Here is a 55550-nt window from a genome sequence, read left to right on the forward strand (position 1 = left end):
CTTCCTCGGTCCCATCATCGCCAATCCTCCCACCCATCGGCGGAATTGAATCAGCACCACGGCCCTCGATCAAGCGCGGGTTTTTCAACGGAATACGCCCTTCCAGTAAACCTCTTTCCATCGCTCAAGATGCTTGCGAATGCCGCGGCGAGGTGCGCTGGAGATGTAGATAGGGCGTGACCACAGGAAATCGTCATGAAGGTGATCTGGGTCCACCTTTGCGGCAGAGGCGGGCATGCGTCTTCTGCCTCCAGGAGCTCCACGTCAGACGAATCGGTCATGTGTTTTGCCCCCTGAGAAAGGCATTCAAACCAAGCACCGGGGCATGAGCCGAACCTTACTTCCTTCCCACAAGCAATGTGCGATGGAGTGCGGATCGATGTCCAAAAAAACTAATCAAACCCAGACTTCGGTTTCTGGAGAAACGGCCAATGTCCTCGACACGATGAAACCGAGGCTCAGGGCGTGTGTCGTCGCAAGGCTGAGTGGTTTGTCCCAGAGGGCGATCACGCAGCATGCCGCGAACGACTGGATTCCAGGAGCCGCCAAACACGGCGGCCTCTGGACGTTCGATCACGACTTGGCCCTCCAATGGGTTAGAGAGGGCAGCAGATGTCAACCAACACAAAACTCCCGAAAAACATCTACAAACCGGCAAACACAAAATTCTACTGGCTCCGTGTCAAGATCAACGGCCAAACCCACCGAGAAAGTCTTCGAACAACATCTCTCCGCGTTGCGGAAAAAAGGGCCAAGAGCCGCGTAGGGGAGTTGCGAGGAAAGGAGGAGGCGGGAGAACTCGAATGGAAGTTCTCCGCTGGCTGGGTCAAATTCTACGAAAAACTGGATCAAGAAGGCTCAGGATGGAGCGCAGAAACCCGCAAGCGCTACCAAACGAGCCTCAGGCAAATCCTCCGTGTTTTGGACCACATTTTTACCGATCTCGATCGCGACATCAGTAGTGTCTCGGCATCGGAAGTTAGTGTTTCCATCGTGTCCGAGTTCGTAGCTCGACGCCAGGATGAGCGAGTAGCTGTAGGCACAATCAATCGAGACCTGACAGCCTTCGGTCAGCTGATGAAAGCAATCAAAAATGATGGCTGGATAAAGGAAAACCCAGTCAGAGTATTCGAGAGGCAAGGGATGAAGGAAGTGCTCCCTGATATCGTTATTCCCACCGATGAAGCGATTGCAAAGCTTTCAGCGCGTGCGCCTGGCACTTTGGCTCATTTTCCAGGTTTCCTGTGTGCCACTGGCGGACGGGTGACGGAGATGGCGCGGTTGCAATGGCGGGATATCGCTGGACTGGAAAAGCCGGTCGAAGGGAATGTTCTGGCTACCTTGCGATTTACGAAGGGGGGGGAAAGTTCGAACCATCGAGCTCACACAGGAGGCGATTGACATCCTTTTGAAAGTTCCACGTTCGAACGAGTCTGCCTATGTGTTCTGGAACAGAACCGAGCATGGGTTCTATCAGGATGCCTCCAGCCTTTTCTGGGAGTATGGACAGGACACCGATTTCGGCGCGCGCCTTCACGATCTGCGCCACAAGTTCGCGATCGATAGGCTGCGCGAGGGTTGGTCGATTTACAGGGTTCAGAAATGCATCGGCCACGACTCGGTCAAAACGACAGCGCGATACTATTTTCGCTATCTTTCCCAGCAGCAGCAGGACCGTGTGCGTTCTGATGGAGACAACGGTTTCCGGTAAAGAAAGCTTTAAGCTGAGTCTTAGAGGGGGATGTTGCAGCAGCAAGGTCCCCTTTTTCCTGTCGTGGAGCGGAAAGCTCAGGACAGCGAGCACCGCCGAGGTGGTATGGAAACGAGTATAGACCGGACAAAAGGGGCATAGTCAGCATAGGCGGAAGCTCGAAAAAGGGTCATAGTATGACGCCTCTGCCCCATCGCAGGGGGCTTATCAATGACGCAACCCGCCCTGAGGCTCTGACTAAACTCTTGCTATCAAATGGGAAAGTGGCGGAGAGACAGGGATTCGAACCCTGGGACCCCGTGAAGGGTCAACGGTTTTCGAGACCGCCCCGTTCGACCACTCCGGCACCTCTCCGCGGGGGTCTGGTGCGGCGACATACCCAAGCGCGCGGGCGCTTGCAACCCGGCCCGAGAGGAAATTTGCGCGCGCGCGCCGCAACGGTTGGAAAGCGCCGCGCCAGCACGTATCTCTATACCATTGCCGGCAAGGAGCGGACATCATGTTCATGCGCAACATTCTGGGCGGTTTCGGCCTCGCCGCATGCCTGCCGATCGGCGGCGCCGCGGCGCAGACGGCGGATGTCGACGCGCTCATCGCGCTTTTGCGCATCGACGACACGGTGGCGATCATGCGCGCCGAGGGTCAGCGCTATGCCGACGACCTCGCGCAGGACATGTTCGGCGGCGCCAATGCCAGCTGGCAGGACACGGTGGATGCCATCTACGACCCGTCGATGATGACCGCCAGCGTCTCGGACACCTTCCGCGCGTCGATCGATCCCGACGCGGTGGGCCCGCTTCTGGAGTTCTTCGGCAGCGATCTCGGACGCGAGGTGGTCGCCTTGGAGATCGGCGCGCGCGAGGCGCTGCTCGACGAGGGCGTGGAGGAGGCGGCGCGGGCGGAATACCGCGAGCTGACCGGCACCGGCGATTCCAAGCTGCAGCTGATCGAGCGCTTCATCGAGACCAACGATCTCATAGAGCAGAACGTGACCGGCGCGCTCAACGCTTCCTACGCGTTCTATTCGGGGCTCGCGGATGGCGGCGCGCTGGAGATGAGCGAGGCCGAGATGCTCGACGATATCTGGAGCCAGGAAGAGGCCACGCGCACCGATACCGAGGAATGGGTCTGGGGCTACCTGATGATGGCCTACGGGCCGCTGTCCGAAGAGGCGCTGGAGCGCTACGTGACGCTGTCGGAATCGGAGCCGGGCGAGGCGCTGAACAAGGCGCTTTTCGCGGGGTTCAACCGGATGTACGACGAGATCAGCTACGCCATGGGCCTCGGCGCCGCGGCGGAGATGGCGGGCACCGATCTCTGAGCGTCGCGGGATGGGGCAGGGCGGCGCAGAACGCGCCAAATTCCCGGCTGCGGGTGCTTGACAGCGGCGCCTCTGCTGCGCATAAGCGCGGCTCTGACATGCGGGGCTTCGGGCCCCGTCTGTCGTTTTGAATTCATGACGCCCGATCGGGCGCGCTGTTCGAGGCGGGGATGGTCCCCGAAACACGCCCCAGGGGCGCGGCCACAGGACGCGGAAGCAGAAGGAAGACGCGCATGTTCGCGGTGATGAAGACCGGCGGCAAGCAATACAAGGTCCAGGCGGGCGATACGCTCCGCGTGGAGAAGCTTGCGGCCGATGCTGGCGAGAAAGTCCAGTTCAACGAGGTTCTGATGCTGGGCGGCGACAGCACGACCGTCGGTGCGCCCTTCGTCGAGGGTGCCGCCGTGCAGGCCGAGATCGTCGACCAGGTGAAGGGTGACAAGGTCATCCACTTCGTCAAGCGCCGCCGGAAGCACTCTTCGCAGCGCACCAAGGGTCACCGTCAGCAGCTGACGATGATCCGCGTGACCGACATCCTCGCCTCGGGCGCGGACGCCTCGGGCGTGAAGGCCGCGGTCGGCGCAGGCATCCTTCCGCGCGGCATGGGCGCGGAGAAGTACGTCGCCAACAAGGCCGAGCAGTCGGACATGAAGGCGCGGGTGAAGAACGACGAAGCGCAGGAAAAGTCCGCCGCGAAGGCTGGCGTGTCGGAAGGCGCCAAGGACGATCTCAAGGAGATCAACGGCATCGGTCCGGCGGCAGAAGCCAAGCTGAACGACGCGGGCATCACCACCTTCGCGCAGCTCGCAGCCATCGACGCCGACAGCTTCGAGGCCGTGAAGGTCAAGCCGGAATGGGTCGAAGAGGCCAAGACGCGCGCGTAAGCGGCACAGATCAAGGAGACTAAACCCATGGCACATAAAAAAGCAGGCGGTTCCTCCCGCAACGGTCGCGACTCCGCAGGACGCCGTCTCGGCGTCAAGCTCTATGGCGGTCAGCGCGCGATCCCCGGCAACATCATCGTGCGTCAGCGCGGCACCAAGTTCTATGCAGGCGAAGGCGTCGGCATGGGCAAGGATCACACGCTGTTCGCGACGGATGAAGGCGCGGTGACCTTCCGCAAGGGCCTCAAGGGGCGCACCTTCGTTTCCGTGCTGCCAGTGGCCGAGGCCGCAGAGTAAAGCCGAGCCGCATATCGGACACCTTGAGGGGGATCGGCGGCGCGCCGGTCCCCTTTGTCTTTCGTTCCATTCATCCATTCCGACCGCTCCACGCGGCTGAAATCATTAAATATCACGCTGTCACATGAATTCCGCGATCCCGCGTCATACATGACATGCAGGGCCGACCGCGCCGGGGAGGGTGCGGCCCGGCCCATCCCAGGAGGAGACCCGTCATGAGCCTTGACCAGACCAGCCTTCAGCCCACGATCACGACCGAGCGGTTCGCGCTGCGCCCGTTGCGCATGTCCGACCAGGGCCTGATCGCGCATTATGCGGGCGACAAGCGGGTGGCCTGCATGACCGGGGCGATCCCGCATCCCTATCCGCCGGGCGCCGCCGAGGCCTATATCGCCCGCGCGCAATCCCCCGACCGGGTGGAGGACATCTGGGCCATCGACGGCCAGCTGTCGGGCGCGCCGGAACTGATGGGCGTGATCGCGCTGAAGCGCATGGACCGCAACCAGTCCGAGATCGGCTACTGGGTGGCGCCGGCCTTCTGGAATACCGGGCTTGCCTCGGATGCCGTGCGCGCGCTGGTGGAGGCCAACCCGATGCACAACGCCACCATGTTCGCCGCGGTGCTGCAGGACAACGCCGCCTCGGCGCGGGTCCTGGTGAATTGCGGCTTCGATTACATCGGCGATGCGGAACAATTCTGCATCGCGCGCCAGGCGAATATCCCGACCTGGACCTATCTGAAACAACTCGGCTGATGCGGGGCGGATTGCGGCGGGCCTTGAGCGCGCGCGGCAATCCGATTATCGCCTCAGCCATCCATTCCGCGAGGCGCGACCCATGAAATTCCTCGACCTCTGCAAGGTCTATATCCGCTCAGGCTCCGGCGGGTCGGGTGCGGCCAGCTTCCGGCGCGAGAAGTATATCGAGTATGGCGGCCCGGATGGCGGCGATGGCGGCGATGGCGGTTCGGTCATCGTGGAGGCCGTGGACGGCCTCAACACGCTGATCGACTTCCGCTACCAGCAGCATTTCTTCGCCGAGAACGGGCAGGGCGGCATGGGCCGCCAGCGCACCGGGCGCGACGGCAAGGACATCGTGCTGCGCGTGCCCGTGGGCACCGAGATCCTCGACGAGGATCAGGAGACGGTGCTGGCCGACATGACCGAGCTGGGCCAGAAGGTCACGCTGGCCAAGGGCGGCAATGGCGGCTGGGGCAACGTGCATTTCAAGACCTCCACCAACCAGGCGCCGCGCCGGGCCAATCCCGGTCAGCCGGGGGTAGACCGGACCATCTGGCTGCGACTCAAGCTGATCGCCGATGTGGGCCTTCTGGGCCTGCCCAATGCGGGCAAGTCGACCTTCCTCGCCGCGACCTCGAACGCGCGGCCCAAGATCGCCGATTATCCCTTCACCACGCTGCATCCCAATCTCGGCGTCGTCGCGGTCGACGGGGCGGAATTCGTGGTGGCCGACATTCCCGGGCTGATCGAGGGCGCGCATGAAGGCCGGGGCCTCGGCGATCTGTTCCTCGGCCACGTGGAGCGGTGCGCGGCGCTGCTGCACCTCGTCGACGGCACCTCGGGCACGCTCATTGAGGATTACCGGACCATCATCGACGAGATCGAGGCCTATGGCGCGGGGCTTGCCGACAAGCCGCGGATCACCGTGCTGAACAAGATCGACGCGCTCGACGACGAGTTGATCACCTTCCTGCGCGAGGAGCTCGAGGAAGAGGCCGGGACGCGGGTCTACACCATGTCCGCCATCTCGGGCGACGGGGTCACGAACGTGCTCCGGGCGCTGCGCCCCGAGGTCGAGGAGGCCCGCAAGCGCCGCCGCAAGGCCGAGCGCGCGGAGGACGCGGTCCACGAGGAGAGCGGCGGATGGGAGCCCTGATCGCGGCGCGCAGGCTGGTCGTCAAGATCGGCTCCGCGCTGCTGGTCGACCGGCAGACGGGCGCGCTGCGCAGCGACTGGCTGCACGCCATGGCCGAGGACGTGGCGCGGATCCGGGCGCGCGGCACGGATGTGGTGCTGGTCTCCTCGGGCTCCATCGCGTTGGGCCGCCGGGTGCTGCGCCTGCCCGCCACCGATCTCGCGCTGGAGCAGAGCCAGGCGGCGGCGGCGGTGGGGCAGATCCGGCTCGCGCGGGCTTGGGAAGAGGCGCTGACGCCACACGGGATCACAACGGCTCAGGTGCTCGTGACGCTCGAGGATTCCGCCGACCGGCGCCGCTATCTCAATTCCCGCGCGACGATGGAGGCGCTGCTCGGCCATGGCGTTGTGCCCATCGTGAACGAGAACGACACCGTGGCCACCGACGAGATCCGCTATGGCGACAACGACCGTCTGGCCGCGCAGGTCGCGGTGACCGCGGGCGCGGACGTGCTGGTTCTGCTGTCGGACGTGGACGGTTTTTATTCGGGCAACCCCGCCACCGATCCGCAGGCCACCCGCTACGACGAGATCGCGGTGATCACGCCCGAGATCGAGGCGATGGCGGGCGATGCGGGGTCGGGCCTTTCCAAGGGCGGCATGAAGACCAAGCTGATGGCGGCCAAGACCGCGACGGCGGCGGGTTGCGCCATGGCGATCACCGAAGGCTCCGCGCTGCACCCGCTCAAGGCGCTGGAGGATGGCGCGCCGGCGACCTGGTTCACGCCGCAGGGCGATCCGCACACGGCGCGCAAGCGCTGGATCGCGGCGATGAAGCCTCGCGGCGTGCTGACGCTCGATGCCGGTGCGGTGGCGGCGCTGCAGGCGGGCCGGTCGCTGCTGCCCGCGGGGATCCGCGCGGTCGAGGGCACGTTCGGACGCGGCGACCCGGTGACGATCCGCGGCGCGGATGGCGCGGCGCTGGGGCAGGGGCTGACACGCTATACCGCCGCCGAGGCGCGCGCGATCCGGGGGCACAAATCCGCCGAGATCGAGGCGATCCTCGGCTATCCGGGGCGCGCCGTTCTGGTGCATCGCGACGACATGGCGCTCTGATCCGTGTTAGGATCGGCGGACGAGATAAGACCGGACGAGACGGGAGCGAAGGGAAGGCACATGAAGGATCACGACACCATCGCTGCGCTGATGGAGGATATCGGCGCACGGGCCAAGCGGGCCGCAGGCGCGCTGGCCTTCGCGCCGCCCGAGGCCAAGGCCAACGCGCTCGAAGCGGCGGCGGATGCGCTCGGTCAGCGCCTGCCGGAGATCCTGTCGTCCAACGCGAAGGACCTCGAATACGGGCGCGACAAGGGGCTGTCGGACGCGATGATGGACCGGCTGACGCTGGATGCCGCGCGCGTCGCGGCGATGGCGAAAGCCCTGCGCGACATCGCCGCGCTGCCCGATCCGGTGGGTGCGGTGATGGCGGAATGGGACCGGCCCTCGGGTCTGCACATCCAGCGCGTGCGCACGCCGCTGGGCGTCGTCGGCGTGATCTATGAAAGCCGTCCCAACGTGACGGCGGATGCGGGCGCGCTCTGCCTCAAGGCGGGCAACGCGGTGATCCTGCGCGGCGGCTCCGAGAGCTTCCATTCCTCCCAGGCGATCCATGCCTGCCTCGTCGACGGCCTGCGCGCGGCAGGTCTGCCGGAAGACGCGATCCAGCTCGTGCCCACCCGGGACCGTGTGGCGGTCAGCCACCTCCTGGGCATGACGGAGTACGTGGACGTGATCGTGCCGCGCGGCGGCAAGGGGCTGGTCGGGCTCGTGCAGCGCGAGGCGCGGGTGCCGGTCTTCGCCCATCTTGAGGGCATCGTGCACATCTATGTCGACAAGGCCGCCGACCCGCAGAAGGTGCTGGACGTGGTGATGAACGCCAAGACGCGGCGGACGGGCATCTGCGGCGCCGCCGAGTGCCTGCTGATCCACGAGGACGTGGTTGAGACGATCGGGCAGGGTGTGATCCGCGCGCTGATCGATGCGGGCGTCGAGGTGCGCGGCGACGCGCGGCTTGCCGAGATCCCCGGGGTCGTGGCGGCTGGCGAAGAGGATTGGGGCCGCGAATATCTCGACATGATCATGGCCGCGAAGGTCGTTCCGGACGTGGACGGCGCCATCGAGCATATCCGGCGGCATTCCTCCTCGCATACCGAATGCATCCTGACCGAGGATGCCGACACCGCCGCGCGTTTCTTCGCGCGGGTCGATTCGGCGATCCTGATGCACAACGCTTCGACGCAGTTCGCCGACGGGGCCGAGTTCGGCATGGGCGCCGAGATCGGCATCGCCACTGGCAAGATGCATGCGCGCGGACCGGTCGGGGTCGAGCAGCTGACGAGCTTCAAGTATCTCGTGACGGGCGACGGCACCACGCGGGCGTGACGCGCCCGCATAGCGCGGGCGTATCGGACGGGGCCGCGGGCATGCGGGCGCTGCCGGGCGCCGTCAGACCGACAGCGTCAGGCGGGCCTCGCCGCGTCCGACGGTGATCGCGCGGCCGAGATCGGCGGCGACGATGGGCAGCAGCATGAACTGCACATGGGCGGGCGTCGGCGTTTCGGTCAGGGGCGTTCCGGTCAGCGTCGACCAGAGCGACGCATCCACCGACAGCGCCTCGGAGTCCGCGTGCAGCTGCCAATGCCCGTCCTGCCGGGTGATGTCGATCCGCCCGCCGCGCGGCAGCGCCGTCTCGAAACAGAGATAGGCGAGAAACACGAGCTGCACGTCGCTGCGCGGCAGGTCGCCCGTGGCCTGCCAATCGGGGCGCTGCCGCCCGCCTGAGGCGAAATCGATGAGGATCGCGCCGGCTTCGTTGGCGGACATCGTCTGGTCGGACTGCATCGAGGAGCCGAAGGCCACCCGGAAGAAGCGGATGCGCGCCTGCGCCGCGCGGCAGGAATCCGACACGAGCTCCAGCTCCGGACCGTCGGCGCCGCCGGGGATCATCGCCATGAGCTCGATCCCGTTGCCGATCGCGCCGATCGGCGAAATCAGGTCGTGGCAGATGCGCGAGCCTATCAGCGCCGCGAGGTCTGCGGTACCGTGTCGTGAAATCATCGTCTTATCCATGAGGCCCGTCCATGTCCGAAGATTTGAATGCGATGCTCGAGCCGGGCATGCTGGTCGAGCACCCCGACCGCCCGGACTGGGGAAGGGGCCAGGTGCAGTCCAACATAAACGGACGCATCACGGTGAATTTCAGGGATGAAGGCAAGGTGGTCATCGATGGATCCCGCGTGTTCCTGGTGCCGGTCTTCGGGGAAGACTAGGCCCACATGCTTAGCAGAACCTTAACAGCAGATCCCGCGGCCGTTGCAATCACGGAGCTGGCTGCCTAACTGGACCGGGTTTTTGGAAAGGACCGTCTGGATGCCGATGCCGATGCCGGACAGGGGACCGCGATTTCGCGTGGGCTTGGCCCGGACGCCGGATGCGCTCCGCGCGGCGCAGCGGCTGCGCTACCGGGTCTTCGTGGAGGAGCTGGGCGGCGGCGGCACCATGGTCGACCACGCCGCGCGGATAGAGCAGGACCGCTTCGATGCCGTCTGCGATCACCTGCTGCTTTACGACGATGCCCGGCCAGCCGATCCGGTGGTGGGCGTCTACCGATTGCTGCGCGATGCGGGCGCGCGGGCCGTGGGAGGGTTCTATTCGGAGGGGGAATACGACCTCGCGCCGCTGCGCCGCACCAACCGTCCGCTGCTGGAGCTCGGGCGCTCCTGCCTGCAACCCGATTATCGGGGCGGGGCGGCGATGATGCATCTCTGGCAGGGGGTCGCCGATTATGTGGAGGATCACGGCCCGCAGATCCTGTTCGGCGTTGCGAGCTTTCACGGCACCGACGCCGCGGCCCTGGCCCAGCCGCTGGCCAACCTGCATCACCGCCACCTTGCGCCGCCCGAACTGCGCGTGCGCTCGCGCGCCTTTCAGCCGATGGACCTTCTGCCCGAAGACCGCATCGACCGCCGTCAGGCGGTGCGCGACACGCCCGCGCTCATCAAGGCCTATCTGCGGCTGGGCGGCATGGTGGGCGAGGGCGCTTTCGTCGACCGGGCCTTCAACACCGTCGATGTCTGCCTCGTCATGGAGACCGCGCGCCTGAAGGCGGCGCGGCAGAGCGGCGTCTATGCGCCGCGCGCGGGCGACAGGGGCGAGCAGGGCGACCGGGGCGAGACCGGCGCACGGCTCGGCGCGGGGTCCCGATGACCACCTGGGACGGCCGCGAGGAACCCGCGACGCCGCGCCTCGGCCCGGGCGACTGGCTGCGCGTCGTCGGACGGGGCGTGCCTCTGGGCCTCGTGGTCTTCGGCGGGCTGGCGCTCTTGCTGCTCACCCGGCTGATCGAGCGGCCGCTCTGCGGCATGCGCCGCCCGGTCACGCCCTATATCACCCAAGGGGTCTGCCGCGCGGCCTTCGTCCTTCTGCGCCTGCCGATCCGGCACCGTGGCACGCCCCTGCGCAAGCATGGCGCGCTGGTGGCCAACCACACGTCCTGGCTCGATATTTTCGCGCTCAATTCCCGGATGAACCTCTATTTCGTGTCCAAGGCCGAGGTGGCGGGCTGGCCCGGCATCGGCTGGCTCGCGCGGGCCACGGGCACGGTCTTCATCGAACGCGACCGCCGCCACGCCGCCGAGCAGACCCGCATCTTCGAATGGCGGCTGCATCACGGCCACAAGCTGGTGTTCTTTCCCGAGGGCACCTCGACCGACGGGATGCGCGTCCTGCCCTTCAAGACCACGTTGTTCGAGGCCTTCCTCAACCCGCGTATCCGCCACGAGATGCATCTGCAGGCGGTCACGATCCGCTATCAGCCGCCGGGGAATGCGCCGGCGCATTTCTACGGGTGGTGGGGGAACATGGCTTTCGGCCCGCACCTTCTGAAGACGCTGGCGGCGCCGCGGCAGGGCGCGGTGGAACTGACCTATCATCCGCCCGTCCGGGTGGACGATTTCCCCAACCGCAAGACGCTGGCCCGGCATCTCGAGGACCAGGTGCGGGGCGGGCATGGCAAGGCGCACGGGGATCGTATTGGGGAGAGCGGGCGGTGATCGTGGGCTTCGTTGGAAGGGCTGGCGGACGGGGTCCGGCGATCTTCCCTGCGGGTGCGCCCGCACGGGCCGATCCGCTCCTCGTTTTTGCCTACCGATACGCGCGGCCGCATCGCTGCGGATGCGCGCGCAGGCTCTAGGCGCGGGGCGCCAAAGCGCATATATGCGAAACATCGCATATTTCTCCGGGGGGAGCGGAAGATCATGGCCCTGAAAAACCTCAAGAAGAAACGCCGCATCCAGATCGTGGCGCTGACCGCCGTGGCGCTGATGGCCTCGACCGCGCTCATCGGCTACGCGATGCGCGACGGCATCAACTTCTTCCGCTCGCCGAGCCAGGTCGCAGAGGCGCCGCCCGCCCCGAACGAGGTCTTCCGCATCGGCGGGCTCGTGGAGGAGGGCAGCCTCAAGCGCGGGCAGGGCGAGACCGTGTCCTTCAGCGTCACCGATGGCGGCGCCAGCGTTCCGGTCACCTATCGCGGCGTGCTGCCGGATCTCTTCGAGGAGAACCAGGGCATGGTCGGCACCGGACGGCTGGTCGACGGCACGTTCGAAGCCTCGGAAATCCTCGCCAAGCACGACGAGACCTACATGCCGAAGGAAGTTGTCGATGCGCTGAAGGCGCAGGGGGTCTACCAGGAGCCCGAGAGCTGAGCCGCAAGTTCGGGCCTGCGGGACGGACCATCTTTCGCCAGGCCGGGCCGGATTGCGGCACGCGTGACTGGGCCGTCGCGGCCACCCCGCGCAGCGCAGCTGACCGGTTGCGGGATGCGATAACGGCCGGGATACCCGTCGATCACTCCCCGCGCGTGGGATAGGTGGCCACCCGCCAGAGATACCACAGCACCAACACCGCCACGACGAGGTTAGAGACCGGGCCGGTATAGCGGCCCACCACCTCGTAATGCTGGCCGAGATACCAACCGGCGACCGCGAGGAACGCGGTCCAGATCACCGTGCCGATGCTCGTATAGATGAGGAAGCGCCGCAGGGTCATCTCGGACAGCCCCGCCGGGACCGAGATCAGCGTGCGGACACCGGGGATCAGGCGCCCGACCAGCACCGCCTTGTGTCCATGGGCGTCGAACCAGGCATCGGCGCGGTCCACGTCCTCGGGCGTCAGGGTCAGCCAGCGCCCGTGCCGGGCGGCAAAGTGGCGCAGGCCCGCCGTGCCGATCTTGATGCCGATCCAGTACCACAGGATCGCCCCGGCGATCGCGCCCACCGCGCCCGCGACGATCATCAGGAACAGCGATTTGTCCCCGACCGAGGCGGAATAGCCCGCAAGCGGCATGACGATCTCGGACGGGATGGGCGGAAAGACGTTCTCGATGAACATCAGCCCGGCCACCGCCCAATAGCCGTATTCAGTGATAAAGGTGGTGATCCAGCCGGACATGAATGCTCCGTTGTGGTTCGATTGTGAGGATTTCGGGGACGAACGCCTCAGGGGCCGTCGGGGTTGCATCCGGGCGGCGCTTCGATTGCAAGAAGGCATGCGGCAAGGGCGTCGGGATCGAGGCCGCCCGCAAGCGATAGCTCCGCGACCCGGTCGGGCCCCCGGGCCAGCCCGCGCCGGCGGCGGTTCTCGCGAAACGCGGGCAAGCCGTCCGTTGCCGAGACGAATAGCCAGTCGCCGCGCCGGGCCCGGGCGCCGCCCTGGCGGAAATTGCCCGAATTGATCGGTGAGAGCGCGATGCGCGCGGCATGGGCCGCCAGCAGCGCGTCGGTCGAGAACCACAGCACCGCGAGCGGCAGATCGCGGGCGATGCTGGCCCGGAAGGCCGCGCCGCGGGCCTCGGGCCAGAAGAACACCCTCTCGTCGAGGTGCCGCGCCCAGCTTTCGGGATCGTGCCCGTCGAGCATGCGCCGCGCGGCGGCGATGCCGTCGAGGATGGGCTTCTGATGGGTCAGCGCCGCGTCGATGCCGCCCCCGGTGAGCCTCAGACGGTGCGCACGCAGCGCGATGGCGTTCGGATCGGTCCCGGCGCGCGTCGCCAGATGCGCCGCGGGCCAAATCCCGGTTACGCGAATGGAGGGCAGGTTGCGGGCGGGCGTGACATGCGCGAGCCGCGATCCGATGTGATCGGCAAGCTCACGCATCGGCCCGCGCCGATCCGAGGCCGGGGCCACAGGCCCCGGACGAGACATCATGGATGCGGGCCCGCAGGCCCGCATGCCGCTGGATCGCGGGGCCGAAGATCAGCCGCGCAGGATCGAGGTGCCGGCATATTCGGCGGTCTCGCCCAGCATCTCCTCGATCCGGATGAGCTGGTTGTATTTCGCCAGCCGGTCCGAGCGCGCGAGGCTGCCGGTCTTGATCTGCCCGCAATTGGTGGCGACGGCGAGATCGGCGATGGTCGCGTCCTCGGTCTCGCCCGAGCGGTGCGACATGACGTTGGTATAGCGCGCGCGATGGGCCATCTCGACCGCCTGCAGCGTCTCGGTGAGCGAGCCGATCTGGTTCACCTTCACGAGCATGGAGTTGGCCACGCCGCGGGCGATCCCGTCCTTGAGGCGCTTGGGGTTGGTGACGAAGAGATCGTCGCCCACAAGCTGCACCCGGTCGCCGAGCTTGTAGGTCAGCATCTTCCAGCCGTCCCAATCGTCCTCGGACATGCCGTCCTCGATCGAGATGATCGGGTAGGCGTCGCAGAGCGCCGCGAGGTAATCGGCGTTTTCCTCGGATGACAGCGACTTGCCTTCGCCCTTCATCTCGTACTTGCCGTCCTTGAAATACTCGGTCGCGGCGCAGTCGAGCGCGAGATACATGTCCTCGCCGGGCGTGTAGCCCGCCTTCTCGATGCTTTTCAGGATGAAATCGAGCGCGTCGCGGGTCGAACCCAGCTCGGGCGCGAAGCCGCCTTCATCGCCGAGGCCCGTGGACATGCCCGCGGCCGAAAGCTCCTTCTTCAGCGTGTGGAAGACCTCGGAGCCCATGCGGACCGCGTCGCGGATATTCTCCGCGGCGACCGGCATGATCATGAATTCCTGGATGTCGATCGGGTTGTCGGCATGTTCGCCGCCATTGATGATGTTCATCATCGGCACCGGCAGCAGGCGCGCCGAGGTGCCGCCCACGTAGCGATAAAGCGGCTGGCCGGTGTAATCCGCGGCGGCCTTGGCCACGGCGAGCGAAACGCCGAGGATCGCGTTGGCGCCGAGGCGGCCCTTGTTGTCGGTGCCGTCGAGCTCGATCATCGCGCCGTCGATGCCGACCTGCTCGGTGGCGTCCATGCCGACGATCTCCTCGGCGATCTCGCCGTTCACCGCGGCCACGGCCTCGAGCACGCCTTTGCCTTTGTAGCGGGCCGCGTCGCCGTCGCGGCGCTCGACCGCCTCGTAGGCGCCGGTGGAGGCGCCCGACGGTACCGCGGCGCGGCCCATCGTGCCGTCTTCCAGCGTGACGTCGACCTCGACCGTGGGATTGCCGCGGCTGTCCAGAATCTCGCGGGCATGGATGTCGATGATGATGCTCATGGGGTCAGATCTCCTCTCCCTGCGGGGGCGTTGTCTGCGTCTATACCAGCCCCTCGGCGCAAGTAAACGGCGCGGGACCGCATTTGTTAGCGATAACACGCGCATCGGCGGGCAGGGTTGGGTCTCGTGTCGAATGCCGCGCCGCGCGGTCAGGTGCCGGGCGGTACGGGACCCGGTGCGGCCGGGGCCGGGCGGCGCATGCGCCCCAGCCGGCGTTCGCGCAGGAAGGTATAGCCGCCCGTCGCGATGATCAGCGTCGCGCCCAGATAGGTCAGCATATCCGGCCGCTCTCCGAAGACCGTCATGCCGATGATGAGCGCGAAGAGCATGCGGGAGAAACGGAAGGGCGTCACCACGGAGACATCGCCCGTGCGCGAGGCGAAGGTGATCGCGTAATAGGCGAGCATCCCGAACAGCACCGCGCCGCAGAGAAGGCCCGCGAGCCGCGCATCGGGCAAGGCGGGCGGCACGGCGGCGAAGGGCAGCAGGATCAGCCCGGTGGGCACGAGGCTGGCAAAGCCGTAGGCCGCCAGTTGCAGATGCGAGACCGACGCGGGCACCGCCCGGGCGGCGAGGTCGCGCGCGGCCAGCGCGAAGACCGCGAGCACGGCCCAGAGCGCGTTCGGATCGAAGACGTCGAGGCCCGGGCGGATGATGATCAGCACGCCAGAGAGGCCCACCAGGATCGCCGTCCAGCGCCGCCAGCCCACCGGTTCCGCGAAGATCAGCGCGGCGCCCATGGTGATGACCAGGGGCATCGCCTGGGCAATCGCCGATGCGGTCGAGAGGGGGATGGTGGTGATCGCGGTGACGAAGCCGATCGTGCCGACGATCTCGGCGGCGTTGCGGATCAGGATCGGACCGCGCCAGAGCGCGGGCGTGATCAGCCGGATGCCCGCGCGCCGGGCCATGGTGGCGAAGACCGCGCCCCCCGCGAGGCCGATCACGATCAGGATCTGTCCCGTCGGCAGGTCGCGCGCGGCGAGCTTGATGAAGGCGTCCTCGACCGCGAAGGCCGCCATGGCGACGACCATCAGGGTTATGCCGCGCAGATTGTCCATGGTCTGGGGTCCCGGGAGAGTGCCCCTGCGACCTAGCGGCTGGGCGCGGGGAAGGCCAGTGGCGGCGTTGCTTGCCGTGGTGGGCGGAGCATGGGCGGCGGGGGCGGGAGCGAGGGGCCAGCCCCTCGCGCTCCCCGGAGGTATTTTCGGTCCGGTCGTGACCTTGGGGTGCGCGCTGATCTGAGGTGGGACGCGCGGGTGGGGACGGGCGGGGGCGCCGGGCTGCTGCGGGGGCGTGATGCGGGCGCGGTTCCGAGCGTGATGACGGGGCGGTTCGGGGCGTGTCGCGGCGGGGAGATGCGGGCGCGCGGAAGGCGTGGATTGGGTGCCTAGCCCATCCGCGCGCGCCGCGTCGGCCGGGCGAGGTAGATCGCGAGCGCGACAACGACGATGGCGCCGCCGGTCAGCATGCGCGCGGTGGGCGTCTCGTCGGTGCCGAGCCAGACCCAGACCGGGCCGAGCACCGTCTCGAGCAGCATCAGCAGGCTCACATTGGCGGCCGCCGTGTAGCGCGAGGCGAGCGACAGCGCGAAGAAGGAGGCGGGCAGGATCAGGATCGCGGTCACGAGGATCGCGGGCACGTTGCCGTCGGTCATCTGTGCGGGGCCGGTGGCGGCGATGCCGATGCCGCCCGCGACCAGCGCGCCGAGGCCCATGGCCAGCAGGATCGGCACCTCGCGGTGAAAGCGCAGCACCGAGAAGTTGAGCGCCAGCACGAAGGCCACCCCCACGCCGCAAAGCGCGCCCAGCAGCGCCTGGGGCGAGATCGCGAGGTCGCCCTTGCCGGTGACCGCGATGCCGATCCCGGTCAGAACCGCGACGATGGCGATCCAGGTCGCGGGGCCGGTCTTTTCGCCGTAGAGCGCGCGGGAGATGAGCGCGGACCAGACCGGCGCGGTCGCGACCGCCATCAGCATCACCGCCACCGGCGCGAGCGCGATCCCGGTGGGAAAGAGCAGCGCGTTGAGCACCTGCGCGACGGCGATGACCGCGCCCGCCCCGGTGGCGAGGATCGCCAGATCGCGCCGCCGGTCCCGGCTGGTCAGCGCCCAGGCGCCGAGGAAGATGAGCCCCATCGAAGTGCCGCGCCAAGACACCATCTGCAGCCCCTCCATGCCCGAGAGGCGCATGAAGAGGGCGTCGGGCGAGAGCAGCACCGCGCCGAGCGCGGCCAGCCCGATCCCGAAGGCGGGGTGCTTGCGGATCATGGGGCGGGGCGGCTCAGATATAGAGCGGCCGGTTGCCCATCTGGAGGTGCAGCGCGTTCACCGTGGGCTCGTCGAGGCCGAGCGCCTTGGCGAGCTGGTCGAGATATTCGGCCTCCTCGTCGGTATCGACGCGGATCGTCATCAGCGAGGCGGAATAGACCGGCATCTTCTGCGCCTCGGGGGTCGCGGCGGCCAGCGCCTTGATGTCGATGGGGGCCTCGAGCTCGGCCTTGACGAAGGCGAGGTCTTCCTCGGTGGCATCGTCGCCGACGAGCTCGAGGATCTTGGCCTTTTCCTCGTCGTCGATCTTGCCGTCGGCCTTGGCGGCCTGGATCATCGCCCGCAGCATGAGGCCCGCGCTTTTCTCGAGCTCGGGCGCGGTTTTCTCGGTGTTGAACTGGTCGATCAGCTGGCCCGCGCCCTTGCCGCCCATGGCCGCGGCCCCGCCTGCCGCCGCGAGAATGCCCGCAAGGCTGCCGCCGCCCGCCGAGGGCATGGCCGAGAGAAGCCCCTTCTGGCTGCCGCCCGGCGCCGCAGTCCCGCCGCTCGCCATCGCGCCGCCGCCCATCATCGACGACAGATCGAAGCCCGCATTCTTCATGTTCTCGAGGATGCCCTGCATCGGGCTTGCGGCTTGGGTCATGCCGGACTGGACCTGCTGGCTCATGTCGCTGCCCGCGCGCGTCGCGGGATGGTCGCCCTTGAGCTGCGCCCCGCCGCCGATGAGGCCCGACAGGCCCTTGCCCGAGGACAGCCGGTCGACCCCGCGGGCGGCGGCATAGCCGATGGCAATCTTGGTCAGCGTTTTCATCAGGCCCATGGGGCATCTCCTTCTGTCTGGTCCGGTTTCAAAGTGGCACGTTTCGCGTCGTTGCACAGCCCCGATCGCGCGGCGCGGGTCGGAACCGCCGGGCCGGGGCGCCCGGCCATGCCCGCGTCGGGCGCATGGGCGATGCCCGCGCCGGTCACGTGCCGCAGAACGTGGCGGGCACGATCTCGTCGGGCAGGGGCGCGCGGCGCAGATCCTCGGTCTCGGGGTCATCCTCGAAGGGGCGGGCGAGTGCCGCGTTCAGCCGGTGGAAGGGCGCATCATCGCCGTCGACGGCGGCCGCGATCATCGCTTCGATGCGGTGATTGCGCGGGATGATGGCGGGGTTCGTCCGCCGCATCAGCGCTTCGGGTTCGGGTTCCTCGGCGATGCGAGCGCGCCAGGTCCCGGCCCAGCTGTCGAAGGCCGCGCGGTCGGTGAACTGGTCGCGGGCATCGTCCCGCGCCAGCGCCCGGAACGCATTGGTGAAATCCGCGCCATCCTTCTGCATCAGGGTCAGGAGCCCCGACACCAGCGTCTTGTCGGCCTCGCGCGGCCTGGAAATGCCGATCTTTGCGGCAAAGCGCGCCTCCCATTCGGCGCGGATGCGGTCGGGCATGGCGTGGACCTGGTCGGTGAAGCGTTTGACCGCGGCCTCGGGGTCCTCGGTCAAGGGAACCAGCGCGGTGGCGAGCTGGGCCATGTTCCAGACGATGATATCGGCCTGGTTGGCATAGGCATAGCGGCCCATCCGGTCGATCGACGAGAAGACGCGGTTGGGGTGATAGGCATCCATGAAGGCGCAGGGGCCGTAATCGATGGTCTCGCCCGAGAGCGTGCAATTGTCGGTGTTCATCACCCCGTGGATGAAGCCCACCGACATCCATTGCGCCACGAGCGCGGCCTGCCGGGCGATCACCCGGTCGAGGAGGTCGTGAGGGTCGCTGGCTTCGGGGTAATGCCGGGCGATCGTGTAGTCGTAGAGCGCCTGCAGCGCGTCGCGATCCCGGCGCGCGGCGAAAATCTGGAAGGTGCCGACGCGGATATGGCTGTCGGCCACGCGGGTCAGCACGGCGCCGGGCAGGGCGCCCTCGCGGTAGATGTCGTCGCCGGTCCGCACCGCGGCGAGCGCGCGGGTGGTGGGAATGCCGAGCGCGTGCATCGCCTCGGAGACCACATATTCGCGCAGTACCGGGCCGAGCCAGGCCCGCCCGTCGCCCGAGCGGCTGTAGGGCGTGGGCCCGGATCCCTTGAGCTGGATGTCGCGGCGGCGTCCGTTGCGGTCCACGACCTCGCCCAGAAGCAGCGCGCGGCCATCGCCGAGCTGCGGGTTGAACTGGCCGAACTGGTGACCGGCATAGAGCTGGGCCAGCGGTTCGGCGCCCGGCGGCGTGGCATTGCCGGAGAAGATGCGCGCGAGCTCCGCCGCGTCGGCATCGCCATCCCCGTCTCCGGCTCCGGACCGGGCGATGCCCAGCTCGGCGGCCAGCGCGTCGTTGAAGGCGATGAGCGCGGGGGCGGTCACCGGCTCGGGATCGAGGCGCGTGTAGAACCCCGCGGGCAGGCGGGCATAGGAATTGTCGAAGGGAATATGCAGGCTCATGGGGCAGATATAGGCGCGGACCGGCCGGCCATAAAGCCTTGTCGCGCGGCAATCGGGGCTAGGTCGTCAGCCATTGAACCAGAAAGGATAACGCAATGGCTGCGACAGACCGCGTTGGAATGACGATCAAGGACCGCCCCGAATTCAAGAGCAAGCCGAAACCCCTGACCATGACCGAGACCGATACGGTCCTCGCCGCGGTGAAGGCGATGAGCGAGAAGAATTACGGCTCGGTCATAATCTGCGACGGCGACCAGAAGGTGGTCGGCGTGGTGACCGAGCGGGACGTGATGCGCAAGGTCGTGGGCGCGGAGAAGGACGCGTCGACCCTGACGCTGGGCGAGATCATGACCGCCGATCCGCGCGTTGCGCGCGAGGATGATGACCTGATCGACTGGCTGCGCATCATGTCGAATGAGCGCTTCCGCCGCCTGCCGGTCGTCGATGCCGAGGGCCGCATCAAGGTCGTCTTCACCCAGGGCGATTTCGTCAGCTACACATGGCCCGACCTGCTGCACCAGGCCAAGGTGCTGGCGCAGGCCAGCGTCGGGCGGAATTACCCGGTCTGGATGATCGGCGGGGGCATCATGCTCTACTCGATCCTGATGGTGATCGTCGTGGCCTCGATCAACTGACCGTGGCTCCGGTCAGCGCAGGACCCGACTCATGAACATGTAGCCGTCGCGGGGCTTGAAGCGGCCGCGGGCATAGAAGCGCTGCGCGTCCTCGTCGTCGCGCGCCACCTCGAGATGAAGCGCGCGGACATCGGCCTCCCGGAGCGCCTTGGCGATCTCGTTCAGCGCTTCGCTGCCCATGCCGCGCCGGCGCACGGCGGGGCGGATATAGACCTCGTCGACGATCGCATCGAGCCCGCCATATTCCACCGACCAGCCGAAGGTGATCGCGATGTAGCCGACCGGCGCCTTGCGCGGACCGATCAGCCAGACCGCGCCGTGGGGCGTGCCTTCGAGAAGGGGCGCGATGGCGGCGGCACGGTGTTCGAGATCGGTCTCGAATCCCTGTTCGGCATGAAAGGCCGCGACGAGCGGCAGAAGCTTCTCGGCATCGTCCGGCGTGGCGAGGTGCAGGGTCTTCATGGGCAACTTTCGCGGCGGTTTCTCGCCTCCGCGCCTATGCCATTCGACCGCGCGGGGAAAGGGGGCTGCGCCGGGATCGGCAAAGCTTCGCGCCTCAGGCCGGGAACAGCACCTCGGGCGCGGCCATGCCGGGCAGCGCGCGCATCCGCTCGAGCCAGTCCGCCATGGCCCCGGTCGGGGCGAGCCCGGCCCGGTCGAGCCACTGGGTATAGCCCCAGACCGCGCAATCGCCGATGCCGGGTTCGGGCCCATGCAGGAAAGGCGCTTGTCCGAGATAGAGATCGAAGCGCGCGCAATCGGCGGCATAGCGGTTCTTGAGCCAGCGGATGACATCGGGCGGAAAATCGCCGGCATCCTTCGCGGCGGCCAGAAGCTGCGGCACGCACATGCCGATGCGGTTCGCCTCCCAGAAGAGGATTTCGAGGCCCCGCCGCATCCGTGCCGCGTCGCCGCCGCCCAGGACGCCGAACCGCTCGGCGATTTCGATCAGGATCGCGCCCGATTGCACATGCGGCACGCCGTCGATCATCAGGCACGGGACCTCCGAGGCGGGGTTGGCCGCAAGGAAGGCGGGCTGGCGCGTCTCGGGCGGCGCCCAGATATCGACGGTCTCGACTCGGTGAGGCAGATGCGCCAGCCGCAGCGCCAGCGCCACCTTGCAGGCATGGCCCGAATCCGGGTGCCCATAGAGCAGAAGGTCGGTCACAGCCGCCCGATCCGGTCGGTCAGCAGCGCGAAGAAGCCATCGGCATCGAGATCACCCATGAAGGTCGCGTTGGCCGGGCGGCCCGAGACGCGCCACCAATCGGCCACGGTCATCCCGAGGGTTAGGTCCGAGGCCGTCTCGATCTCCACGTTGATGTGCCGCCCGGTGAAAAGCTCGGGCCGGATCAGGTAGGCGGTGACGCAGGGATCGTGCAGCGGCGCGCCCTCGGAACCGTATTTCTCGCGGTCGAAGCGTTCGAAGAAATCGGTCATCTGGGCCACGGCCATGCCCGGCGCGGTCCCCAGCGAGCGGAAGGCGTCGTTGCGCGGCTTGGTGACCAGCGCCTTGTGCGTCACGTCGAGCGGCATGACCGTGATCGGCGCGCCGCAGGCGAAGACGGCCTTGGCGGCCTCGGGGTCGACATAGATGTTGAACTCGGCCGTGGGCGTGATGTTGCCGACCTCGAAATAGGCCCCGCCCATGAGCACGATTTCCTCGATGCGGCCGGCGATGTCGGGCGCGCGGGCAAGTGCTGTGGCGATGTTCGTGAGCGGCCCGAGCGGGCAGAGCGTGACGGTGCCGGCGGGCTCCGCGCGCAGCGTCTCGATGATGAACTCGACCCCGTGGGCATCCTGCAGCGGCATCGTCGGATCGGGCAGGACGGGCCCGTCGAGCCCGGTCTTGCCGTGCACGTGTTCGGCGGTCACGAGGCGGCGGTTGAGCGGCGCGTCGCAGCCCGCGAAGACGCGCGTCTCGGGCCTGCCCGCCAGTTCGCAGACAATGCGCGCATTCTTCTCGGTCAGGTGCAGGGGCACGTTGCCGGCGACGGCGGTGATGCCCAGCACCTCGATCTCTTCGGGCGAGGCGAGGGCCAGAAGGATGGCCACGGCGTCGTCCTGTCCGGGATCGGTGTCGATGATGATCTTGCGCGGCGGCATGGCGGCTCCTCGGCGGCAACGCAGGATTGGTGGCACGGGCGGGCAGGGGGCGCAAGCGCGCCCGGATGCCGGCAAACCGCGTCCCGAAAGACACGCGCGCGGGGGTATCGAGGTGCCTTGGGATTAGACAAGCGCGCAGCGATGGGCTAATGCAGCGCCGAAGCAGTTAGCGCTAACGTGCTTCGTGGAAAACCCCTGGGGCATTGCACCCTCGGCCCGCGAGCGGGCAAGAGTGGGGGGCAAGCCAGACGAATCGGAGCGTCTTCAATGGTATCCCGCGTCATTCCCGTCGACACGTTCGACCTCGTCATTTTCGGTGGCACCGGCGATCTGGCCCGCCGCAAGATCCTGCCGGGCCTGTTCCGCCGCTATTGCGCGGGCCAGATGCCGCCCGAGGCGAAGATCATCGGGGCGGCGCGCTCCGAGATGGACGCCGCCGAGTTCCGCGAGATGGTGCGCGAGGCGATCGGCGAATTCGGCTCGGCCCCGCAAAGCGCTGGTCAGCTCGACGCCTTTCTCGAGCGCGTCTTCTACGAGGCGGTCGATGCCAAAGGCGATGGCGGCTGGGACGCGCTGAAAAGCCATCTGCGCGACGATGCGGTGCGCGCATTCTACTTCTCGGTCGCGCCGTCGCTGTTCGGAGATATCGCCGAGCGGCTGAACCACAAAGGCCTGTCCACGCCGGACAGCCGCATCGTGGTCGAAAAGCCCTTCGGCCACGACCTCGCCTCGGCGAAGGCGCTCAACGCCACGCTGGCGCAATATTTCGACGAGACGCAGATCTACCGGATCGACCATTACCTCGGCAAGGAAACGGTCCAGAACCTGATGGCCGTGCGCTTCGGCAACACGCTGTTCGAACCGCTCTGGAACGCGCAGTACGTCGACCATATCGAGATCACCGTGGCCGAGACCGTGGGTGTCGGCGGGCGCGGCGCCTATTACGACAAGTCGGGCGCCATGCGGGACATGGTGCAGAACCACCTGATGCAGCTGCTCTGCCTCATCGCGATGGAGCCGCCGGCGAAGTTCGAACCGGACGCGGTGCGCGACGAGAAGCTGAAGGTGATCCGCGCGCTCGACCCCGTCGAGCCGCAGGATATCGTGCGCGGCCAGTACGGCGCGGGCGGCGGCGAGGACAGCTATAAGACCCACGTGGAGAACGATCGCTCGCGCACCGAGAGCTTCATCGCGCTCAAGGCGCAGATCTCCAACTGGCGCTGGGCGGGCACGCCATTCTACCTGCGCACCGGCAAGCGGCTGCGCGCGCGGACCTCGGACATCACCGTGGTCTTCAAGGACGCGCCGCATTCGATCTTCGGCGCCGATGCCGGACGGCACCGCAACGTGCTGTCGATCCGGCTGCAGCCGAACGAGGGCATGACGCTCGACGTCACCATCAAGGAGCCGGGTCCGGGGGGCATGCGCCTCATCGACGTGCCGCTCGACATGGCCTTCGCCGATGCGCTGGGCACCGATACCGAGGCGGTGCCCGATGCCTATGAGCGGCTCATCATGGACGTGATCCGGGGCAACCAGACGCTGTTCATGCGCGGCGACGAGGTCGAGGCCGCCTGGGCCTGGACCGATCCCATCATCGAGGGCTGGGAGGCGCGCGGCGACGTGCCGGTGACCTACGATCCGGGCGGGTCGGGTCCGGAAGACGCGCTGATGCTCCTGCACCGGGACGGGCGCCGCTGGCGGGAGATCAAGGTATGAATTACGAATTACAGACCTATCCGGACCGCGAGGCGCTGATCCTTCGGCTCGCCAGCCGCCTTGCGGGCGATCTGCGCGCGGCGCTCGCGCGGGCCGAACGGGTGGCCTTCGCGGTGCCGGGCGGCACCACGCCGGGGCCGGTCTTCGACGATCTCTGCGCGGTCGATCTGGACTGGGCCCGCGTCGACGTGATGCTGACCGACGAGCGCTGGGTCCCCGAGGACAGCGACCGGTCGAACACCCGGCTGCTGCGCGAGCGGCTTCTGGTCGAGAAGGCCGCCGCCGCGCGCCTCCTGCCGATGTACCTGCCGTGCACCACCCCCGAAGAGCGGATCGACGAGATCGCCGAGAAGATCCGCCCCGAACTGCCGCTCTCGGTCGTGCTTCTGGGCATGGGGGCGGACATGCACACGGCCTCGCTTTTTCCGGGCGCGGACCGGCTCGAAGAGGCGCTGTCGCGCAACGCGCCGATCCTTCTGCCGATGCGCGCGGAGGGCGCCGCAGAGCCGCGCGTCACCCTGACAGCGCCGGTGCTGAACGGGGCATTGGCCAAGCATATCCTCATCATGGGACCCGAAAAGCGCGCCGCGCTGGAGAATGCGCGCGGCAAGCCTGTCAGCGAGGCCCCGATCAATGCCGTGCTCGACGGCGCAATCGTTCATTGGACGGAGTGAGAACCATGTGGGATGACCTTCACGCCTTGGCGAAGACCGCCGAACGCCGCCGGATCGAGGATCTGTTCGCCGAGAACGACAAGCGCGCGGGCGAGTTCAGCCTGACCGCCGCGGGCCTGCTCTTCGACTATTCGAAGACCCAGATCGACGAGCAGATCCGCGCGGCGCTCATTGCCCTGACGGACGCGGCCGGGCTCGATGCGCGCCGCACCGCGATGTTCACCGGCGCGGCCATCAACGAGACCGAGGGCCGCGCGGTCCTGCACACCGCGCTGCGCAACCTCGATGGCGGCGCGGTCCATGTGGACGGCGAAGACGTCATGCCCGAGGTGCTCGAGACGCTCGACCGGATGGAGGCGCTGGCGCGCGAGGTGCGCGGCTCGGACGTCACCGACGTGGTCAATATCGGCATCGGCGGCTCCGATCTGGGCCCGGCCATGGCCTATACCGCGCTGGCGCCCTATTGCGACGGGCCGCGCTGTCATTTCGTCTCCAACGTGGACGGCGCGGATATCGCCGATACGCTGCGCGGGCTCGACCCCGAGACGACGCTGTTCATCGTCGCATCGAAGACCTTCACCACCATCGAGACCATGACCAACGCGCGCACCGCGCGGGCCTGGCTGATGGACAAGGGCGTGTCGACCGATGGCCGCTTCGTGGCGCTGTCGTCGAACAAGGCGGCGGCGGGTGAGTGGGGCATCCCCGAAAGCCGGACCTTCGGCTTTGCCGACTGGGTCGGCGGGCGCTATTCGATGTGGGGACCCATCGGCCTGTCGCTGATGATCGCCATCGGCCCCGAAGGCTTCCGCGCCTTCCTGCGCGGCGGACAGGAGATGGACCGCCATTTCGAGACCGCCCTGCCGCATCAGAACATGCCCGTGTTGCTGGCCCTCGTGGGCATGTGGCACAACCAGGTGCTGGGCCACGCCACGCGCGCGGTGCTGCCCTATGACAACCGCCTCGCGCGGCTGCCCGCCTATCTTCAGCAGCTGGAGATGGAGAGCAACGGCAAGCGCGTCTCGATGGACGGGGCGGACCTGTCGGTCAATTCCGGTCCCGTGGTCTGGGGCGAGCCCGGCACCAACGGGCAGCACGCCTTCTACCAGCTCATTCACCAGGGCACGCGCATCGTGCCCTGCGAATTCATGGTCGCCGCCAAGGGCCACGAGCCCGACCTGCGCCACCATCACGACCTGCTTGTGGCCAATTGCCTCGCGCAATCGGAGGCGCTGATGCGCGGGCGCAGCCTCGACGAGGCCCGTGCGATCATGGCCGACAAGGGGGCTGAGGGCGACGAGCTGGAACGCCAGGCGCGCCACCGGGTCTTCCCGGGCAACCGGCCCTCGACCACGCTGATCTATCCGCAGCTCACGCCCGAGATCCTCGGCAAGATCGTGGCGCTCTACGAACACCGGGTCTTCGTCGAGGGCGTGATCCTCGGCATCAATTCCTTCGACCAATGGGGGGTGGAGCTGGGCAAGGAACTGGCCTCCTCGCTTGGTCCGGTGGTCACGGGCGAGGCGAGCGCCGAGGGCAAGGACGGTTCCACCCGGCAATTGGTGGAATTCGTGCATCTTCACCGCGATCGGGACTGACCGCGCAGGCTTGCCTGACCGGCTGGAAAAACGGCGCGCCGCGCGGCAACTCGTCGCGCGGCATTTTGTTCCGGAAATTAAATGTATTTCTTTTGCAGCTTAAAGGGAACGCCGGGCGATAATGTGTGTTTTGTCTTCACCATAAACGGAACGAAAGGTAATTCCCATGAACCGCTTGAGCACATCTGTCCTTGCCCTGACTCTTGCTGCTGGCACCGCCATGGCGGAGAGCCACACCAATCTCGAAGACGCCGAGCAGAACCTCGAGAATGCTGCAAGCGAAACCGGCCAGGCCGTTGAGAACACGGCCGAAGCGGCAGGCAACGCTGTCGAGGATGCCGCGGAAGCCACCGAGAACGCGGCCGAAAATGCGGCGCAGGCTACCGAAAACGCCGCGAATGAGGCTGGTCAGGCCGTTGAAAACGCCGCTGAAGAGACCGAGCAGGCGGCCGAGAATGCAGCCAAGGAGGCCGAGCAGGCCACCGAGGCCGCGGCCAACGAAGTCGAAGACATGAACATCTTCGATCCGGCCCAGATGATCCGCACCCGCGACATCACGGGCGGTCCGGTCTACACGGTCGATGGCGAGAACGGCGTCGCCAACTTCGGCGCCGAGACCTACGAAACCGTCGGCGATGGCTGGGACCGCGTCGGCGAGATCGAGGACATCATTCTGTCCAAGGACGGCTCGCTGCGCGGCATGATCCTCGAGATCGGCGGCTTCCTCGATATCGGCGACAAGCATATCTTCATGCCCGTGGAAAATGTGCAGCTGGTGCCGGTCGACGACAAGACCTACTCCATCGCCATCGGTCAGTCCGAAGAGCAACTGGAAGAGATGGAAGAGCTCGACGAAGGCTTCTGGAACTAAGTCTTCCCGCGTCTCACGGTGGAATGCCGGGCCTTCGGGTCCGGCATTTTGCGTCAGGGGATGTCGAAATCCGGCGGCGCCAGTTCGAACCCGTCGAAGCGGAAGCCGGGCGAGACCGTGCAGCCCACCAGCGTCCAGTCGCCGAGGCTTTCCGCAGCCTGCCAGTGATGCGCGGGCACGATCACCTGGGGCCGGGCGCCCGCGGCCAGATCGGCACCGAGCGTGTGCTCCGTGGCCGGGCCTTCCGCGGTTGCGGCGATGCGCAGGCACAGCGGCGCGCCTGCGTAGAAATGCCAGATTTCCACTGCGTCAACCCGGTGCCAGTGACTGGGCGCGCCGCCTTTCAGCAGAAAATAGATCGCGGTGCCCGAGGCGCGCGGCGTCTCCGGGCCTTCCCAGGTCTGGCGGTAAAAGCCGCCTTCGGGATGCGGCGCAAGCGCCAGCAGCGCGATGATCTCCTCGGCGTCGGGGGTTGACATGCGGGCGGCTCCTTTCGGCGGCGCGCGGCCCGTTAGGCCCGCGGTAATGCGGCAAGCCGACCTTTGCCCCCATGGATGTCGCTTACAAGGGGCAAAAGGCATGGCCAAGACAGGACCCGAAGTCCGCAGGATCGCGATCGGGATCGTCGCGCGCGAAGGCGGATATGTGAACGATCCCGACGATCCGGGCGGGGCCACGAAATACGGCGTCACCATCGGCACCATGCGCCGCCTGCGCATCGATCTCGACGGCGACGGCGACATCGATATCGCCGATGTGCGCGCGCTGAGCCGCGACCAGGCGGTCGAAATCTTCCTGCAGCATTACTTTGCCCGCCCGGGCATCGCGGGCCTGCCCGAGCCGCTGCAGGCATCGGTCTTCGACATGTATGTCAATGCCGGTGGCAACGCGGTGAAGATTCTGCAGCGGCTTCTGGGGCAGATGGGGTTCCCGGTGGCGATGGACGGCGCGATCGGGCCGCAGACGCTGAGCGCCTGCCGCAAGGCCTGGGCCGAGGCGGGGCCGCTCCTGGTCGATGCCTACGGGATCGCACGGCGGAATTACTATTTCGATCTGGCCGACCGGCGCCCGGCATCCCGCAAATACGCCCGCACCCGCGCGGGCCGGAAGGGCGGCTGGATCAAGCGGGCCGAGGAATTCATCTCGCCGCGCTATCACCTGAGCGATGCGGAGTTCGGCGCGCGGGTGGCAAAATGGGCGTGATCGAATTCCTGTTCGGCTCGGGCCGCAACGTGGTGGCCGAGACGGCGGAGGTGTCCCGCTCCAACGCCGAGGGCGACGCTGCCCGCGACGCGGCCCTTCGGATGGCCGCGATGAGCCAGTTCGGCGCGGAATTCGCGCTGCCCAAGAAGAGCCTCTTCGACCGGGTGATCGACGGGCTGAACCGGGTGCCGCGACCCGCCATGGCGCTGGGCACGCTGGGGCTGTTCACGGCGGCGATGATCGATCCGGTGTGGTTCGGCGCGCGCATGACCGGCATCGCGCTGGTGCCCGAGCCGCTCTGGTGGCTCTTGGGCGCGGTCGTGAGCTTCTATTTCGGCGCGCGCCACCAGGCCAAGGGGCAGGATCTGCAGCGCCAGATGGCCGCGACGCTGGCGGGCGCGCCGCAGATCATGGCGCAGCTCCGCGCGATCGAAGGGCTGCGCGGCCCCGAGGGCGCGGCGCCCGCCGATGCCGCCGCAGAAACTGCGCCGGAGACCACGCCGGAGCCCGCGCCGGAGACCGCCGCCAATGCCGCACTCGCGGATTGGCGGCAGGCGCGGGGCTGAAACGCGCGACAAGTTGAACCGGGCTGCGCCGAGACCCATTGGCGCGGCCCCTGCGCATGCCTATACAGATGGCATGATTACAGAACTCGGACATTTCGCGCTGATCCTCGCCTTCCTCGTGGCCGTGGTTCAGATGGTCGTGCCCCTGATCGGCGCACACAAACGCTGGCCCGGCTGGATGGCTATGGCGGAACCCGCGGCCACCACGCAATTCCTGCTGGTGGGCTTTTCCTTCGCCGCGCTGATGTATGCGTTCATCACGTCCGACTTCTCGCTCAGCCTCGTGGTGCAGAATTCCCATTCGGCCAAGCCGATGCTCTACAAGATTTCCGGCACCTGGGGGAACCACGAGGGCTCGATGCTGCTCTGGGTGCTGATCCTCGCGCTTTTCGGCGCGATGGCGGCGTGGTTCGGATCGAACCTGCCCGAGACGCTGCGCGCGCGGGTCCTGGCTGTGCAGGCGGCGGTGGCCGTGGCCTTCTACGCCTTCATCATCTGGACCTCGAACCCGTTCACGCGGATGGCCGTGCCGCCCTTCGACGGGCAGGACCTGAACCCGCTTCTGCAGGACCCGGGCCTCGCCTTCCATCCGCCGTTTCTTTATCTCGGCTATGTCGGCCTTTCGATCTGCTTCTCCTTCGCCGTGGCCGCACTGATCGAGGGGCGCGTCGATGCCGCCTGGGGGCGCTGGGTGCGGCCCTGGACGCTGGCGGCCTGGGTGTTCCTGACAATCGGCATCGGGCTCGGCTCCTGGTGGGCCTATTACGAGCTGGGCTGGGGCGGGTTCTGGTTCTGGGACCCGGTCGAGAACGCCTCCTTCATGCCCTGGCTCTTTGCCGCCGCACTCCTGCACTCGGCCATCGTCGTGGAGAAGCGCGAGGCGCTGAAGGCCTGGACGATCCTGCTGGCGATCCTCGCCTTCGGCTTCTCGCTCATCGGGACGTTCATCGTGCGCTCGGGTGTGCTGACCTCGGTCCATGCCTTCGCCAACGACCCCGAACGTGGCGTCTTCATCCTGATGATCCTCGTCTTCTTCACCGGCGGCGCGCTGACGCTCTTTGCAATGCGGGCGCATTCGATGCAGGCCAAGGGTGTGTTCGGCGTGGTCAGCCGCGAATCGGCGCTGGTGGCCAACAACATCCTGCTGGCGGTGTCGTCCTTCGTCGTCTTCGTGGGCACGGTCTGGCCGCTCGTGGCCGAGATGCTCTTCGACCGCAAGCTCTCGGTCGGCCCGCCCTTCTTCAACGCGGCCTTCACGCCCTTCATGCTGATCCTCGGGCTGATCCTGCCCCTGGGCGCGATGATCTCCTGGAAGCGCGGGAAGCTGGGCCGGGTTGCGAAAACCCTGCTGCCGGTCTTCGTGCTGGCGGTGGCCTTGGGCGGGCTGGCCTGGGCGATGCAGACCGGGCGTTCGCTCCTGGGGCCCGTGGGCGTATTCCTGGGGGCCTGGCTCGTGGGCGGCGCGCTCACCGATCTGTGGACGCGCACCGGCCGCAGCCGCGATCTGAGCCGTCTTGCGCGCCTGCCGCGCGCCGATTTGGGCAAGTCGACCGCCCATGCGGGGCTCGGCATCCTGTTTCTCGGCGTGGCGGGCCTCATCGCCTGGGAGCAGGAGGATATCCGCGTCGCGCAGGTGGGCGAAAGCTTCGAGGTGGCGGGCTTCACCCTGACGCTGAACGATGTGCGCCGGGTGCAGGGGCCGAACTACGTCTCGACCATGGGCGATATCACGCTGGCCCTGGACGGCACGGTGCTGGCCGAGCTCTTCCCCGAGAAGCGCAACTATCCGGTGGCGCAGATGCCCACCACCGAGGCCGCGATCGACTACCGCTTCATGCGGGACGTCTACGTGGTGATCGGCGACCGGCAGGAGAATGGCGGCTGGGTCGTGCGGACCTATATCAAGCCGCTCGCCAACTGGATCTGGGCGGGCACGCTGATCATGTCGCTGGGTGGTCTTCTGAGCCTGTCCGACCGGCGCTTCCGCGTCGCGGCTGGCGCGCGCAAGTCACGCGACAAAGCCGCGGTGCCCGCGGAATGAGGGGGCGCCTGCGCTCCTCCGCCCTTGCGGGCGTCCTCGCCGCGCTGATGGCGCTGCCGGCCTTTGCGGTGCAGCCCGACGAGGTGCTCGACGATCCCGCCCTCGAGGCGCGGGCGCGGCAGATCTCCGAAGGGCTGCGCTGCCTTGTCTGCCGCAACGAAAGCATCGACGAGAGCAACGCCTCGCTGGCCCGCGACCTGCGACTTCTGGTGCGCGAACGGCTGGTCGAGGGCGACACCAACGAGGAAGCGGTCGCCTATATCGTCGAGCGCTACGGCGAATACGTCCTTCTGAACCCGCAGGCCGATGGCTGGAACTGGCTGCTCTGGGCCGCCGGGCCGCTGATGCTGCTGACGGCGGCGGGGCTTGGTGCGGGCTACCTGCGCGGACGGTCGAAGGCCGCGCCGCAGACCGAGGCCGCGCTCAGCCCCGAGGAAGAGAAGCGCCTCAAGGACCTTCTCGACGACGTCTGACGCCGCGTCCCGCTTTGCCTTTCGCGCCGCGCCGGTATTTGATGCGGCAAACCCGCGAGAGGACAGCGAGATGCAATACGAAACGATCACCTACGCGGTCACGGACGGCGTCGCCGTTGTGACCATGAACCGCCCCGACGTGATGAACGCGCTCAACACGCAGATGCGGGCCGAGATCACCCATGCGATGCGCCAGGGCGCCGAGGACGCGCGCTGCGTCGTGCTGACCGGCACGGGCCGCGCCTTCTGTTCGGGGCAGGACTTGGGCGACCGGTCCAACGCGGCCAATCTCGATCTCGAACGCACGCTGCGCGACGAATACGTGCCGATGCTGCGCGCCGTGGTCGATTGCCCGGTGCCGACCATTTCGGCCGTGAACGGTGCCGCCGCCGGGGCAGGGGCGAACCTCGCGCTGGTGGCCGACGTGGTCATCGCCACCGAAAGCGCGTTCTTCAGCCAGGCCTTCACGCGGATCGGCCTCATCCCCGATGCGGGCGGCACCTGGGCGCTGCCGCGCCAGATGGGCCTTGCGAAGGCCATGGGCGCGGCGCTGTTCGCCGAGAAGATCAGCGCCCGGCAGGCCGATCGATGGGGCATGATCTGGGAAGCGGTGGCCGATGCGGACTTCGAGGCGCAGTGGAAGGCCCGCGCGGCGCATCTGGCCAAGGGTCCGACCGCGGCCTACCAGAAGGTGAAGACCGCGATGCATGCGAGCTTCGAGAACGACCTCGAGGCGCAGCTGGCCCTTGAGGCGAAGCTGCAGGGCGAATGCGGCAAGACCCGCGATTTCAAGGAGGGCGTCGTGTCCTTCCTCGAAAAGCGCCCGCCGGTCTTCGAGGGACGCTGAGCGCACCATGAAGAGGCAAATGCCCGGGCGGTCGCCGTGACCGTCCGGGCGTCTTCTGTCTGCCTGGTCGCGTTCAGGTGATCATGGTCGTGAGCGCCTCGCCTTCCTCGGCCTGATCGGCATCGCCGAGATCCGTCGCGCCGCCGCGGGCGTTGCCCTCGGGACCGGCGCTGTACTCTGGGGCCCGGGGGCGCACCGGCGTAGCGAAACTTAAACGGCCGTGGCAGTCTGTGCCACGGCCGTTCTCCGTCGTCCGGTCGGGTCGCTCAGCGCGTTTCGATATCGACGTAATCGCGCTGGGTCGAGCCGAGATAGAGCTGCCGGGGTCGCCCGATCTTGTTCTGCGGATCGTTCAGCATCTCTTTCCACTGGCTCACCCAGCCCACCGTGCGCGACAGCGCGAAGATCGGCGTGAACATCGATGTGGGGAAGCCCATCGCCTCGAGGATGATCCCCGAATAGAAATCCACGTTCGGGAACAGCTTCTTCTCCGCGAAATAGGGATCGTCCAGCGCGGCCCGCTCCAGTTCCTTCGCGGTGGCGAGGACGGGGTTGTTCTCGATCCCCATCAGGTCGAGCACCTCGTCGGCGGATTGCTTCATGACCTTCGCGCGCGGGTCGAAGTTCTTGTAGACCCGGTGGCCGAAGCCCATCAGGCGGAACGGATCGTTCTTGTCCTTGGCGCGCGCGATGTATTCGGGGATGTTCTCGGGCGAGCCGATTTCCTTCAGCATCTCGAGGCAGGCCTGGTTCGCGCCGCCATGGGCGGGACCCCAGAGGCAGGCGACACCGGCGGCGATGCAGGCAAACGGGTTCGCGCCCGAGGACGAGGCCAGGCGCACCGTCGAGGTCGAGGCGTTCTGCTCGTGATCCGCGTGCAGTGTGAAGATCCGGTCCATGGCGCGGGCGAGGATCGGGTCGACCACGTATTCCTCGGCCGGCACGGCGAAGCACATATGCAGGAAGTTCGCCGCGTAGGACAGGTCGTTGCGCGGATAGACGAAGGGCTGGCCGACCGAATACTTGTAGGCCCAGGCCGCGATGGTGGGCATCTTGGCGATCAGGCGATGCGAGGCCACTTCGCGTTGATAGGGGTCCGAGATATCGGTCGAGTCGTGGTAGAAGGCCGACATCGCGCCCACGACGCCGACCATGATCGCCATCGGATGCGCGTCGCGACGGAAGCCGCGGAAGAAGTTCACCATCTGCTCGTGCAGCATGGTGTGGCGGGTGATCGTGGTCTCGAATTCCTCGAGCTGCGCGGCGGTGGGCAATTCGCCGTAAAGCAGCAGGTAGCAGACCTCGAGGTAATGCGATTTCGAGGCCAGCTGGTCGATCGGATAGCCGCGATGCAGAAGCTCGCCCTTGTCGCCGTCGATGAAGGTGATCGTCGAGTCGCAGCTTGCCGTCGAGGTATAGCCGGGATCGTAGGTGAAGACGCCCGCCTGCGCGTAGAGCTTGCGGATGTCGATCACGTCGGGGCCCGCGGTCGGCGAATAGATCGGGAGGTCGTAGGACTGCCCGTCGATGGAGATCGTTGCGTTCTTGGAGCTGTCAGCCATGCCGTCATCCCTTCCTGTCATTCCCGACCCGCCGTATCGCCCGGCGGGCACCATTGTTCCAGGACACTCAGGTCCGGCGTGCCGGGCCCGGGGCGGCTGCCCGTCAGGCTTCGGCGCGTCCCGCCTGTTCGAGCCTGAGGAGCGTCTCCTCCGGCCCGAGAACAAGCATCATGTCGAACACGCTGGGCGTGACCGTGCGGCCGGCAAGCGCCGCGCGCAACGGGCCCGCCATCTTGCCGAATTTGATGCCATGAGCGTCCGCGACAGCGTTGGTCGCTGCCTCTAGTCCGTCACGCGACCAGCTAGCATTTTGCAGATGCGGCGTCAATTCTTTCAGTATACCACGGGATACATCATCCAGCGCCTTCGCCGCCTTCTCGTCCGGATCGACGGGCGCGGAGGTGAGCACAAAATGCGCCTTTTCAAGAAGTTCCGGCAATGTCTTCGCGCGATCCTTGAGGCAATACATCGCCCGCATCAGCCCGTCTTTTTGCGCCTCGGTCAATGGCACATCGCCCTTGGCCGCCAGATATCGCGTGATTTCATGCAGCAGCGCAGCATCCTCCATCACCGCGATGTGCTGGCCGCAGACGTTTTCGAGCTTCTTGAAGTCGAGCCGCGCGGGCGATTTGCCGATTCCGTCGAGGTCGAACCACTCCTGCGCCTGTTCATCGGTGAAGAACTCGTCGTCGCCATGGCTCCAGCCCAGCCGCGCGAGGTAATTGCGCATGCCCGCCGCCGGGTAGCCCATCACCTGGTATTCCTCGAGCCCGACCGCGCCATGGCGCTTGGACAGCTTCTTGCCGTCGGGGCCGTGAATGAGCGGGATATGCGCGTAGACGGGCAGGTCCCAGCCCATCGCGGTGTAGATCCCCATCTGCCGCGCGGCGTTGTTGAGGTGGTCGTCGCCCCGGATCACATGCGTCACGCCCATATCATGGTCGTCCACCACCACGGCCAGCATGTAGACGGGCGTCCCATCGGAGCGCAGCAGGATCATGTCGTCGAGCTGGTCGTTGCCGATGCGCACATCGCCCTGCACGGCGTCGCGGATCACAGTCTCGCCGGTTTCGGGAGCCTTGAGGCGGATGGCGAAGGGCGCGTCCTCGGGATGGGTGGCGGGATCGGCGTCGCGCCAGGGCGAACGGAACAGGGTCGAGCGGCCCTCGGCCCGGGCGGCCTCGCGGAAGGCCTCGATCTCCTCCTGCGTGGAGAAGCACTTGTAGGCCGCGCCCTTGTCGAGAAGCGCGTGCGCCACCTCCGCATGCCGGTCCGCGCGGGCGGCCTGGCTCACCACCTCGCCGTCATGGTCGAGCCCCAGCCAGTCGAGCCCCTGCAGGATCGCCGCGGTGGCCTCGGGCGTGGAGCGCGCGCGGTCGGTATCCTCGATCCGGAGCAGGAACGTGCCGCCGCGGCCGCGCGCGTAGAGCCAGTTGAACAGCGCCGTGCGGGCGCCGCCGATATGCAGGTACCCCGTGGGCGAGGGGGCGAAGCGGGTGACGACCTTCTGGGACATGGGGCGAGTGTTAACCTTTCGATAACCAAGGGCGCGCAGAATGCTGCGGACCCATATCACGCGGGGCCGGGAGGACAAGCATGGGCCGGTTCTGGACCGCCATGGAAAACGCTCTCGCGTCCCAGTCGGGCGCGCTCTTCCCGTGGCTCGCGGTGCTGCTCGGGGCGGGGGTCGGGTTCTATTTCAGCCTGCCGGTGGAACCGGCCCCATGGGCACTTGCGGGGCTCGGCATCGCCGGCGCTGCCGGTGTGGTGCTGGCCGCCCGGTCGGGTCTGCTGGCGGCGGCGCTTCTTTTCTGCGTGGCGATGCCCGCGCTCGGGGTCGGCATCGCCGGTCTGCGCGCGCAGATTGTCGCGACACCGCTGATCGAGGGGCGCTATTACGGTCCGATCGAGGGGCGCATCGTCGCGCTCGACCGTTCGGCCTCGGACAAGCCGCGCCTGACGCTCGACCGGGTCGTGCTGCCCTGGCTGCCGCCCGAGAAGACGCCCCGCCGCGTGCGGCTGTCGCTGCATGGCGATCAGCGCTGGCTCGATCCGGTGCCGGGCGCGACGGTGATCCTGACCGGGCATCTGTCGGCGCCGCAGGGCCCGGTGGAGCCGGGCGGCTTCGATTTCCGCCGCCACGCCTGGTTCCAGTCCCTGGGCGAGGTGGGCTATACCCGCAGCCCGGTTCTGCAGCTGCGCGACGGCGATGGCGCGCTGCCGGTCGCGCTCTTGCGCCACCGCCTCGGCGGGCGCATTCGCGACACGCTTGGCGGCGATCGCGGTGCCGTCGCGGCGGCGATCCTTGTGGGCGACCGCAGCGGCATCACGCCCGGCGCGCTGACCGCCCTGCGGGAGGCCAATCTCGCGCATCTCCTGGCGATTTCCGGGTTGCACATGGGGCTCGTGGCCGGGCTGGTCTTCGCCGGGCTGCGGCTCTGCCTCGTGGCGCTGCCCGGCATCGGCCTGCGCTGGCCGGTCAAGAAGATCGCCGCGTTTGGCGCGCTGGTCGCGGCGGCGGCCTACCTGGCACTCTCGGGGGGCAACGTGGCCACCCAGCGCGCATTCGTGATGGTGTCGGTCATGCTGGTGGCGGTGCTGATCGACCGGCGGTCGCTGTCGTTGCGCTCGGTCGCGCTGGCCGCGCTGATCGTGCTGTGCCTGACGCCCGAAGCGCTTCTGGGCCCCGGCTTCCAGATGTCCTTCGCCGCCACCACGGCGCTGGTCGGCGCTTTCGCCGCCTGGCGCAACCGCGGCTTCGAAGGGCGCTTGCCCGGCTGGGCGCGCGGTGCGGCGGCGGTGGTGTTGTCCTCCGCCGTGGCGGGCGCCGCGACCGCCCCTTTCGCCATGGCGCATTTCAACATCGTGTCGCATTTCGGTCTCGTGGCGAACCTGCTTGCCGTGCCGCTTATGGGGGTTCTGGTCATGCCCGCGGGGCTTCTGGCGCTGGCGGCGATGCCGCTCGGGCTCGAGGCGCTGCCGCTTTGGGTCATGGGCGCCGGGCTCGACTGGATCCTCGGCGTTGCGCGCACGGTGTCCGACCTGCCGGGGGCCGTCGGACAGATCAAGGCGCCGCCGACTTCGGTCCTGCCGCTGGTCGCGGCTGCCGGGCTGATCTTCATCCTGTGGCGGAGGCGTGGACGTTATGCAGCCGCCCTTCCGGCACTTGCCGCGGTGGCGATGTGGGGGCTGAGCGACCGCCCGGATATCCTGATCGCCCGCGACGGCGCGCTTGTCGGCGTGATGACGGCCGAGGGCCGGGCCCTGTCCAAGGCGCGCGGGGCAGGCTTCACCGCCCGGCTCTGGGTGGAGAATGACGGGGAGCGGATTTCCCAGGAAAATGCTGCGGATCGTTGGGCGGCGCTCGAAGGGCGGATCGTGCATCTGTCGCGCAAAAGCGATCTCGCGGGCTTCGGCGGGTGCGACGCGCAGATGCTGGTGATCAGCGTCTATCCGCTGGAGGACGGTTCAGGCTGCACGATCATCGGTCCGGCGGAGCTGTCCCGGAACGGGTCCATGGCCATCACGCGCAGTGAAGCGGGGCTCCGGATCACAACCGCACGTGCCTTGGCGGGTCAGAGGCCTTGGAGCGAAACCTGGCCTGCGGATGCGCCCCGCACCATCGCGCAGCGCGGCGTGCCCTGAGGCGCCGATCAATAGGTGCGGATCAGCCCGACGAGCCGGCCCTGAACCGACACGTCGCCGCGCGGCAGGATCCGCGGCTCATAGGCCGGGTTGGCCGCTTCGAGGATGATCATGTCGTCCTTGCGCTTGAACCGCTTGAGCGTGGCCTCGTAGCCCTGCACCTGCGCCACGACGATATCGCCGTTCTGCGCCTCGCCGGTTTCGCGGATCACCACCACGTCGCCGTCATTGATGCCGGCATCGATCATCGAGTCGCCCTTCACCTCAAGCGCGTAATGACGGCCCGATCCCGACAGCATCTGCCCGGGCACGGCGATTTCCGGCGGAATGTCGTTCAGCGCCTCGATCGGTGCGCCCGCGGCGATGCGCCCCAGGATCGGCAGGTCCATGGAATGGCTGGCGGAAACCGGCTGCGCCCCGGCGGGCCGGGACGAAGCGGCATCGCCCTCGATCACGCGTGGCTGGAACCCGCCCTGCGGCGCGCCTCCGAGCGTTTCGGGCAGTTTCACGATCTCGATGGCGCGCGCCCTATGGGCAAGACGGCGGATGAAGCCGCGCTCCTCCAGCGCCGTGATGAGGCGGTGAATGCCGGATTTCGACCGCAGGTCGAGCGCTTCCTTCATTTCATCGAAGCTGGGCGGCACACCATCCCGTTGCAGGCGACGGTTGATGAAGTCCAAAAGATCGAGTTGTTTCTTGGTCAGCATGGGGCCGCCTCCAGCAGGTGTTCGGTTTTGTTCTACCTGTGTTCGCGTTTTGTGTCAACCGCTTACCGAATCGGTCTCCGGGGCCGAGAGCATCGCCGACAAGAGGTCTTTCGTGACGCCATCCGTTCCGCATGACGCGGCCATTGGGCCGGTGATCGCCGCCGATGGCGGCGGTTCGCGCTGCCGTCTGGCGCTCGATACCGGTCATCGTGTGCATCACATCGAGATGGGCGCCTGCAACCTGACATCGGATTTCAATCAAGGTATCAGGATATTACGGGAAGGACTTCATCTATTGTCTGAAGAATCTGCGCAGCCGCTGACAGACATCCCCGCCGTGTTCGCGCTGGCCGGTGTGGTCTCGGACGACATCGCTCGGCAGGCCGAGACGGCGCTGCCGCTGGCGCGGGTGCGGGTCTGCGAGGATCGCTTGGCCGCTTTGCGCGGTGCGCTCGGGAAGGATGACGGGGCGGTTCTGCATGCGGGCACCGGATCCTTCTTGGCCCGGCAACAAGACGGGCGCGCGCGCTTCGCCGGTGGTTGGGGACCGCAGCTTGGCGATGAGGGGTCGGGATACTGGATCGGTCGCGAAGCGCTGCGCCACGGCCTGCGCGTCTTCGAGAAGCGTGCCGCGCCGGGCGATCTCGCGCGTTGGCTTGGCGCCGAGATCGGCGCGGGGCCGGCTTTGATCGCCTTCGCGCGCTCCGGGAGCGTGAAATCCATCGCGGCGCTGGCGCCCTGCGTCGTCGACGCTGCCGCGAGCGATCCGGCGGCGGGTGATATCCTCTCCCGCGCCGCGACGCATCTGGCCGATAATCTCGCGGATTTGTCGGATGATCTGCCGCAGCGATTGTGCCTGACCGGAGGTGTTGCGCCGCATCTCGAACCCTACCTGCCTTCGGCGCTGCAGGCACGTGTGACCGCGCCCGATGGCACGCCGCTCGACGGGGCGCTTGCGATGGCGCGCGACCTGGCGGTGGCGCAATGAGCGGGCCGGTCGAGACCTTCCGGGGGGCGATCTTCGACGGTGAAGTGCTGCATGAGGATCGAAGTATAAACATCATAAATAGAAAGATTATTTCGTTTAGTGCGGAGAATGATGCGCCCGTCGTCAACCTTCAGGGCGACATCCTCGCGCCGGGCTTCGTGGACCTTCAGGTCAATGGCGGCGGCGGCGTGAATTTCAATGACGATCCGTCTCCGGAGACCTTGCGGCGCATCGCCGAGGCGCATCGCGGACTGGGCGCCACGTCCATCCTGCCGACACTCATCACCGACCGCCCGGAGGTGACAAGCCGGGCCATCGACGCGGCCATCGCGGCATGCCGGGATCGGGTGCCCGGCATCGCGGGCCTGCATCTCGAGGGGCCGCATCTGTCCCGGGCCAGATGCGGGGCGCATCCGCCCGATCTGATCCGTCCGATGGACGACGCCGATCTGGCGGACCTCTGTGCAGCCGCGGCGCGCTTGCCCTGCCTGTTGGTCACCGTCGCACCGGAAGGCGTCTCGGTGGCGCAGGTCAGCGCGATGGCCCGGGCGGGCATCGTCGTCATGCTGGGGCACAGCGATTGCGATGGGGCCCGCGCGGCGCGCTATTTCGCGGCCGGCGCCCAAGGTGTCACGCATCTCTTCAACGCGATGAGCCAGATGACGGCGCGAGCGCCGGGGCTGGTGGGGGCCGCGTTGTCCGCGGGCGTCTGGTGCGGGCTGATCGCGGACGGCGTGCACGTGGCGCCGATGGCGATGCGGGTCGCGCTGGCGGCGAATCCGCGGATCCTGCTGGTCAGCGACGCCATGGCGGTGGCCGGAACGACGCTGACCGAATTTCACCTCGGAGATCGGCGCGTTCTGCGCAAGAACAATGAGTTGCGGCTCGAAGATGGGACGCTGGCCGGGGCCGATCTCGATCTGGCCCGGGCCGTCTCGGTTCTGACATCCGAGGCCGGAGACACGCTTGCGGGCGCGCTCGCACGGGTCACTTCGATGCCCGCGCGGCTCGCGGGCCTCGAAGGCGGCGCGGGCTTCCTGCGGCCCGGCGATCCGTTCCGGGCGGTGCGCCTCCGGCCCGGGCCGGAGGGGCTGCGCGTCGTCGAGACCTACGGCTGATCAGCGCGCGAGCGTCTGCAGCAAGGCGGGCGAGGGTGTGCCGGTGGGCGGCAGCCCGATGCTGGTCTGGTAGGCGCGGATGGCCTCTTCGGTGCGCGCCCCGATCACGCCGTCGGTGCCGCCCGTGTCGAAGCCGCGCGCGGTCAGCAATTCCTGCAGACGTTTGCGGTCATCGGCGGTCAAACCGGTCGCATCGGGCGGGAAATCCGCGGCCAGGGGCGGGCCGCCGGCCAGCCGCGAGGCCAGGTAACCCACGCCAAGCGCATAGTTTTCCGAGTTGTTGTAGCGCAGAATCACGTCGAAATTGCGCGACACGAGGAAGGCGGGGCCAGCGATGCCCATAGGGCGCAGGAGTGCGGACTCGCCAAGCGCCGGCAGCGCGCCGCCACGGGCCGCGGTGACGCCCGAGGCCGACCAGGCGGACACGCTTCGCCGGGTGCCGCGGCCCGTGGGCAGGCCCTCGGGGGCACGGACTTCGAGGCCCCAGGGGCGGCCGCGCTGCCAGCCGCTGTCCGACAGGTACGCCGCCGCCGACGCCAGACCGTCGGTCGGGTCCTCCGACCAGATATCGCGCCGTCCGTCACCGCGGAAATCCACCGCATGCGCCTGGTAGGTGGTCGGAATGAACTGCGTATGACCCATCGCCCCGGCCCAGGATCCGGTCAGCTGCGCGGGCGTGGTGTCGCCCCGTTCGAGGATGCGCAAGGCGGCCAGAAGCTGCGCCTCGAAGAAATCGCCGCGCCGCCCGTCGAAGGCCAGCGTCGCCGTGGCCGAGATCACCGGGATGTCGCCGCGCCGTTCGCCGAAGCGGCTTTCCACGCCCCAGATTGCGCAGGTGATCGCGGCGGGCACGCCGTAGCGCGCTTCAATTTCGGACAGCAAGCCGCTGTATTGGTTGAATTTCCCGCGACCCGTCGTCACGCGCGCCTCGCCCGCGACGATGTTGAGGTAATCCTCGAAGCTGCGCTTGAACTCGGTCTGGTTGCGGTCGCGTTCGACCACGCCCGGCAGGAAGCCTGCGCCCTCGAACGCGCGGTTCAGCGTCGCCGCCGAGATCCCGCGGGACTGCGCCCGGCCGCGAAAATTCGCGACCCAGGCATCGAAGGCGGGGTTGGGCGCTGGAACAAGCCCCGGATCGCGGGCGGGGCTCGGGCCGACGGACGACATGCCACCGCTGCCGCATGCGGACAGGAAGGCGGTGGCGCCGAGTGTGAACGTGCGGCGGGATAGGGTCATGGCTGCTCTGCTCTGCCTCTTTGGGTCTGGGCCTGAGTCGAGTGTGCCGGGCGCGGGCGGGCCCTTCAAGCGCCCAATTGGCCAGGGCGGCAAGCCGCGCGCCGATGACGCCTGTCCCGGTCCTCAGAACGCCTGCGCCGCCGTGACCGCGCGCTTCCAGGCCGCGTATTTTTCCTCGCGCGTCTCGGCATCCATCTTGGGCTCGAACTTCCGGTCGAGCGCCCACATCTCGGCGAAGCCCGCCCGGTCGGGATAGATGCCCGCCCGCATGCCCGCGAGCCAGGCCGCGCCCATCGCCGTGGTCTCCAGCACCTCGGGGCGGTCCACGTCGGCGCCGATGATGTCGGCCAAGAACTGCATCGCGAAATCGGACGCGGACATGCCGCCATCGACCCTGAGAGTGCGCCCCGCGCCGTCGCCCTTCCAGTCCGCGCGCATCGCATCGAGCAGGTCGCGGGTCTGGTAACCCACCGATTCAAGCGCGGCGCGGGCGAATTCCTCGGGCCCCGAATTGCGCGTTAGCCCGAAGATCGCGCCGCGGCATTCGGCGTTCCAATAGGGTGCGCCGAGGCCCGTAAAGGCCGGAACCAGAACGACATTCTGCGTCGCATCGGCGCGTTCGGCGAGGGGCTGCGTCTCTTTTGCCTCGCGGATGATCTTCAGCCCGTCGCGCAGCCATTGCACCACCGCCCCGGCGATGAAGATCGACCCTTCGAGCGCATAGGTCGGCGTGCCGTCAAGCTGGTAGGCGATGGTGGTCAGCAGGCGGTTTTCGGAACGCACGGGCTCTGCCCCGGTGTTCAGAAGCGCGAAACAGCCCGTCCCGTAGGTCGATTTCAGCATCCCCGGCTCGAAGCAGGCCTGACCGATCGTGGCCGCCTGCTGGTCCCCGGCAACGCCGAGAATCGGGATTTCGCGGCCGAAGAGATCGCCGCGCGTGACGCCGTAATCGGCCGCGCTGTCACGCACCTCGGGCAGCATTTCCACGGGGATATTCAAGAGCTTGCAGATCGACGTTGACCAACGCCCCTTGCGGATGTCGTAGAGCATCGTGCGGCAGGCATTGGTGGCGTCGGTGGCATGGACCCGGCCGCCGGTCAGCTTCCAGATCAGGAACGTGTCGACCGTGCCGAACAACAGCTTGCCCGCCTTGGCGCGGGAGCGGTCGGGATCGACCTCGTCGAGGATGAATTTCAGTTTCGTCGAAGAGAAATAGGGATCGAGCAACAGGCCGGTGCGGTCGGTCACCATCTCCTCGTGGCCTTCGGCCTTCAACTCCTGGCAATAGGCGGAGGTGCGGCGATCCTGCCAGACGATGGCGCGGTGCACCGCATGGCCGGTTTCGGCGTCCCAGACCACAGTAGTTTCGCGCTGGTTGGTGATGCCGATGGCCGCGATCTGGCTCGCATCGGTTTCAGCCTTCTCGATCACGCCGCGGCAGGTCGCGGCCGTCGTGGTCCAGAGATCGCTCGCCTCGTGCTCGACCCAGCCCGAGGCCGGGTAATGCTGCTCGAACTCTTCCTGCGCGACGGCGGCGATCCTGAGTTTCTCGTCGAACAGGATGGCGCGGCTCGAGGTCGTGCCCTGGTCGATGGCGAGAATATAGGTCATCGGAAACCTCCCCTTGGCGTTTCCGATATGTGTAGCGGCATGGCGCAGGGGATGGAAGGCGGCGGCCCGGTCGCGGGCCCGCACGCGCGGGGCAGCGCCTGATTGGCGGTCGCTTCAGGCCGGCTCGCGGGCCCGGGCGGGCGCCCAGAGCGCCGTGAAGAGGCTCAGCGCCGCGATCGCATCGAGTGCCAGGATCGCGATGTCGAGCGCATCGGGCACCGGCGGCAGGCCGATCGCCGCGGCGCGCGCGCCCATCGCGAGGATCAGCGCCAGCATGACGATCCAGCCGGTCCAGCGCAGCCCGGCCTGCAGGATCAGCCCGGCTGCCAGCGCCAGCCCGGCGAGCGCCAGCTCCGGCAGGCCCGCGAACCAAGCGGCGGCGAGGTGCAGCAACGCGACCACCATCAGAAGGCGACCGGCATAGGGCAGGGTGTTGAACCGCGACATGATCAGTCCTCAGGCAAAGGTGACGAACTTGTTGAACGGCATCTCGCGCAGCCGCGTGCCGGTCGCCGCGAAGATGGCCCCCGCAAGCGCCGGGGCGGCGGGCGGCACCGGCGGCTCGCCGATCCCGGTCACGCGCGTCCCGTTCTCGAGTCCGCGCACCGCGATCTTCGGCGCCTGTCGCATGCGCAGGCCCTCGTGGGCGTAGTAATTGTCCGGCCGGGCGATGCCGCCCGCATAGGTGATCTCGCAATTCATCGCGTGGCCCAAAGCCCAGATCACGCCGCCCTGCACCTGATTTTCGAGATTCACCGGATCGACCACGCGGCCCACTTCGGCGGCGACCCAGACATTGTCGATGCGGATACCGGCCTCTGTGCCCGAAACCTCAACGATTTCAGCGCAATGCACGCCGAAGCTGCGCGTCAGCGCGATGCCGCGCCCGCGCCCCGGCGCGGGGTTCGGACCGTCCCAGCCGGCCATGTCGCCCACCGTTTCCAGCACCGCCCGCGCCAGCGGATCGGAAACGAGGCGCAGCCGTTCCTCGAGGGGATCGGCGCCCGCCGCATGGATCAGCTCATCGAGTGCGGCGTTGTAGAAAAACCCGTTCGAGGAGGCGCCCACCGACCGCCAGCTCGAGATCGGCGCGAGCGGCCGCGCGCGGTACCCGGTTACCCGCTGATGAGGGATGGCGAAGGGCTGCTCCCACGCGCCCGCGACGATCTGGCTGTCGGGGCCGGGCACGGGCTGGTTCTGGCGTGCCATCTGCGAGGCCATCACCGAGGGCATGGCGATGCCGAGATCGAGCGCCTCGACCCGGCCATCCCCGACCGACCCGCGCATCCGCGCCATGGCGATCTGGCGGGGATAGTCGTGGATCATGTCCTCTTCGCGGCTATAGGTCAGCTTTACGGGCGTGCCGCGCATTTGCATCGCGATTTCCGTGGCTTGCTTGACGACCTCGTCCTCGAGCCGATGCCCGAAGGAGCCGCCCATCGCCAGCACGTGCACGGTCACCGCGTCGGGCGACAGCCCGGTGATCCGCGCGACGTTGCGCTGGATGAAGCGCGGGATCTGCGTGCCGGTCCAGACCTCGGCGGCGTCCGCATCGACCCGCACGATGGCGTTGACGGGCTCCAGCGGCGCATGGGCGAGGTAGGGCGCGCGGTATTCCGCGGTGATGGCCCCGGCGTCAAGACTGGCTTCAACGTCGCCATCGTCGCGCTTGCGGCTGTCGATGGCATCCTCCGTGAAAGCGGCATCGAGCGCGGCCCAGTGATCCGCCATGTCCTGCGGAAAATCGGGGGCGCCCCAGCTTGCGACCAGCGCGTCCCGGGCGCGGAAGGCGCGCCATGTGTTGTCCGCGACGATGCCGAGCCCGCCGGTGATCGGCACGATTATCTGCACGCCGCGCAGTTTCATCGCCTCGGCGGTATCGAACGCCTCGAGCGCGCCGCCCTGCGCGGGGTTCATCAGCACCGTCGCATGGACCATGCCGGGCATGATTGCGTCGATGCCGTAGCTCTGCGTTCCGGTGGATTTCGCCACGATATCAAGTCGCTGCATGTCCTTGCCGATGTAGCGCCAAGTCTCGGGCGCGCGCAGGGGCACGTTCTGGACCACGGGCATGTCCGCAAGATCGGCGGCCAGGTCCGTATAAGCCAGACGCGTGCCGTCGGGCGCGATCACGTGGCCCGCTTCGGTGGTGAGCGTCTCGGTGTCCACGCCGAGCCGCGCCGCCGCGGCGGCCTTGAGCGTCTCGCGCGCCGAGGCGCCCGCCGCGCGCAGCTTGTCGAACGCATCCGGAACCGTGGTCGAGCCGCCGGTGATCTGCAGCCCCATGACCTTGAGCGCGGTGGCGACCGTCGCCTCAGTGGCGTTGCGCACCATGCCCGCCGCGGGCACCACGAATTCCGCCGCTTCCGCCGCGAGCGCGCCGTTCCAATAGGCCGCATCGGGCGGGCCGGGATCGACGGCGATATCGGCCAGATCGACATCGAGTTCCTCGGCAATGAGCGCGGCCTGCACGTGATAGGCGCCCTGGCCCGAATCCGCGCGCGGGGTGATGAGCGTGACGCCGCTGCCGTCGATCTTGACGTAGGGCGTGAGCGCCGCGGCGTCGGGACCGAGCCCCGCCACAAGCGGGTTGTCATGCGGACGCAGTGCCGCATGGATGCCGAAGGCCGCGCCGCCCGCAACCGCGACGGAGCCCACGAGGAAGACGCGGCGGGTGATGTCTCGTGCGCTCATCTCACACCTCCTGCAGGCGGCGGGCCGCGTCGTGGATCGCGGCGCGGATGCGGGGATAGGTGCCGCAGCGGCAGAGATTGCCGCTCATCGCTGCGTCGATATCGGCATCGGTCGGTGCGGGCGTGGTGGAAAGCAGGTCGGCCGCCTGCATGATCTGGCCCGACTGGCAGTAGCCGCATTGCGCCACCTGGTGCGCGATCCAGGCCGCCTGCAGCGCGTGCAGCGCCTCGGGCGTGCCGAGCCCTTCGATCGTGGTGATCTCGGTGCCCTCGGCATCGGCGGCGAAGGTCTGGCAGGACCGCACCGCCACCCCGTCGAGATGCACCGTGCAGGCACCGCAAAGCCCCGCGCCGCACCCGTATTTGACGCCGGTGATGCCCAGCTCGTCGCGCAGGACCCACAAGAGCGGCATGTCCTCTTCCACGTCGATCTCGCGCGGGGTCCCGTTCACATTCAGTCGCATGTCAGTCGATCCTGCTGTCGCGTCGCCTTGCCCCAACATAAGCGATCCGAGCGCCGATTATCAGCCGTGCAATGCGGCCGCGCCCGCGGCTTGACGCCACGTAGCCTCGGCGGGCGGTGGCGGCTTGCCTTCCGGCGCGGGCTGGGGCGGAATGGGCCGTAACGACACTTAGGGGGCAGGCTGATGACGGACATGATCTTCGCCGAAAACCTTTCGCGCCTCGGCACCGAATCCGCCTTCGTCGTGCTGGGCCGAGCCGCGCGGCTGGCCGAGGAGGGGCGCGACATCATCAATCTCGGCATCGGGCAGCCGGATTTCCGCACGCCCGAGCACATCGTCGAGGCCGGGATCAAGGCGCTTCGGGATGGCCATCACGGCTACACGCCCGCGACCGGACTGCCGGCGCTGCGCGAAGCGGTGGCCGCCGATCTGGAACGGCGTCACGGCGCGGCGGTCGATCCCGGAGCCGTGGTCGTCGTGCCCGGCGGCAAGCCCACGATGTTCTTCGCCATCCTGATGTTCGGCGAGCCGGGGGCCGAGATCCTCTATCCGAATCCGGGCTTTCCGATCTACGAATCGGTGATCCGCTATTCCGGCGCGACGCCTGTGCCGATCGCGCTGAAGGAAGAGAACGGCTTTGCCTTCTCGGCGGATACGGTCCTGTCGCAGATCACCCCGCGCACGCGGCTCCTGATTATCAACTCGCCCGCGAACCCCACGGGCGGCGTCACGCCCAAGGCGGAAATCGACCGGCTTGTCAAAGGGCTGGAGGCGCATCCTCATGTGGCGATCCTGTCCGACGAGATCTATTCGCAGATGCTGTACGACGGACGCAGGCATGTCTCGCTGCTGCAATACCCCGAGATCCGAGACCGGCTGATCCTGCTCGATGGCTGGTCCAAGACCTACGCCATGACCGGCTGGCGGCTGGGCTACGCGGTCTGGCCGGAGGCCGCGCTGCCCCATGTCACGCGGCTCTGCATCAACGACCATTCCTGCGTGAACGCCGCGGCGCAATTTGCGGGCATCGTGGCGCTGACCGGGCCGCAGGACGCGGTGGCCGAGATGGTCGCGGCCTTCGATGCGCGGCGGCGGCTGATCGTGGAGGGGCTGAACGCCCTGCCGGGCATGCGCTGCGCCGATGCGGGCGGGGCCTTCTACGCCTTTCCGAATATCGAAGGCACCGGGATGACCTCGACCGAGGCGCAGGACCTGTTTCTCGAGAAATGCGGCGTCGCGACCGTCGCGGGCACGGCGTTCGGCGCCCATGGCGAAGGCTTCCTGCGTTTTTCCTATGCCAATTCTCAGGAAAATATCAGCCGCGCGCTGGAGCGGATCGGCGAGGTTCTGAATGGACGCTAATCTCGTCTAATCAATCATTTGCGTGGCGTTCCTGAAACCGTCGCATCAGCGCCGTCTCGCAGGACCCGACACAAAAAGACCGCCCGCGATCCTCTCGCGGGCGGCCTCGTTTCTGCGATGGCGTGGCTTACGACCCGATCGGCGTCACGTCGAAGCGGTCGGCATCCATGACCTTGGTCCAAGCCGTCACGAAATCCGCGACGAACTTCGCCTCGTTGTCGTCCTGGGCGTAAAGCTCCGAATAGGCGCGCAGGATCGAGCTCGATCCGAAGACCGCGTCGATGCGCGTGGCGGTCCACTTGGTCTCGCCGGTCTTGCGGTCCTGCACCTCGTAGCCGCCGTTTCCGGTCGGCACCCACTTGTTGCCCATATCCGTGAGGTTGACGAAGAAGTCGTTGGTCAGCGCGCCTTCGCGGTCGGTGAAGACGCCGTGCTTGGTGTCGCCATGGTTGGTGCCGATCACCCGCATGCCGCCCGCGAGCACCGTCATTTCCGGCGCGGTCAGACCCATCAGCTGGCAGCGGTCCAGCATCAGCGCCTCGGGCTTCTCGGCGTAATCCTCCTTCAGCCAGTTGCGGAAGCCGTCATGGATCGGCTCCAGGTATTCGAAGGAGGGACCGTCGGTCATCTCTTCGGTGGCATCGCCCCGGCCCGGCGTGAAGGGCACGGTCACGTCGTGGCCCGCAGCCTTGGCTGCCTGTTCCACGCCGACATTGCCCGCGAGCACGATCACGTCCGCAAGCGACGCGCCGCTTTCCGCCGCGATGGGCTCCAGCACGCCGAGCACGCGCGCCAGACGCTCGGGCTCGTTGCCTTCCCAGTCCTTCTGCGGGGCAAATCGGATGCGCGCGCCATTGGCGCCGCCGCGCATATCCGAGCCGCGATAGGTCCGGGCGCTGTCCCAGGCGGTGGTGACCATGTCCGAGATCGACAGGCCGCTCTCGGCGATCTTCGTCTTCACCGCGTCGATGTCGTAATCGGTCGCACCGGCGGGGATCGGGTCCTGCCAGATCAGGTCTTCCTCGGGCACGTCGGGGCCGAAGTAATTGGCCTTGGGGCCCATGTCGCGGTGGGTCAGCTTGAACCAGGCGCGGGCGAAGGTGTCGCGGAAATACTCCGGATCGGCCATGAATTTCTGACAGATCTCGTTGTAGATCGGGTCGACCTTCATCGCCATGTCCGCGTCGGTCATGATCGGGTTGTTGCGCTTGGTGGGATCGGAGGCGTCGACGGGCTTGTCTTCCTCCTTGATGTCGATGGGCTCCCACTGCCAGGCGCCGGCGGGGGATTTCTTTAGCTCCCACTCATAGCCGAAGAGCAGCTTGAAATAGCCCATGTCGAACTTCGTGGGCTCGGTGGTCCAGGCGCCCTCGATGCCGGAGCTGACCGCGTCCGAAGCCTTGCCCGACCAGTTCGGGTTGTGCCAGCCGAAGCCCTGCTCGTGCAGGTCGGCCCCTTCCGGCTTCGGGCCGAGCGCGCCGGCATCGCCGTTGCCGTGGCACTTGCCGACGGTGTGGCCGCCGGCGGTCAGCGCCGCGGTTTCCACGTCGTCCATCGCCATCCGCGCGAAGGTCTCGCGCACATGCTGGGCCGAGAGCGCCGGATCGGGCTTGCCGTTCACGCCTTCGGGGTTCACGTAGATCAGCCCCATCTGGACCGCCGCCAGCGGCTTTTCCATCGTGGAGGCGTCGGTCACGTCGCCGTAGCGCTCGTCGGAGGGCTTGAGGAAATCGTCCTCGGAGCCCCAGTAGACGTCCTTCTGCGGCTCCCAGGTGTCGACCCGGCCGAAGCCGAAGCCGAAGGTCTTCAGACCCATGGATTCATAGGCGATGTTGCCCGCGAGGATGAAGAGATCCGCCCAGGACAGCGCGTTGCCGTACTTCTTCTTGATCGGCCAGAGCAGACGGCGGCCCTTGTCGAGACTCACGTTGTCGGGCCAGGAATTGAGCGGCGCGAAGCGCTGATCGCCGGTGCCGCCGCCGCCGCGACCGTCCTGCAGGCGGTAGGTGCCCGCCGCGTGCCAGGCCAGACGGATCATCAGGCCGCCGTAATGGCCCCAATCGGCCGGCCACCAGTCTTGGCTGTCGGTCAGAAGCGCGTGCATGTCGGCCTTGAGCGCCTCCACGTCGAGCGTCTCAAGCGCCTTGCGATAGGAAAAGTCGGGCCCCATCGGGTTCGACTTGGTGTCGTGCTGGTGCAGAATGTCGAAATTCAGCTGCTCGGGCCACCAGCCGGTGACCGTGCTGCCGAGCGCCGTCGCGCTGCCATGCATCACAGGACATTTGCCTGCCGGGATGTCGTTTCCGTCCATCATGTTCATCTCTCCAGTCGGTGGTATGTCGCGGGGGCCTGGGCCGGACCCCGCCTGCATTCTGTCACACGCAAGATGGGGGCGCAGAGACCGAGATCAATTTCGGATCGCAAGCGGCGCCGCATCCTTGGCGATTCCTTCACGGACTTGCGATGTAGCAGGGTTCGGCCATAGATAAAATTTACATTTATTCATCGCCTCGATAAGTTCGGCCTATGGAAAACGTGACCCTCCGCCAGCTTCGCTATTTCGACGCGCTTGCCCGGCACGGCCATTTCGGCCGCGCGGCGGAGGCCTCGTCGATCAGTCAGCCCGCGCTCTCGGTGCAGATCAAGGAACTCGAGACCGGGCTCGGCGTCCGGCTTTTCGACCGCAGCGCCCGGCAGGTCCGGCTGACCGCACTCGGCGAGGAGTTCGCGGAGCGGGTGCGCGACATCCTGCGCGCGGTGGACGAGCTGGGCGATCTCGCCCGGGCCTCGGACGGGCGGCTCTCCGGGCGGCTCCGGCTGGGCATCATCCCGACCGTCGCGCCCTACCTGCTGCCGCGCCTGATCGGCGCGCTGGCCGAGTCGCATCCCGGGCTCGACATCCATGTGCGCGAGACACTGACCGACCGGCTCATCCGCGAATTGGGCGAGGGCCGCATCGACGCGGCCATCGTCGCCCTGCCGGTGTCGGAGGCGCGGCTCAGCGAGATCGCGCTTTTCGACGAGGCCTTCGTGCTGATCCGCCCCGAGGCCGAGGCCGCCGAGCCGGTGCCCGATGGCGAGGCGCTGGCGCGGATGCGGCTTCTGCTGTTGGAGGAGGGGCATTGCTTCCGCGACCAGGCGCTGTCCTTCTGCAAGCGGCCCGCGCGGCTGCCGCGCGAAGGGCTCGAGGGCTCGTCGCTCTCCACGCTGGTGCAGATGGTGGGCGCGGGCATCGGCGTCACGCTGATCCCGGAGATGGCGGTGCCGGTCGAGACGCGCTCGGCCGCGGTGGCGCTGGCGCGGTTCCGGGCCCCGGTGCCGCGCCGCACGATCGGGATGATCTGGCGCGCCTCCTCGCCGCTGGCGGCCCAGCTGACCGACATCGCGGAGGTGGTGCGCGAAGCGGGTCAAAGCGCGGTCAGCGCGGCGGCGGCGTCTGCGGGCCCGGCTGAACCGGCGGGCCGGGGCGGGCCATCAGAACCGGGATGAGCGCGGTTAGGATCAGCAGCCGCACCACGTGATGGGCCGCCACGAAGGCCGGATCGAGGCCCAGCGTGACCGAGATCGCGGCCATCGCCTCGACCCCGCCGGGCGCGAAGGCGACGATCAGCAGCGCGGGCGGCAGGCCGAGGGCGATCCACGCGCCGAGCACCCCCAGCGCCGTCATCGCGCCGGTGACCGCCGTCACCCAGGCACCCGCGGCCATCGCCGCGCGCACATCGCGCCAGCCTTGCCCGGAAAAGCGCGATCCGATCAGCACGCCCATCACCAGAAAGGCCGTGAAGTTCACCGGACCGGGCAGGCCGCCAGGGGTCAGTCCGCTCAGATGGCCGCCCGCGCTGAGCGCCATGCCGGCAAGAAGGAAGGCCGCCGGAAGGCGCGCCTTCTCGAAAAGCCGTCCCAGCCCGTAGGTCCCGGCGAGCAGCGCCAGCGCGGTGAGTACGCCCATATTGACCGGCGGGGCGAGACGCTCGCCCGTCGCCCCGAAGACCGCGGCGACGAAGACCGGCACGCAGAGCGTGATGAACAGCACCCGGATGCTCTGGACGATGGCGATCCGCGCGGTCTGGCCGCCGGTTTCGAGCGACAGGCTCAGCACGAAGGTCAGATGGCCTGGGGCGGCCGCCAGCGTGGCGCTGCGCCGGTCGAAGCCCAGCCAGCGCTCCAGCCCGTGGCGGGCGATGAACATGCCCGCGACCACGCTCACGGCCAGGATGGACAGCGTGGCGGGCCAGGCGGCGGCGGTCTGCAGCATCTCGGGCGTGATCCCGGTCCCGATTCCGATCCCCAGAAGGCTGAAGGCGAGGATGCGCAGGGGGACGGGCAGGCGCAGGCGCATCCCCGCGATCCCCGCCAGCGTGACCGCGGTCGCGCCGCCGGTCAGGGGCGCCGCGGGAAATCCCACCATCCAGAAGAGCGCGGCACCGATGCCGCCCACGGCCAGCGCCGCCGCGGCATCGCGCAGGTCACGGGCCGTCATAGGTCCAGCGATAGGCGGGCGGGGTCGGGCCCTTGTTGCGGCCGCCTTGCTGCTGTTGTTCCCAGGCATGGGCGAGTATCCCGACTGAGCGCGAGAGACAAAAGAGGCCGCGCGCCAGCGGCGCCTCGAAGCCCAGTTCGGCATAGATCATTGCCGTCGCCCCGTCGATGTTCATCGGCAGGACGGTGCCCTTCCGCGCGCTGATCTCCTCGCCAATGGCGTCGGCGATATCGGCGAAATGGCCTGAGACCACGTCGGCGCCCGCAGCCTCGTGCACCAGCGCCATCAGGCGCGGCGCGCGCGGGTCGATGGGCTTGTGGAAGCGGTGGCCGAAGCCCGGGATGATCCTGCCGCGCGCCGCTGTCCAGGCGGTCAGAGCCGCCCCGATCGAGCCGTCGTACCGGTCCACGTGATGATAAAGCTCCACCGCCTGTTCACCGGCGCCGCCATGCACGTCGCCCAGCATGTTCACGGCGCTCGCCATGGCGTTGTTGAGCGGCAGGCCGCAGGTCACCGCCATCCGGGCCGCCGCGATGGACGGCGCCTGCGGGCCGTGATCGACCGCCGAGACGAGCGCCGCCTCGAAAAGCCGCGTCTGGCCTTCGGTCGGCAGATCGCCCCGCAGCATGAGCCAGATCATCTGCGGAAAGGTCACATGGCCGATCAGGTCCTCGATGGGATGGCCGCGCAGGGCAATGCGGCCCGGCTCCATGTCGATGATCGCCGTGCGCCACCAATCGCTGACATCGCTCATATCACGCCCTCCGCTTCGGCTTCCGCGATCTCCTCCGCGTCGAGGCCCAGTTCGGCCCAGATGCGGGCATTGTCGGCGGCAAGGGCAGGCGGCGGGCTGGCCGGTGCGGGCCGCCGGTCGTCCATCCGGACCGGAGAGGCGCAGAGGCGCAGCGTCTCGTCCCCGGTCGTGACCTCCGCGATCAGGTCGCGGCCGGTGATCTGCTCGGTGCTCAGCACGTCGGGCACGCTCAGCACCGGGCCCACGGGCACGCCCAGCGGGTTCAGTTCGGCCACCCAATCGGCAGCGGGGCGCGTGGTCAGCACGCGCTCCAGTTCCGCGCGCAGGCGGTGGCGGTTGGCCTTGCGCGCCTCGCGGGTGGCGTAGTCGGGATGGCTCAGCAGGTCCGCGCGCCCGAGATGCCGGGCCAGCGCTTCCCACTGGCTGTCGCGATTGGCGGCGATGTTCACGGGCCGGTCGGCCGTGGCGAAGGTGCCCGAGGGCGCGGAGGTCATGTTCTCATTGCCGAGCGCCTGCGGCTCGACCCCGCCGATGAGATGGTTCGAGACGACCCAGCCCATCGAGGACAGCACCGCCTCGGTCATGGAGATATCGAGACAGGTGCCGCGCGGGTCGGCATTGAGCGCCGCACAGATGGCGAAGGCCGCGGTCATGCCGCCCACCGTGTCGGCCAGCGGGTAGCCCACGCGCAGGGGCGCGCTCTGCGCGTCGCCGGTCACCGACATCACGCCCGCGACGCCCTGCACGATCTGGTCATAGGCGGGATTGCCGCGCCACGGCCCGTCCTGCCCGAAGCCCGAGATGGCGCAATAGATCAGCGCCGGGTTCTCGGCCCGCAGCGTCGCGTAGCCGAGGTCCAGCCGGTCCATCACGCCGGGGCGGAAATTCTCGATCAGCACATCGGCCTTGCGCACCAGCCTTTTGAGCAGGTCCTTGCCGCGCGCCTGTTTCAGATCGAGCGTGACCGAGGCCTTGCCGGCATTCTGCGCGAGGAACGAGATGCCCATATGGGCCGCGTTCCTTGCTGGATCCGCGCCCAGCTGCCGAGCCAGGTCGCCGCTGCCGGGCCGCTCGACCTTGATGACCTCGGCGCCCATCAGCGCCAGCTGGTAGGCGCAATAGGGCCCGGCCAGCACGTTCGACAGGTCGAGCACCCGCACGCCCGAGAGCGGCCATTGCGCGGGCTCAATCACCTTCGGCCACGCCCTGACGGCGCGCCTTGGCCCGGCGCGCGCGGTAGCTCGGCACGATGACCAGAAGGGCGGCGATCATCAGAAGGCCCAGCGTCATGGGCCGGTCGATGATGAAGCTCGCGCCGTCGTAAAGCTGCATGGAGCGCGAGAAGTTGTCCTCCAGCATCCGGCCCAGGATGAACCCGATCAGAAGCGGCGCCAGCGGGTAATCGGCAAAGCGCAGGATCGTCGCGCAGATCCCGAAGCCCACGAGGATCAGGAGCTCGGTCGCGTTGTTCTGACCGATATAGCTGCCCATCAGCGTGAAGAAGAGGATGAACGGGATGAGGTAGTTGCGCGGGATCGACAGGACCTTCGCGATATAGGGAATGAGCGGCAGGTTGAGCACCAGCAGCACGAGGTTGCCGATGAACATCGAGGTGATGACCGCCCAGAAGATCTCGGGGGAGTCGACCATGAGCCGCGGGCCGGGCGTCACGTTGAGCGCGATGAGCGCGCCCAAGAGGATCGCCGTGGTGCCCGATCCGGGAATGCCCAGCGTCAGGAGCGGCACGAAAGAGCCCGTGCAGGCGGCGTTGTTGGCGGTCTCGGGCGCGGCGAGGCCCTTGATCGACCCCTTGCCGAACTCCTTCTGCTCTTCCTCGGTCGCGAGGTTGCGTTCCACGGCATAGCCCAGGAAGGACGCGATGGTGGCGCCCGCGCCGGGCAGCACGCCGATGAAGAAGCCCTGCACCGATTGCCGCCCGATCACCGGCGCGATCTTGCGCGCCTCATCGCGGCTGATGCGCAGGCCGGTGATCTTGCCGGTCGAGCCGTCGCCCTCGGTCGCGGTGCGCTTCGGATGCAGGACGAGGAAGATCGCCTCGGGCAGGGCGAACATCGCCATGGCGAGCGTGATGAAGGAAAAGCCCGATTGCAGGTCCATCAGCCCCATGGTGAAGCGCGGCATGTTGAACAATGCCCCTTCGCCGACAGTCGCCATGATGAGCCCCAGAAGCGTCATCAGGATGGCCTTGGCCACGTTGCCGGTGCCCGCGAAGGCCGCAATGGCCGACAGGCCCACGACCATCAGCGCGAAATATTCCGCCGAATGGAACAGCAGCGCGACGGTGGAGAGCATCGGCGCGAAGACCATCAGCAAGAGCGCGCCGATCGTGCCGCCGAGGAAGGACGAGATCGCGGCGATGGTCAGCGCCTTGCCCGCCATGCCCTTGCGCGCCATCGGGTAGCCGTCGAACGCAGAGGCCACGGTGCCCGCGACGCCCGGCGCATTGAGCAGGATAGACGAGGTCGAACCGCCGAAGATCGCGCCGTAATAGACGCCGGCCAGCAGAATGAGCGCGGCCGAGGGGTCCCCCAGCGTGATCGCCACCGGGATCATGATGGCGATGATCGACATCGGCCCGAGGCCGGGCAGCATGCCGATGAAGGTGCCGATGAGACAGCCGCCGATCACCATCAAAAGGTTGGTGACGGAAAAGGCGGTGGAGAGGCCGATCAGAAGTCCCTCGATCATGACGCGCGCTCCTTATCCCAGAAAGAACGGCCAGGGCCGCAGGAAGATGCCGAGAACGCCCTCGACCAGATACCAGACGATGCCGGTGGCCAGCGCGGTGATCGGGATGAGGTAGTGGAACTTGCGCTCG

55 protein-coding genes and 1 tRNA gene (1 of these 56 running past the window's edge) are annotated in these 55550 nt (G+C 67.7%); 28 read left to right on the forward strand and 28 right to left on the reverse strand.

Going from position 1 to position 55550, the window contains the following annotated elements:
- Positions 1 to 612: 612 nt before the first annotated feature.
- On the forward strand, positions 613 to 1401 hold the full coding sequence (locus tag BW990_RS21390; RefSeq protein WP_143526172.1) for a hypothetical protein: 789 nt from the start codon (positions 613 to 615) through the stop codon (positions 1399 to 1401).
- Positions 1328 to 1711, forward strand: coding sequence for a site-specific integrase (locus BW990_RS12340; protein ID WP_076448356.1), 384 nt, complete (start codon positions 1328 to 1330; stop codon positions 1709 to 1711). The genes BW990_RS21390 and BW990_RS12340 overlap by 74 nt, the downstream gene beginning before the upstream one ends.
- 264 nt (positions 1712 to 1975) lie before the next feature.
- On the opposite strand, the gene BW990_RS12345 is transcribed toward BW990_RS12340, so the two are convergent.
- Positions 1976 to 2065 (reverse strand) — tRNA-Ser (locus BW990_RS12345).
- A gap of 145 nt (positions 2066 to 2210) precedes the next feature.
- Between BW990_RS12345 and BW990_RS12350 the strand changes: the two genes are divergently transcribed.
- From BW990_RS12350 to BW990_RS12380, 7 genes are all read left to right on the forward strand, one after another.
- Positions 2211 to 3032: a DUF2059 domain-containing protein gene (locus tag BW990_RS12350; RefSeq protein ID WP_076448357.1), complete on the forward strand. Its 822-nt coding sequence runs from the start codon at positions 2211 to 2213 to the stop codon at positions 3030 to 3032.
- A gap of 233 nt (positions 3033 to 3265) precedes the next feature.
- On the forward strand, positions 3266 to 3916 hold the full coding sequence (locus tag BW990_RS12355; RefSeq protein ID WP_076448358.1) for a 50S ribosomal protein L21: 651 nt from the start codon (positions 3266 to 3268) through the stop codon (positions 3914 to 3916).
- A gap of 27 nt (positions 3917 to 3943) precedes the next feature.
- A complete protein-coding gene (rpmA, locus tag BW990_RS12360) occupies positions 3944 to 4213 on the forward strand; it encodes a 50S ribosomal protein L27 (protein ID WP_076448359.1) in 270 nt (89 codons plus the stop codon).
- A 215-nt stretch (positions 4214 to 4428) separates the two neighbouring features.
- Positions 4429 to 4968 (forward strand): GNAT family N-acetyltransferase, encoded by a 540-nt coding sequence (locus tag BW990_RS12365; protein WP_076448360.1) that lies wholly within the window; start codon positions 4429 to 4431, stop codon positions 4966 to 4968.
- A gap of 82 nt (positions 4969 to 5050) precedes the next feature.
- Positions 5051 to 6109 (forward strand): GTPase ObgE, encoded by a 1059-nt coding sequence (gene obgE / locus BW990_RS12370; protein WP_076448361.1) that lies wholly within the window; start codon positions 5051 to 5053, stop codon positions 6107 to 6109.
- A complete protein-coding gene (proB, locus tag BW990_RS12375) occupies positions 6097 to 7203 on the forward strand; it encodes a glutamate 5-kinase (protein ID WP_076448362.1) in 1107 nt (368 codons plus the stop codon). The genes obgE and proB overlap by 13 nt, the downstream gene beginning before the upstream one ends.
- A 60-nt stretch (positions 7204 to 7263) precedes the next feature.
- Positions 7264 to 8529: a glutamate-5-semialdehyde dehydrogenase gene (locus tag BW990_RS12380; protein ID WP_076448363.1), complete on the forward strand. Its 1266-nt coding sequence runs from the start codon at positions 7264 to 7266 to the stop codon at positions 8527 to 8529.
- Between the two features lie 63 nt (positions 8530 to 8592).
- Here the strand turns inward: BW990_RS12380 and BW990_RS12385 are convergent, their stop codons facing one another.
- Positions 8593 to 9216 (reverse strand): histidine phosphotransferase family protein, encoded by a 624-nt coding sequence (locus BW990_RS12385; protein ID WP_234990243.1) that lies wholly within the window; start codon positions 9214 to 9216, stop codon positions 8593 to 8595.
- Between the two features lie 11 nt (positions 9217 to 9227).
- On the opposite strand from BW990_RS12385, the gene BW990_RS12390 reads away from it, so the two are divergent.
- The 4 genes from BW990_RS12390 (at position 9228) to ccmE (ending at position 11852) form a co-directional block, all read left to right on the forward strand.
- Positions 9228 to 9416 (forward strand): DUF3553 domain-containing protein, encoded by a 189-nt coding sequence (locus BW990_RS12390; RefSeq protein WP_076448364.1) that lies wholly within the window; start codon positions 9228 to 9230, stop codon positions 9414 to 9416.
- Between the two features lie 112 nt (positions 9417 to 9528).
- The gene (locus BW990_RS12395) at positions 9529 to 10353 is read left to right on the forward strand and encodes an L-ornithine N(alpha)-acyltransferase (RefSeq protein WP_076448500.1); all 825 of its coding nucleotides are present in this window, start codon (positions 9529 to 9531) and stop codon (positions 10351 to 10353) included.
- Entirely contained in the window at positions 10350 to 11198 is an 849-nt protein-coding gene (locus BW990_RS12400; RefSeq protein WP_076448365.1) for a lyso-ornithine lipid O-acyltransferase, read from the forward strand. The genes BW990_RS12395 and BW990_RS12400 overlap by 4 nt, the downstream gene beginning before the upstream one ends.
- 210 nt (positions 11199 to 11408) lie before the next feature.
- Positions 11409 to 11852, forward strand: coding sequence for a cytochrome c maturation protein CcmE (gene ccmE, locus BW990_RS12405; protein ID WP_076448501.1), 444 nt, complete (start codon positions 11409 to 11411; stop codon positions 11850 to 11852).
- Between the two features lie 142 nt (positions 11853 to 11994).
- On the opposite strand, the gene BW990_RS12410 is transcribed toward ccmE, so the two are convergent.
- From BW990_RS12410 to BW990_RS12440, 7 genes are all read right to left on the reverse strand, one after another.
- On the reverse strand, positions 11995 to 12597 hold the full coding sequence (locus tag BW990_RS12410; RefSeq protein ID WP_076448366.1) for a DedA family protein: 603 nt from the start codon (positions 12595 to 12597) through the stop codon (positions 11995 to 11997).
- Positions 12598 to 12644: 47 nt separating this feature from the next.
- Positions 12645 to 13301: a DUF7002 family protein gene (locus tag BW990_RS12415; RefSeq protein WP_200798046.1), complete on the reverse strand. Its 657-nt coding sequence runs from the start codon at positions 13299 to 13301 to the stop codon at positions 12645 to 12647.
- A gap of 99 nt (positions 13302 to 13400) precedes the next feature.
- On the reverse strand, positions 13401 to 14678 hold the full coding sequence (gene eno, locus BW990_RS12420; RefSeq protein WP_076448368.1) for a phosphopyruvate hydratase: 1278 nt from the start codon (positions 14676 to 14678) through the stop codon (positions 13401 to 13403).
- 149 nt (positions 14679 to 14827) lie between these two features.
- Positions 14828 to 15739: a DMT family transporter gene (locus BW990_RS12425; protein ID WP_076448369.1), complete on the reverse strand. Its 912-nt coding sequence runs from the start codon at positions 15737 to 15739 to the stop codon at positions 14828 to 14830.
- Positions 15740 to 16068: 329 nt separating this feature from the next.
- Positions 16069 to 16947: a DMT family transporter gene (locus tag BW990_RS12430; protein ID WP_083950584.1), complete on the reverse strand. Its 879-nt coding sequence runs from the start codon at positions 16945 to 16947 to the stop codon at positions 16069 to 16071.
- A 13-nt stretch (positions 16948 to 16960) separates the two neighbouring features.
- Positions 16961 to 17767 (reverse strand): DUF533 domain-containing protein, encoded by an 807-nt coding sequence (locus BW990_RS12435; protein WP_076448370.1) that lies wholly within the window; start codon positions 17765 to 17767, stop codon positions 16961 to 16963.
- Positions 17768 to 17912: 145 nt separating this feature from the next.
- Positions 17913 to 19358 (reverse strand): protein adenylyltransferase SelO, encoded by a 1446-nt coding sequence (locus tag BW990_RS12440; protein ID WP_076448371.1) that lies wholly within the window; start codon positions 19356 to 19358, stop codon positions 17913 to 17915.
- Positions 19359 to 19453: 95 nt separating this feature from the next.
- Between BW990_RS12440 and BW990_RS12445 the strand changes: the two genes are divergently transcribed.
- Positions 19454 to 19993 (forward strand): CBS domain-containing protein, encoded by a 540-nt coding sequence (locus BW990_RS12445; RefSeq protein ID WP_076448372.1) that lies wholly within the window; start codon positions 19454 to 19456, stop codon positions 19991 to 19993.
- 12 nt (positions 19994 to 20005) lie between these two features.
- Here the strand turns inward: BW990_RS12445 and BW990_RS12450 are convergent, their stop codons facing one another.
- From BW990_RS12450 to BW990_RS12460, 3 genes are all read right to left on the reverse strand, one after another.
- A complete protein-coding gene (locus BW990_RS12450; protein WP_076448373.1) occupies positions 20006 to 20455 on the reverse strand; it encodes a GNAT family N-acetyltransferase in 450 nt (149 codons plus the stop codon).
- 94 nt (positions 20456 to 20549) lie between these two features.
- Entirely contained in the window at positions 20550 to 21161 is a 612-nt protein-coding gene (locus BW990_RS12455) for a glutathione S-transferase family protein (RefSeq protein ID WP_076448374.1), read from the reverse strand.
- The gene (locus BW990_RS12460) at positions 21158 to 22099 is read right to left on the reverse strand and encodes a nucleoside hydrolase (protein WP_076448375.1); all 942 of its coding nucleotides are present in this window, start codon (positions 22097 to 22099) and stop codon (positions 21158 to 21160) included. The genes BW990_RS12455 and BW990_RS12460 overlap by 4 nt, the downstream gene beginning before the upstream one ends.
- Before the next feature lie 267 nt (positions 22100 to 22366).
- On the opposite strand from BW990_RS12460, the gene zwf reads away from it, so the two are divergent.
- The 4 genes from zwf to BW990_RS12480 all read left to right on the forward strand — a co-directional run bounded on the left by zwf (position 22367) and on the right by BW990_RS12480 (position 26961).
- A complete protein-coding gene (zwf, locus tag BW990_RS12465; RefSeq protein WP_076448376.1) occupies positions 22367 to 23818 on the forward strand; it encodes a glucose-6-phosphate dehydrogenase in 1452 nt (483 codons plus the stop codon).
- A complete protein-coding gene (gene pgl / locus BW990_RS12470) occupies positions 23815 to 24492 on the forward strand; it encodes a 6-phosphogluconolactonase (protein WP_076448377.1) in 678 nt (225 codons plus the stop codon). Before zwf ends, pgl begins: the two co-directional genes overlap by 4 nt.
- 5 nt (positions 24493 to 24497) lie before the next feature.
- Positions 24498 to 26090, forward strand: coding sequence for a glucose-6-phosphate isomerase (pgi, locus tag BW990_RS12475; protein ID WP_076448378.1), 1593 nt, complete (start codon positions 24498 to 24500; stop codon positions 26088 to 26090).
- 220 nt (positions 26091 to 26310) lie between these two features.
- A complete protein-coding gene (locus BW990_RS12480) occupies positions 26311 to 26961 on the forward strand; it encodes a PRC-barrel domain-containing protein (RefSeq protein ID WP_083950585.1) in 651 nt (216 codons plus the stop codon).
- A 53-nt stretch (positions 26962 to 27014) separates the two neighbouring features.
- Here BW990_RS12480 and BW990_RS12485 read toward each other — a convergent pair whose 3' ends face one another.
- Entirely contained in the window at positions 27015 to 27440 is a 426-nt protein-coding gene (locus tag BW990_RS12485) for a cupin domain-containing protein (RefSeq protein WP_076448379.1), read from the reverse strand.
- A 100-nt stretch (positions 27441 to 27540) separates the two neighbouring features.
- On the opposite strand from BW990_RS12485, the gene BW990_RS12490 reads away from it, so the two are divergent.
- The 5 genes from BW990_RS12490 to BW990_RS12510 all read left to right on the forward strand — a co-directional run bounded on the left by BW990_RS12490 (position 27541) and on the right by BW990_RS12510 (position 32091).
- Complete coding sequence (locus BW990_RS12490) at positions 27541 to 28164, forward strand: holin-associated N-acetylmuramidase (protein ID WP_076448380.1); 624 nt, start codon at positions 27541 to 27543, stop codon at positions 28162 to 28164.
- Positions 28155 to 28730, forward strand: a complete 576-nt coding sequence (locus BW990_RS12495) for a holin family protein (RefSeq protein ID WP_076448381.1) — start codon at positions 28155 to 28157, stop codon at positions 28728 to 28730. The genes BW990_RS12490 and BW990_RS12495 overlap by 10 nt, the downstream gene beginning before the upstream one ends.
- 73 nt (positions 28731 to 28803) lie before the next feature.
- Positions 28804 to 30771, forward strand: coding sequence for a heme lyase CcmF/NrfE family subunit (locus tag BW990_RS12500; protein WP_076448382.1), 1968 nt, complete (start codon positions 28804 to 28806; stop codon positions 30769 to 30771).
- A complete protein-coding gene (locus BW990_RS12505; protein ID WP_076448383.1) occupies positions 30768 to 31244 on the forward strand; it encodes a cytochrome c-type biogenesis protein in 477 nt (158 codons plus the stop codon). Before BW990_RS12500 ends, BW990_RS12505 begins: the two co-directional genes overlap by 4 nt.
- 70 nt (positions 31245 to 31314) lie before the next feature.
- On the forward strand, positions 31315 to 32091 hold the full coding sequence (locus BW990_RS12510) for an enoyl-CoA hydratase-related protein (RefSeq protein ID WP_076448384.1): 777 nt from the start codon (positions 31315 to 31317) through the stop codon (positions 32089 to 32091).
- A 73-nt stretch (positions 32092 to 32164) separates the two neighbouring features.
- Here the strand turns inward: BW990_RS12510 and BW990_RS22460 are convergent, their stop codons facing one another.
- The 3 genes from BW990_RS22460 to gltX form a co-directional block, all read right to left on the reverse strand.
- Complete coding sequence (locus tag BW990_RS22460) at positions 32165 to 32287, reverse strand: hypothetical protein (RefSeq protein ID WP_268794336.1); 123 nt, start codon at positions 32285 to 32287, stop codon at positions 32165 to 32167.
- A 70-nt stretch (positions 32288 to 32357) separates the two neighbouring features.
- Complete coding sequence (gene gltA / locus BW990_RS12515; RefSeq protein WP_076448385.1) at positions 32358 to 33653, reverse strand: citrate synthase; 1296 nt, start codon at positions 33651 to 33653, stop codon at positions 32358 to 32360.
- 103 nt (positions 33654 to 33756) lie between these two features.
- Positions 33757 to 35169: a glutamate--tRNA ligase gene (gene gltX, locus BW990_RS12520; protein ID WP_076448386.1), complete on the reverse strand. Its 1413-nt coding sequence runs from the start codon at positions 35167 to 35169 to the stop codon at positions 33757 to 33759.
- Positions 35170 to 35249: 80 nt separating this feature from the next.
- On the opposite strand from gltX, the gene BW990_RS12525 reads away from it, so the two are divergent.
- On the forward strand, positions 35250 to 37298 hold the full coding sequence (locus BW990_RS12525) for a ComEC/Rec2 family competence protein (protein ID WP_076448387.1): 2049 nt from the start codon (positions 35250 to 35252) through the stop codon (positions 37296 to 37298).
- Positions 37299 to 37306: 8 nt separating this feature from the next.
- On the opposite strand, the gene lexA is transcribed toward BW990_RS12525, so the two are convergent.
- A complete protein-coding gene (gene lexA, locus BW990_RS12530; protein ID WP_076448388.1) occupies positions 37307 to 38005 on the reverse strand; it encodes a transcriptional repressor LexA in 699 nt (232 codons plus the stop codon).
- Here lexA and BW990_RS12535 point away from each other — a divergent pair.
- Entirely contained in the window at positions 38004 to 38993 is a 990-nt protein-coding gene (locus BW990_RS12535; RefSeq protein WP_234990254.1) for a glucosamine kinase nucleotide-binding domain-containing protein, read from the forward strand. The genes lexA and BW990_RS12535 overlap by 2 nt on opposite strands.
- Entirely contained in the window at positions 38990 to 40111 is a 1122-nt protein-coding gene (locus BW990_RS12540) for an N-acetylglucosamine-6-phosphate deacetylase (RefSeq protein WP_076448389.1), read from the forward strand. The genes BW990_RS12535 and BW990_RS12540 overlap by 4 nt, the downstream gene beginning before the upstream one ends.
- Here BW990_RS12540 and BW990_RS12545 read toward each other — a convergent pair whose 3' ends face one another.
- The 5 genes from BW990_RS12545 to BW990_RS12565 form a co-directional block, all read right to left on the reverse strand.
- Positions 40112 to 41347, reverse strand: a complete 1236-nt coding sequence (locus tag BW990_RS12545) for a lytic murein transglycosylase (protein ID WP_076448390.1) — start codon at positions 41345 to 41347, stop codon at positions 40112 to 40114.
- 123 nt (positions 41348 to 41470) lie between these two features.
- The gene (gene glpK / locus BW990_RS12550) at positions 41471 to 42958 is read right to left on the reverse strand and encodes a glycerol kinase GlpK (protein ID WP_076448391.1); all 1488 of its coding nucleotides are present in this window, start codon (positions 42956 to 42958) and stop codon (positions 41471 to 41473) included.
- A 114-nt stretch (positions 42959 to 43072) separates the two neighbouring features.
- Positions 43073 to 43405: a hypothetical protein gene (locus tag BW990_RS12555; RefSeq protein ID WP_076448392.1), complete on the reverse strand. Its 333-nt coding sequence runs from the start codon at positions 43403 to 43405 to the stop codon at positions 43073 to 43075.
- 9 nt (positions 43406 to 43414) lie between these two features.
- Positions 43415 to 45652 carry a xanthine dehydrogenase family protein molybdopterin-binding subunit gene (locus BW990_RS12560; protein ID WP_076448393.1) on the reverse strand — a complete coding sequence of 746 codons (2238 nt, stop codon included), beginning with the start codon at positions 45650 to 45652 and terminating at the stop codon, positions 43415 to 43417.
- Position 45653: 1 nt separating this feature from the next.
- Positions 45654 to 46115: a (2Fe-2S)-binding protein gene (locus BW990_RS12565; RefSeq protein WP_076448394.1), complete on the reverse strand. Its 462-nt coding sequence runs from the start codon at positions 46113 to 46115 to the stop codon at positions 45654 to 45656.
- A gap of 183 nt (positions 46116 to 46298) precedes the next feature.
- Between BW990_RS12565 and BW990_RS12570 the strand changes: the two genes are divergently transcribed.
- Positions 46299 to 47477, forward strand: coding sequence for a pyridoxal phosphate-dependent aminotransferase (locus tag BW990_RS12570; protein WP_083950587.1), 1179 nt, complete (start codon positions 46299 to 46301; stop codon positions 47475 to 47477).
- A gap of 127 nt (positions 47478 to 47604) precedes the next feature.
- On the opposite strand, the gene katG is transcribed toward BW990_RS12570, so the two are convergent.
- Entirely contained in the window at positions 47605 to 49788 is a 2184-nt protein-coding gene (katG, locus tag BW990_RS12575) for a catalase/peroxidase HPI (RefSeq protein ID WP_200798048.1), read from the reverse strand.
- A gap of 215 nt (positions 49789 to 50003) precedes the next feature.
- Between katG and BW990_RS12580 the strand changes: the two genes are divergently transcribed.
- Entirely contained in the window at positions 50004 to 50966 is a 963-nt protein-coding gene (locus BW990_RS12580) for a hydrogen peroxide-inducible genes activator (protein ID WP_076448395.1), read from the forward strand.
- Here BW990_RS12580 and BW990_RS12585 read toward each other — a convergent pair.
- The 5 genes in view from BW990_RS12585 to BW990_RS12605 are tightly spaced (at most 12 nt apart) and all read right to left on the reverse strand, a layout consistent with a single transcriptional unit that may run on beyond the window.
- A complete protein-coding gene (locus BW990_RS12585) occupies positions 50896 to 51957 on the reverse strand; it encodes an AbrB family transcriptional regulator (protein WP_076448396.1) in 1062 nt (353 codons plus the stop codon). The two genes, BW990_RS12580 and BW990_RS12585, sit on opposite strands and share 71 nt — an antisense overlap.
- Entirely contained in the window at positions 51944 to 52711 is a 768-nt protein-coding gene (locus BW990_RS12590) for a citryl-CoA lyase (RefSeq protein WP_076448397.1), read from the reverse strand. The genes BW990_RS12585 and BW990_RS12590 overlap by 14 nt, the downstream gene beginning before the upstream one ends.
- Positions 52708 to 53904: a CaiB/BaiF CoA transferase family protein gene (locus BW990_RS12595; protein WP_234990244.1), complete on the reverse strand. Its 1197-nt coding sequence runs from the start codon at positions 53902 to 53904 to the stop codon at positions 52708 to 52710. The genes BW990_RS12590 and BW990_RS12595 overlap by 4 nt, the downstream gene beginning before the upstream one ends.
- Entirely contained in the window at positions 53897 to 55420 is a 1524-nt protein-coding gene (locus tag BW990_RS12600) for a tripartite tricarboxylate transporter permease (RefSeq protein WP_076448398.1), read from the reverse strand. The genes BW990_RS12595 and BW990_RS12600 overlap by 8 nt, the downstream gene beginning before the upstream one ends.
- 12 nt (positions 55421 to 55432) lie before the next feature.
- Positions 55433 to 55550: the end of a tripartite tricarboxylate transporter TctB family protein gene (locus BW990_RS12605; RefSeq protein ID WP_076448399.1), read on the reverse strand. The gene runs 368 nt beyond the window's last position; only the last 118 of its 486 coding nucleotides appear in the window; the start codon falls outside the window, past its right edge; the stop codon is at positions 55433 to 55435.

Origin of the sequence: Roseivivax lentus (genome assembly GCF_900156805.1) — a bacterium.
Lineage (GTDB): Bacteria > Pseudomonadota > Alphaproteobacteria > Rhodobacterales > Rhodobacteraceae > Roseivivax > Roseivivax lentus.

Excerpts from the sequence above, each read along its gene's own strand:
- BW990_RS12385 (WP_234990243.1), bottom strand. The coding sequence starts at position 9,216 with ATGGATAAGACGATGATTTCACGACACGGTACCGCAGACCTCGCGGCG.
- BW990_RS12350 (WP_076448357.1), top strand. The coding sequence starts at position 2,211 with ATGTTCATGCGCAACATTCTGGGCGGTTTCGGCCTCGCCGCATGCCTG.
- rpmA (WP_076448359.1), top strand. The coding sequence starts at position 3,944 with ATGGCACATAAAAAAGCAGGCGGTTCCTCCCGCAACGGTCGCGACTCC.
- BW990_RS12545 (WP_076448390.1), bottom strand. The coding sequence starts at position 41,347 with ATGACCCTATCCCGCCGCACGTTCACACTCGGCGCCACCGCCTTCCTG.
- BW990_RS12450 (WP_076448373.1), bottom strand. The coding sequence starts at position 20,455 with ATGAAGACCCTGCACCTCGCCACGCCGGACGATGCCGAGAAGCTTCTG.
- BW990_RS12565 (WP_076448394.1), bottom strand. The coding sequence starts at position 46,115 with ATGCGACTGAATGTGAACGGGACCCCGCGCGAGATCGACGTGGAAGAG.
- BW990_RS12415 (WP_200798046.1), bottom strand. The coding sequence starts at position 13,301 with ATGCGTGAGCTTGCCGATCACATCGGATCGCGGCTCGCGCATGTCACG.
- BW990_RS12585 (WP_076448396.1), bottom strand. The coding sequence starts at position 51,957 with ATGACGGCCCGTGACCTGCGCGATGCCGCGGCGGCGCTGGCCGTGGGC.
- BW990_RS12435 (WP_076448370.1), bottom strand. The coding sequence starts at position 17,767 with ATGGGCCTGATGAAAACGCTGACCAAGATTGCCATCGGCTATGCCGCC.
- gltA (WP_076448385.1), bottom strand. The coding sequence starts at position 33,653 with ATGGCTGACAGCTCCAAGAACGCAACGATCTCCATCGACGGGCAGTCC.
- BW990_RS12590 (WP_076448397.1), bottom strand. The coding sequence starts at position 52,711 with ATGAGCGATGTCAGCGATTGGTGGCGCACGGCGATCATCGACATGGAG.
- proB (WP_076448362.1), top strand. The coding sequence starts at position 6,097 with ATGGGAGCCCTGATCGCGGCGCGCAGGCTGGTCGTCAAGATCGGCTCC.
- BW990_RS12490 (WP_076448380.1), top strand. The coding sequence starts at position 27,541 with ATGGCCAAGACAGGACCCGAAGTCCGCAGGATCGCGATCGGGATCGTC.
- BW990_RS12400 (WP_076448365.1), top strand. The coding sequence starts at position 10,350 with ATGACCACCTGGGACGGCCGCGAGGAACCCGCGACGCCGCGCCTCGGC.
- BW990_RS21390 (WP_143526172.1), top strand. The coding sequence starts at position 613 with ATGTCAACCAACACAAAACTCCCGAAAAACATCTACAAACCGGCAAAC.
- BW990_RS12390 (WP_076448364.1), top strand. The coding sequence starts at position 9,228 with ATGTCCGAAGATTTGAATGCGATGCTCGAGCCGGGCATGCTGGTCGAG.
- BW990_RS12395 (WP_076448500.1), top strand. The coding sequence starts at position 9,529 with ATGCCGGACAGGGGACCGCGATTTCGCGTGGGCTTGGCCCGGACGCCG.
- BW990_RS12540 (WP_076448389.1), top strand. The coding sequence starts at position 38,990 with ATGAGCGGGCCGGTCGAGACCTTCCGGGGGGCGATCTTCGACGGTGAA.
- glpK (WP_076448391.1), bottom strand. The coding sequence starts at position 42,958 with ATGACCTATATTCTCGCCATCGACCAGGGCACGACCTCGAGCCGCGCC.
- BW990_RS12580 (WP_076448395.1), top strand. The coding sequence starts at position 50,004 with ATGGAAAACGTGACCCTCCGCCAGCTTCGCTATTTCGACGCGCTTGCC.
- BW990_RS12460 (WP_076448375.1), bottom strand. The coding sequence starts at position 22,099 with ATGCCGCCGCGCAAGATCATCATCGACACCGATCCCGGACAGGACGAC.
- eno (WP_076448368.1), bottom strand. The coding sequence starts at position 14,678 with ATGAGCATCATCATCGACATCCATGCCCGCGAGATTCTGGACAGCCGC.
- BW990_RS12355 (WP_076448358.1), top strand. The coding sequence starts at position 3,266 with ATGTTCGCGGTGATGAAGACCGGCGGCAAGCAATACAAGGTCCAGGCG.
- zwf (WP_076448376.1), top strand. The coding sequence starts at position 22,367 with ATGGTATCCCGCGTCATTCCCGTCGACACGTTCGACCTCGTCATTTTC.
- BW990_RS12535 (WP_234990254.1), top strand. The coding sequence starts at position 38,004 with ATGGGGCCGCCTCCAGCAGGTGTTCGGTTTTGTTCTACCTGTGTTCGC.
- BW990_RS12430 (WP_083950584.1), bottom strand. The coding sequence starts at position 16,947 with ATGATCCGCAAGCACCCCGCCTTCGGGATCGGGCTGGCCGCGCTCGGC.
- obgE (WP_076448361.1), top strand. The coding sequence starts at position 5,051 with ATGAAATTCCTCGACCTCTGCAAGGTCTATATCCGCTCAGGCTCCGGC.
- BW990_RS12340 (WP_076448356.1), top strand. The coding sequence starts at position 1,328 with ATGTTCTGGCTACCTTGCGATTTACGAAGGGGGGGGAAAGTTCGAACC.
- katG (WP_200798048.1), bottom strand. The coding sequence starts at position 49,788 with ATGGACGGAAACGACATCCCGGCAGGCAAATGTCCTGTGATGCATGGC.
- BW990_RS12485 (WP_076448379.1), bottom strand. The coding sequence starts at position 27,440 with ATGTCAACCCCCGACGCCGAGGAGATCATCGCGCTGCTGGCGCTTGCG.
- BW990_RS12500 (WP_076448382.1), top strand. The coding sequence starts at position 28,804 with ATGATTACAGAACTCGGACATTTCGCGCTGATCCTCGCCTTCCTCGTG.
- BW990_RS12440 (WP_076448371.1), bottom strand. The coding sequence starts at position 19,358 with ATGAGCCTGCATATTCCCTTCGACAATTCCTATGCCCGCCTGCCCGCG.
- BW990_RS12380 (WP_076448363.1), top strand. The coding sequence starts at position 7,264 with ATGAAGGATCACGACACCATCGCTGCGCTGATGGAGGATATCGGCGCA.
- pgi (WP_076448378.1), top strand. The coding sequence starts at position 24,498 with ATGTGGGATGACCTTCACGCCTTGGCGAAGACCGCCGAACGCCGCCGG.
- lexA (WP_076448388.1), bottom strand. The coding sequence starts at position 38,005 with ATGCTGACCAAGAAACAACTCGATCTTTTGGACTTCATCAACCGTCGC.
- BW990_RS12510 (WP_076448384.1), top strand. The coding sequence starts at position 31,315 with ATGCAATACGAAACGATCACCTACGCGGTCACGGACGGCGTCGCCGTT.
- BW990_RS12560 (WP_076448393.1), bottom strand. The coding sequence starts at position 45,652 with ATGAGCGCACGAGACATCACCCGCCGCGTCTTCCTCGTGGGCTCCGTC.
- BW990_RS12495 (WP_076448381.1), top strand. The coding sequence starts at position 28,155 with ATGGGCGTGATCGAATTCCTGTTCGGCTCGGGCCGCAACGTGGTGGCC.
- BW990_RS12480 (WP_083950585.1), top strand. The coding sequence starts at position 26,311 with ATGGCGGAGAGCCACACCAATCTCGAAGACGCCGAGCAGAACCTCGAG.
- gltX (WP_076448386.1), bottom strand. The coding sequence starts at position 35,169 with ATGTCCCAGAAGGTCGTCACCCGCTTCGCCCCCTCGCCCACGGGGTAC.
- pgl (WP_076448377.1), top strand. The coding sequence starts at position 23,815 with ATGAATTACGAATTACAGACCTATCCGGACCGCGAGGCGCTGATCCTT.
- BW990_RS12570 (WP_083950587.1), top strand. The coding sequence starts at position 46,299 with ATGACGGACATGATCTTCGCCGAAAACCTTTCGCGCCTCGGCACCGAA.
- BW990_RS12445 (WP_076448372.1), top strand. The coding sequence starts at position 19,454 with ATGGCTGCGACAGACCGCGTTGGAATGACGATCAAGGACCGCCCCGAA.
- BW990_RS12425 (WP_076448369.1), bottom strand. The coding sequence starts at position 15,739 with ATGGACAATCTGCGCGGCATAACCCTGATGGTCGTCGCCATGGCGGCC.
- BW990_RS12525 (WP_076448387.1), top strand. The coding sequence starts at position 35,250 with ATGGGCCGGTTCTGGACCGCCATGGAAAACGCTCTCGCGTCCCAGTCG.
- BW990_RS12505 (WP_076448383.1), top strand. The coding sequence starts at position 30,768 with ATGAGGGGGCGCCTGCGCTCCTCCGCCCTTGCGGGCGTCCTCGCCGCG.
- BW990_RS12365 (WP_076448360.1), top strand. The coding sequence starts at position 4,429 with ATGAGCCTTGACCAGACCAGCCTTCAGCCCACGATCACGACCGAGCGG.
- BW990_RS12555 (WP_076448392.1), bottom strand. The coding sequence starts at position 43,405 with ATGTCGCGGTTCAACACCCTGCCCTATGCCGGTCGCCTTCTGATGGTG.
- BW990_RS12410 (WP_076448366.1), bottom strand. The coding sequence starts at position 12,597 with ATGTCCGGCTGGATCACCACCTTTATCACTGAATACGGCTATTGGGCG.
- BW990_RS12600 (WP_076448398.1), bottom strand. The coding sequence starts at position 55,420 with ATGATCGAGGGACTTCTGATCGGCCTCTCCACCGCCTTTTCCGTCACC.